Here is a 57671-nt window from a genome sequence, read left to right on the forward strand (position 1 = left end):
AAGGCGCAGCGGGTACGGGTAGAGGTTTTTTCGAAGATCAGCGCGATGTTGTTGCCCTTCAGGTGCTGCTGCTCGGTACCGGTGTACTTGGCGCGCTTGAGGTCGCGGGACAGGTCCAGCAGGTAGCGCAGCTCGCGGGTGCTGTGGTGTTCCAGGCTGAGCAGGTTGCGGTTGTGAATATTGAACGCCATGACTTTTCTCCTTGAGTTTGGTGAACACACCGGCCGCCGCTTTGTGAGGGCGGCCGGGGGTAATGGGCGTTAGTAGTCGATCGGGTCGCGCACGATCGGGCAGGTCATGCAGTGGCCGCCGCCCCGGCCCCGGCCCAGTTCGCCGGCGCTGATGGTGATGACCTCGATACCGGCCTTGCGCAGCAGGGTGTTGGTGTAGGTGTTGCGGTCGTAGCCAATGACCACGCCCGGCTCGATGGCCACCACGTTGTTGCCGTCATCCCACTGTTCGCGCTCGGCGGCGAAGCTGTTGCCACCGGTCTCGACCACGCGCAGCTTGACCCCCAGCTGCTCGCCTACCACTTCGATGAACGACTTGTTGATGCGGCGCACGTCCATGCCGTAAGGCTTGCTTTCGTCCGGACGGATGATGAACGGCACGATCTCTTTGACCACTTCCGGGAAGACCGTGACCAGGTCGCGGTCGCAGAAGCTGAACACGGTATCCAGATGCATGGCGGCGCGCGATTTCGGCAGGCCGGCGACGATCACTTCCTTGACGGCGCCCTTGGCGAACAGGTTCTGCGCAAGTTGGCCGATAGCCTGACGCGAGGTGCGTTCGCCCATGCCGATCAGCACGATGCCCTTGCCGATCGGCATGACATCGCCGCCCTCGAGGGTGGACTGGCCATGTTCCTTGTCCGGGTCGCCATACCACACCTGGAAGTCGGCGTTGGTGAACTGTGGGTGGAACTTGTAGATGGCGGTGGTCAGCAGGGTTTCCTGGCGTCGCGCCGGCCAGTACATCGGGTTGAGCGTGACGCCGCCGTAGATCCAGCAGGTGGTGTCGCGGGTGAACTGGGTATTGGGCAGCGGTGGCAGGATGAAGCTGGAGTGGCCCAGGTAGTCGTTGTACATCTTGACCACCTCGGCGCCTTCGCTCTGTGGCAGGTCCTGCCCGGCGACGCCGCCGATCAGGAACTCGGCCAGGTGGCGCGGCTCAAGGCCTTCGAGCCAGCTGCGTACTTCGTTGGTCAGGCCGACACCGACGGTGTCGGAGGTGATCTTGCGATCGAGGATCCACTTCAGTGCCTCGGGTTGCTGGACGATGTCGGTCAGCAGGTTGTGCATCTCCAGCACATCCACGCCGCGCTCGCGCATCTTGGTGACAAAGTCGAAATGGTCACGCTTGGCCTGGTCGACCCAGATCACATCGTCGAACAGCAGCTCGTCACAGTTGCTTGGCGTCAGGCGCTTGTGCGCCAGGCCCGGCGAGCAAACCATCACTTTGCGCAGTTTGCCGGCTTCGGAGTGGACACCGTACTTCTGTTTTTCAGCGGACATGGTTTCATTCCTCCAGTTGAACGAAGACGTGGGTCAAAGGGTCAGGAAGCCGTCGTACAGGCCAAAGGCTGCCACCAGGGCGCCGATGACCACGGCTGCGAAGATCAGTTTTTCCACGTTGGTGAAGACAGGTTGGCCAACCTCACGCTTGGCCTTGGCGAACAGGATCACGCCAGGTGCGTAGAGCAGGGCCGAGAGCAGCAGGTATTTCACGCCGCCGGCGTACAGCAGCCAGATGGCGTACAACAGGGCGATGCCACCGATCACCAGGTCCTTCTGGCGTTCGGCCAGGGCCTGTTCGTAGGTTTCGCTACGCACTGCCAGCAGCACGGCATAGGCTGCCGACCACAGGTAGGGCACCAGGATCATCGATGTGGCCAGGTAGATCAGCGACAGGTAGGTGCTGTTGGAGAACAGTGTGATCACCAGGAAGATCTGCACCATGGCGTTGGTCAGCCACAGGGCGTTGGCCGGTACCTGGTTGGCGTTCTCGCGGCGCAGGAACTCCGGCATGGTGTGGTCCTTGGCGGCGGCGAACATGATCTCGGCGCACAGCAGCACCCACGACAGCAGTGCCCCGAGCAGCGAGATGATCAGGCCTACGCTGATCAGCACCGCGCCCCAGTGGCCGACCACATGCTCCAGCACTGCTGCCATCGACGGGTTCTGCAGCTTGGCCAGTTCCGGTTGGGTCATGATGCCCAGCGACAGCACGTTGACCAGCACCAGGAACAGCAGCACGGTGACGAAGCCGATGACCGTGGCCTTGCCCACGTCAGAGCGTTTTTCCGCCCGCGACGAGAAGATGCTCGCACCCTCGATGCCGATGAACACCCACACGGTGACCAGCATCATGTTGCGCACCTGGTTCATCACGCTACCAAGCTCCGGCGTGCCTACCGCCCAGATGTCGGCGGTGAAGATATCGAGTTTGAAGGCGAACAGGCAGATCAGGGCGAACAGCAGCAGCGGCACCACTTTGGCCACGGTGGTGACCAGGTTGATGAACGCCGCTTCCTTGATGCCGCGCAGCACCAGGAAGTGCACGGCCCACAGCAGCACCGACGCGCCAATGATGGCGGCAGGGGTGTTGCCTTCGCCGAAGATCGGGAAGAAGTAGCCCAGGGTGCTGAACAGCAGCACGAAGTAGCCGACGTTGCCCAGCCAGGCACTGATCCAGTAGCCCCAGGCCGAGGAGAAGCCCATGTAGTCACCGAAACCGGCCTTGGCGTAGGCATACACCCCGCCATCCAGGTCAGGCTTGCGGTTGGCCAGGGTCTGGAACACGAACGCCAGGGTCAGCATGCCGACCGCGGTGATGGCCCAGCCGATCAGTACAGCGCCAACCCCTGCGCTGGCAGCCATGTTTTGCGGCAGCGAGAAGATCCCGCCACCAATCATCGAACCGACGACAAGTGCAACTAGCGCGCCGAGCTTTAGTTTTCCGGATGAATCAGACATTTAACAACTCCTGCCAGGAGAAAGTTGACGACAGAGTAAATCCGACGCCGCGGCCATTCGCTGACTTGGGTCAGTTCATGGCGACGTGAAGTAGGAAAATTCCTTCACGAAGCTCCTGGAGAGTGCCGACAACTTCTGCTGCAGGCCTTGCACGCTGGCACCTCCATGTCCTTCTAGAGCAAACGCTCTGTTCAGCCTGCGATGCTTGAAGCTAGCTGCTTTTGCCGCTTTCGCAAATTTTTCACAAGAATTTCGAGTTTTATCAGGTTCTTTTCTAGTTGCTCGGGAGCTGCTAGTTTTTTGTCAAAGGGTGACATAGACAAAGCAGTTATTAGTGCTATAGCTTCATCGATCAGGATCCTTATAAGTAACATCGTGTATATGGCCCGCGTGGCTGTTTCAAACCGATGACAGCGCGCAAAAAAGGAAGGCTCATGAGCGAACCGGGACAGAAGCTGCGCCTGGGTGCGCTGATCGCGTTGGTGGTCGGCTCGATGATTGGTGGCGGGATCTTCTCGCTGCCGCAGAACATGGCGGCGCGTGCCGATGTGGGGGCGGTGCTGATCGGCTGGAGTATCACCGCGGTCGGCATGCTGGCCCTGGCCTTCGTGTTCCAGACCCTGGCCAACCGCAAGCCGGAGCTGGATTCGGGGGTGTACGCCTACGCCAAGGCCGGCTTTGGCGAGTACATGGGTTTTTCTTCGGCCTGGGGCTACTGGATCAGTGCCTGGCTGGGCAACGTCGGCTACTTCGTGCTGTTGTTCAGTACCTTGGGCTTCTACTTCCCGGTGTTCGGCGAAGGCAACACGCCAATCGCCATCGGCTGCGCCTCGCTGCTGTTGTGGGCGGTACATTTCCTGGTCCTGCGCGGCATCAAGGAAGCGGCATTCATCAACCAGGTGACCACCGTGGCCAAGGTGGTGCCGTTACTGATTTTCGTGGTGATCGCGGCATTCGCCTTCCGCGCCGATATCTTCACCCGTGACATCTGGGGCCTGAGCAACCCGCAGTTCGGCAGCGTGCTGGAGCAGGTGCGCAACATGATGCTGGTGACCGTGTTCGTGTTCATCGGCATCGAGGGCGCCAGCGTGTATTCCGGGCGCGCCCAGCGCCGCTCGGATGTGGGCAAGGCCACAGTGATCGGTTTCCTGGGGGTGTTGGCGCTGCTGGTGCTGGTCAACGTGCTGTCGCTGGGGGTGATGACCCAGCCGGAGCTGGCTGGGCTGCAGAACCCGTCGCTGGCCTCGGTGCTGGAGCATATCGTCGGGCCCTGGGGCGCCTTGCTGATCAGCATTGGCCTGGCGGTTTCGCTGCTCGGCGCGCTGCTGTCGTGGGCGCTGCTGTGTGCCGAGATTCTCTTCGCCACGGCGCGGGACAAGACCATGCCGCGCTTCCTGGCCAAGGAAAACGCCAATCATGTGCCAGCCAACGCCCTGTGGCTGACCAACTGCATGATCCAGGGTTTCCTGCTGATCACGCTGTTTTCCGCCGGCACCTATACCAGCCTGATCTACCTGGCCTCGTCGATGATCCTGGTGCCCTACCTGTGGTCGGCGGCCTATGCCGTGCTGTTGGCGTTACGTGCAGAAACCTACACCGGGCAGCCGGCCCTGCGCCGCAAGGACCTGCTGGTGGCGCTGGTTGCCCTGGCGTATGCCGTGTGGCTGTTGTACGCCGGCGGGCTCAAGTACCTGCTGCTGTCGGCGCTGCTGTACGCGCCGGGCGTGATCCTGTTCGCCAGGGCCAAGCATGAGCAGGGAAAAACCTTGTTCACCACCTGGGAAAAGCTGATTTTCGCCGCCGTACTGGCAGGCGCTGCGCTGGCGGCCTATGCCCTGTATTCAGGGCTGCTGAGCTTGTGACGGGGCAGGGCAGGCGGCGTGCTCCGGGCGTGACCAGATCCACAGGTTGCCCAGAGTCATGCCGGCGATGGCCAGGAACACCGGCCAGCGGTGTTCCAGGAACGTCAGCATCAGGCCCGCGCACAGCAGCATGCTGAAGGTTGCGCTGACCTTGGCCCGGCGCTGGATCACCTTGCCATTGCGCCAGTTGTGCAAGATCGGCCCGAACAGCCGATGGTTCTCCAGCCAGGCAGACAGGCGTGGCGAACTGCGCGTGGCCGCCCAGGCGGCCAGCAGGATGAATTCGGTGGTCGGCAGGCCGGGAATGACGATCGCGACCAGGCCCACGCCCAGGCTCACGTAAGCCAGGATCGCATACAGCAGGCGGGCGAGTTTCGAGCGGGCGGGTCGGGTCATGGTCTCACTGCATAAAGCGGTTCGGCCACCGGTAGGGTGGCCGGGTACGGCGTGTCAAACCAGCGCGGCATCTGCAGCATAGGCGTGCTTGAGCAGCTCGGTGAAGCGCTCGAAGGCAGCGACTGCGCCGCGTTCGGCAGCGGCTTCCTCTTCGGCCGACAGCGCCAGTTCATCAAGAATGCGGGTGAACTGCTTCCAGCCTTCGGCACGGCCACCGGCCGGTTCGCCCAGGTGGCGGGCACCGAAGCTGTCCGACAGTTCCAGGGCCACGGCACGCTTGATCAGAAACGCAGCGCCCAGTTTGGAGCCTTCGGAGACGAAGATCCAGCCCATTGCCTCGCCCAGGCTCGGGTTGCGCAGGGCACCCGGCACGGCTGGCGGTACTTCGGTGCCGAGGTCGGCGAGGTCCAGGCGGGCCTGTTCGGCGCGGCAGCGCTCGGCCAGGTCGGGGACGATGGCGATCAGGTGCGGGTCGTTGTACAGGGCCTGCAACTCGGCCTGGAACAGGTACTGGGCAACCACGAAGCGGGCGAAGCTTTCACGGCTGTCGAAGGGCGCGTGGGATTTGACCAGGGCATCCAGTTCGGCGTGCGGGGCGTGGGTGATCTGGTTCAGGCGCTGAGAGCGCAGGGCTGGGCGGTCGGTCATGGGGCAGTCCTTGAAAAAAGGGGCGTCTGGAAACAAGACGAAACAGCGGGGGCGGGACAGTAAAAAATCGGGTTTTCGTGTTGCTTGTACTGGCCTCTTCGCGGGCATGCCCGCTCCCACAGGACCATCGCAGGCCCAAGGCTTGCGCAATATCTGTGGGAGCGGGCGAGCCCGCGAAGAGGCCGGTACAGGTGCAAGGGGTCAGATATCCCAAACCACATTGATGCCGAAGTTGCGCCCCGGCATGGTCAGGCGGTCGATGTTGGCGGGCTGGGTCACAGCCGCTTCACCCTGGCCGTCGTAGCTGCGTACCGAATCCCACTGCCAGTACTTCTTGTCGGTGAGGTTGTACAGGCCGGCGTTGATGGTCACGTCGTCGGTGACCTTGTAGTAACCCGTCAGGTCCAGCACCCCGTAGCCCGGGGTGCGGAACTTGGAACTCGAGCCGTCGGGCGAGTAGAAGGTGCTGTCGTCGACGCGGGTCTTGCGCTTGACCAGTGTCCAGCTCAGCAGGCCGCCGTAGTGCTGTTGCTCGTAACCCAGGCCGAACACGCCCTTCAGCGGGTTGACGCTGTTCAGTGGCTCGCCGGTGTCATCGTTGCGGCCATGGGTGTAGGCGATCGAGCCTTGGGTATACAGGCCCTGCGGCGCACCAAAGTGGTCGAGGTTCAGGCGGCCCTTGACCTCGGCACCCTTGATGGTGGCGTGCTTGATGTTGTTGGCCTTGAAGGTTTGCTCCAGGTTGGCGCTTTTTACGGCGTCCTCGTCAATGAAGTCGCGGTACTTGTTGTAGAACACCGCCACGTCGAAGTTGCCGGCGTCGAAGTTGCCACGCAGGCCGGTTTCATAGCTTTTGCTCTTTTCAGGCTCGAGGCCCGGGTTGCCTTCTACGCGGTAGCCTTGCTCGATGTTTTCGAACTTCCCGTACATGGCTTTGGCGCTCGGGGTGCGGAAACCTTCGGCGTACTGGCCATACCAGGTGTAGTTGTCGTTGAAGGCATAGGTCAGGCCGAACTTGGGCGAGATACGGTGCCACTTCTTGTCCGAGTCGTCCTGGGAGGTAGGCGCGGTACCGGAGGACTCCAGGCCTCGCAGGAATTCCTTGGTGAACCTGGGCTCCATGCGCGTGTAGTCGTAACGAGCGCCAGGCATGAAGGTCCAGTTGTTCCAGCGGATTTCATCCTGCACGAACAGGCTGTAGGTATTCACGGTCGGGTCCGGGAAGTCGCTGACCAGGGCCTGGCCATCTGCCGGGCGCTCGGCGCCAGCGGCGGAACAACCTGAGCCAACGGCCAGGCAGGTGCCGGTGCCGCTGCGCGAACCGGTGACCTTTTCGTGCTTGAAGGTGGTGCCGTAGGTCAGCAGGTGGTCGGTGGCGCCGAGGCTGAAGGCCTTGTCCAGCTGGGCGTCGAATACCCACTGGCGGTCCTTGTAGGTGGTGTCGCGGGTACGCAGCACCTGACGGCCAGGCGGTGCGTAGACTTCCTCGGTGTGCTGGTCGGTCTTGGCGATCTGGTAGTTCAGGCTCCACTTCACATGGTCGGCGACCAGCGAATCCAGGCCGAACTCATGGTTGATGCCAAAGCGTTCGCGGGTGATGGTGTCGTTGCCATTACGCGCCTTGTAGTAACCCGAGGCACCAAGGCCGGGAATGAACGGCCCGCCCACCGCACTGAGGATGTTCTGGTCGCGATCATCCTTGTAGCGTTCGTAGGTGAAGCCCAGGCGTGCGTCGTCGGCGTAGTTCCAGCCCAGCTTGGCCAGCACGTTGGTGGTGCGCACGTCCATCGGGTTGGCTTCGGTACGGGACAGCCCGTCACCGCTGTGGCCGCCATGGGTCTCGGTTTCGTGGCCGTTGCGCTGGCTCAGGTGCAACAGGCCGTCGAAGTCGCCCTGGCGACCGGCGACGGTGGCGGAGGTCAGCCAGCTTTCGTCGGCCGAGCTGTAGCCGGTCTTCAGGCGGGCACCTGTATCCTTGCCGGGCTTGATGATGTCATCCGGGTCGAGGGTGAAGTAGCTCACCGCCCCGCCGATGGCGTTGCTGCCATACAGCACCGAGGCCGGGCCGCGGAGGATTTCCACCCGCTTGACGATCTCCGGGTCCACGTAGTTGCGCTGGGTCTGGGCGTAGGGGCCGAAGAAGAAGCTGTCGGGGATCGACACGCCATCGACCTGGGTGAGAATGCGCTCGCCGTCGATGCCCCGGATGTTGTAGCCGTTCAGGCCGCTGCGCTGGCCGGTGCCGGCCACTGACACACCCGGCTCGTAGCGCACCAGGTCCTGGATGTTGTTGACGTTCTGCCGGTCCAGTTCCTCGCGGGTCTGCACGCTGACGGTGCTCGGCACCTGGCTGACGTCCTGGGCACTGCGCGTGGCGCTGACCGTGACCTGTTGCAGGGCGACCACATTGGCGCTGGCCTGGCGTTCGAGCACTACATTGCCGTTGCTGATCTTGCGAAAGCCCAGGCCGGTACCGTGCAGCAGGCGCTTGAGCGCGGCTTCCGGCGGTAGCGAGCCCTGCACGCCTGGTGAGGCCACGCCGTCGGCCAGCTCGGCGCTGAAACCGACTTGCCAGCCAGTGACCTGGCTGAAGGCATTGATGGCCGAAACCAGTGGCTGCTGGCCGATGCTGAAGCGGTAGTCGCCCATGCGCGGGCTGCTGGCCTGGGCCGGCTCGGCGGCCAGCGCCGGCAGGCTGCAGGCGCCGCTGGCGAGCAGGGCCAGGTTCAGTAGGGAAAGGCTCAGGAGGGACGGTTGCCCTCTACGGCTGGGAAGGGTGGAGGGGCGGGTAGGACCTGTGGACATCGGAAGCGCTCCCTGACGCGCGGACTGTTATAGGTGATGGCTGTCCCCGTTTTCAAACGAGAATCAGTTGCATTGGCTATAACGAGACGGGCGGGGTAGCGTGACTGCGTAAAAAAAGTTGGATTGCGGTCTGGCAATCTGTATCGCGATTTCCGTGGGAGCGGGCACGCCCGCTCCCACAGGGACCGTGTCGGGTTTCAGATTTTGCTGAAGATCGATTGGCGGATCAGTTCAGGATGACCAGCGCCGGGTACTCGTGCAGCCGTGCCGAGGTGATGTGGGCCAGCGCGCGCAGGGTTTCCAGTGGCTGGTCGAGGCGGTAGTTGCCGGTGACCGCCACGTCTTCCAGCTGTGCGTTGCGGTTGATGATCCAGCCCGGGTAGTAACGCTGCACCTCGGCCAGCACCTGGCTTAACGGGCAATTCTCGAACACCAGGCGGCCGTCTACCCAGGCCAGGTCCTTGTGCATGTCGGGGCGCTGGCGCTGGCCAAAGCCCTGTGGGCCAACACTGATGCTGTCGCCGGCACTCAGGCGAATGCGCTGGTCGCGGCTGCCCTGCAGGTCGACATCGCCGCGCTGTACCCGCACCTGTGCCTCGCCGTCGAGGTAGCGCACGGCAAAATCGGTGTCGCGCACCTGCGCGCGCAGCGGCCCGGCCTGCACTTCCAGTGGCAGCAGCGCGCCCTTGGGGACCTGGAAATAAGCCTCGCCCTGCAGCAGGCGGGCGATCTGGCGACCGTCACGGTGGTCGCTGGCAAACGCCGAATTGGTGTTGAGCAGCACTTGCGCCCCGTCTTCCAGCTGCAGGCGCTGGCGCTCGCCCACCACCGTCAGGTGGTCAGCCTGCAGGCGCATGGGCAGGTTGCCGAGGGTGAACAGCCCGACCAGCAGCGCCGCCGCCGTGGCCAGGGGTTTCCAGTGGCTGCGCAGGCGCCCGCGCCACGAGCGGCGCTGTTGCTGGTGCATCTGCACGGCCACCTGGTGCAGCGGCGCACCGTTCCACAGGGCTTCTGCCTCGACATAGGCCTCGGCATTTTCCGCTGCAGCGCTCAGCCAGGCTTCGAAGGCCTGGGTGTCCTCGGCGTCGACGCATTGCAGGCGCACCAGCCAGTCCAGCGCCTCGTCCATGGCACGAGCACGGGCGCTGGGCCCGGCGGGTGACGGGCGAGGGGCAGGGCTGTCGGTCACGGTGAGTCCTTGAATGGTTTTTTGCGAATGATCAAGGCTGAGGCGGGGTGTGGCAAGGGCTTTGCGTGGCCTCACTTGAGGCGGTTGGCGACACCCATGCAGATCGCCATGATCAGTTTCAGCTCCTTCTGTACCGTGCTGGGCGAAACATTAAGTTGTTCGGCGATTTCCAGGTAGGTGGCGCCATGCAGGCGGCTGAGGATGAAGATGCGCTGCTGGCGTTCGCTGAGCTGGTTGAGGCTGACGCTCAGTTGCTTGAGCAACCGTTCGGCATGGGCGGCATCCTCGCTGCTGGTGGCCGGCGCGGCCACGCTGTGCAGGACCTCATCGGGCACGTCGTCGACCAGCATGCGCGATTGCACCCGGCGCGCGCGCAGGTGGTCGAGGGCCAGGTTGCGCGCGGTCTGGAACACGAACGGTTCGATGTGTTCGATTGGCCGCTCACCGAGGGCGCGGGACACCCGCAGGTAGGTTTCCTGCAGCAGGTCCTCGGCCGTGGTGGGGTTGCCCACCATGCGCTGCAAAGTGCGCAGCAGGGTAAGGCGCTGGACGAGGAAGACAGAGTTGAACCGGGACTGACTCACGGGGGGACCTGGCCGACGAAATGTTAATGATAATGCTTATCATCTATCTCGAAGGTCAAGCCTGGAAATGTTAGGGAAAGGTAAAGATTGTGAGTATTGGGCGCAGAGGCGCTCGCCACGGCATTATCAGTGCCTGTGAGATCGAGCGCCGCCCGCGCGGCGCTTCGCAGCACAAGGCTGCTCCTACATCTGTTTCAGGCCAGTCACGCCTGTGCCAACGCACGCGACCGCCTTGTTTGTCCGTCACAATATCGAGGTGAACGCCAAGGGGCCGCGCGCCTTGGCCTCAGGAATAATTGGCCCGAAACAGATGTAGGAGCAGCCTTGTGCTGCGAAGCGCCGCGCGGGCGGCGCTCGATCTCACAGGCGGCAAAAATGCCATGTCATGCTCAACGGGCCCGGCACAACGCCAAACAGTTATCCAGCATCCGGTTGCTGAACCCCCACTCGTTGTCATACCAGGCCAGCACCTTGAGCATGCGCCCGTTGGCCCGGGTATGGTTGGCATCGAAGATCGACGACAGCGGGTTGTGGTTGAAATCGCAGGAAACCAGCGGCAAGGCGTTGTAGCCCAATACCCTGGAATGCTTGCTGGCCTCGAGGAACAGCTGGTTGACCTGCTCGGCCGTGGCCTCGCGCTTGAGGTTGACGGTGAGGTCCACCAACGACACGTTGATCACCGGCACCCGTACCGCCATGCCGGTCAGTTTGCCGGCCAGCTCCGGCAGCACCAGGCCCACGGCCTCGGCGGCGCCGGTCTTGCTCGGGATCATCGACTGGGTCGCGGAGCGCGCACGGTAGGGGTCGCTGTGGTACACATCGGTCAGCACCTGGTCGTTGGTGTAGGCGTGGATGGTGGTCATCAGGCCTTGCTCGATGCCGAACTCGCGGTGCAGCACCTGGGCAATCGGCGCCAGGCAGTTGGTGGTGCAGGAGGCGTTGGAAATGATCTGGTGCGAGGCCCGCAGGATGTCGTGGTTGACCCCGTACACCACGGTGGCATCGGCGCCTTTGGCCGGTGCCGAGACAATTACCTTGCCAGCGCCCGCGGCCAGGTGTGCGGCGGCCTTGGCGCGCTCGGTGAACAGCCCGGTGCATTCGAACACCACGTCGATCGCTTCGGCCTTCCAGGGCAGTTCGGCCGGGTTGCGGATGGCGCTGACCGCGATACGGTCACCATTGACCGTCAGGCTCTCGTGGTCGGCCTCGACGCTGGCATCGAAGGTGCCGTGCACGCTGTCGTACTTGAGCAGGTGGGCATTCATGGCGCTGTCGCCCAGGTCGTTGATGGCGACGACCTGCAGGTCCTGGCGGTAGCCTTGGGTATACAGTGCGCGCAGGACGTTGCGCCCGATGCGGCCGAATCCATTGATGGCGATGCGTAGGGTCATGGCAGTACCTCTGGCAGTCCGAGTGAAACCTGTGGCAAAAAGGAGCTTCACTGAAACGGTTTTGTTGTTGGAATTACAAGATTATTCACTCGACGATAGAAAACAAGCCTTTTTAGTGGCAGTATTTTGTTTAAACATACAACGAGTGGTTGGGCGACGTTCCTCCAGTGATGCAGCAGGCTCCTTTACCTTGAGCCTAGGCCGCAATCGTTTGGAGGGGAAATGCCCGGCAAACCGCCCTTACAATTAGCCTGGAGTCCAGTACATGCATCCGCGCATCCTTGAGGTCACCCAGCGGCTGGTCGAACGTAGCCGTGCCACCCGCGAACGCTACCTGCAGCTGATTCGCGGCGCGGCCAGTGATGGCCCCATGCGTGCCAGCCTGCAGTGCGCCAACTTCGCCCACGGCGTGGCCGGTTGCGGCAGCGACGACAAGCAGACCCTGCGCCTGATGAACGCGGCCAACGTGGCCATCGTCTCGGCCTACAACGACATGCTTTCGGCGCACCAGCCGTACCAGCACTTCCCCGAGCAGATCAAGCAGGCCCTGCGCGAGGTCGGCTCGGTCGGCCAGTTCGCCGGTGGCGTGCCGGCCATGTGCGACGGCGTGACTCAGGGTGAGCCGGGCATGGAACTGGCCATCGCCAGCCGCGAAGTGATCGCCATGTCTACCGCCGTGGCCCTGTCGCACAACATGTTCGATGCTGCGCTGATGCTGGGCATCTGCGACAAGATCGTCCCTGGTTTGATGATGGGCGCACTGCGCTTTGGTCACCTGCCGACCATCTTCGTCCCGGGCGGGCCTATGGTCTCCGGCATTTCCAACAAGCAGAAGGCCGACGTGCGCCAACGCTACGCCGAGGGCAAGGCCAGCCGCGAAGAGCTGCTGGAGTCGGAGATGAAGTCCTACCACAGCCCGGGCACCTGCACCTTCTACGGCACTGCCAACACCAACCAGCTGGTGATGGAAGTGATGGGCCTGCACCTGCCGGGCGCCTCGTTCGTCAACCCGTACACACCGCTGCGCGACGCACTCACCGCCGAGGCCGCGCAGCAGGTCACGCGCATGACCAAGGCCAGCGGCAGCTTCATGCCGCTGGGTGAAATCGTCGACGAAAAGGCGCTGGTCAACTCCATCGTCGCCCTGCACGCCACCGGCGGCTCGACCAACCACACCCTGCACATCCCGGCGATTGCCCAGGCTGCGGGTATCCAGTTGACCTGGCAGGACATGGCCGACCTGTCCGAGGTGGTGCCGACCCTGTCCCACGTCTACCCCAACGGCAAGGCTGACATCAACCACTTCCAGGCCGCGGGCGGCATGGCCTTCCTGATCCGCGAGCTGCTCGATGCCGGGCTGCTGCACGAAGACGTCAACACCGTGGCCGGCCATGGCCTGCGCCGCTACACCCAGGAGCCGTTCCTCGACAACGGCAAGCTGGTGTGGCGCGAAGGGCCGCAGCACAGCCTGGACGAAAGCATCCTGCGCCCGGTTGCTCGGCCGTTCTCGGCCGAAGGCGGCCTGCGGGTGATGGAGGGCAACCTTGGCCGCGGCGTGATGAAGGTGTCCGCTGTCGCCCCCGAGCACCAGGTGGTCGAGGCCCCGGCGCGGGTGTTTCACGACCAGCAGTCGCTGGCTGATGCGTTCAAGGCCGGTGAGCTGGAGCGTGATTTCGTTGCCGTGGTGCGCTTTCAGGGCCCGCGCTGCAACGGCATGCCCGAATTGCACAAGCTCACGCCGTTCCTCGGCGTGCTGCAGGACCGTGGCTACAAGGTGGCGTTGGTCACCGACGGGCGCATGTCCGGTGCCTCGGGCAAGATCCCGGCGGCCATTCATGTTTGCCCCGAGGCTTATGACGGCGGCCCGCTGGCACGGGTGCGCGACGGTGATAGGGTGCGGGTCGATGGTGTCGAAGGCACGCTGCGGGTAATGGTGTCGGCCGAAGAACTGGCCAGCCGCGACTTGCCGCCGGCGCCCCAGGGCAACGACCTGGGCTGTGGGCGCGAGCTGTTCGGCTTCATGCGCATGGCGTTCAGCCCGGCAGAGCAGGGCGCCAGTGCGTTCACCTCGGCCCTGGAGAACCTTAAATGAAGGACCTGCTGGTTGGCGACATCGGCGGCACCAATGCCCGTTTTGCGTTGTGGCGTGACAACCAGCTACATGCAGTGAAGGTCTTCGCTACCGCGGACTACACCTGCCCGGAGCAGGCCATCGAGGCTTATCTCGAGGGGCTGGGCATTGCTCGCGGTGGCCTGACTGCGGCCTGCCTTGCAGTAGCCGGGCCGGTCAATGGCGATGAGTTCCGCTTCACCAACAACCATTGGCGCCTGAGCCGTCTCGCGTTCTGCCAGCGGCTGCAGATCGAGCAACTGCTGCTGATCAATGATTTCACCGCCATGGCACTGGGCATGACCCGCCTTCGCCCCGGCGAGTTCCGCGAAGTGTGCCCGGGCCAGGCGGACCTGTCGCGGCCGGCCCTGGTCATCGGCCCGGGCACCGGGCTGGGCGTGGGCGCGCTGTTGCGCCTGGGCGAACAGCACTGGCAGGCCTTGCCGGGGGAGGGCGGGCACGTTGACCTGCCAGTGGGCAATGCCCGCGAAGCGGCGATTTACCAACAGATTCATGACCAGATCGGCCATGTCAGCGCCGAGACCGTGCTCAGTGGCGGTGGCCTGCTGCGTCTGTACCAGGCAATCTGTGCGCTGGACGGCGACACACCCCGACACAAGACCCCGGCGCAGATCACCGATGCCGCGCTGGGCGGCGAGCCAAGGGCGCTGGCGGTGATCGAGCAGTTCTGCCGGTTCCTCGGCCGAGTCGCGGGTAACAATGTTCTGACGCTGGGTGCACGGGGCGGGGTCTATATTGTCGGCGGCGTGATCCCGCGCTTTGCCGAACTGTTCGTGCGCAGCGGGTTTGCCGCCAGTTTTTCCGACAAGGGTTGCATGAGCGGCTATTTCGCTGGCGTGCCCGTTTGGCTGGTGACCGCGGAGTTTTCCGGGTTGCTGGGGGCCGGGGTGGCCTTGCAGCAGGCGCTGGATCACTGACTGGGGCTGCTTTGCAGCCCTTCGCGGGCAAGCCCGCGAAGGGCCGCAAAGCGGCCCCAATAAAAACAGGCAACAAAGACCTGTAACTAACAAAAGGAAGGACCACCTTGAGCACTGCCGGCAAATCGATCCTGATGGTCGACGACGACCAGGAAATCCGCGAACTGCTGCAAACCTACCTGAGCCGCTCCGGCTTCCAGGTGCATGCCGAAGCCGACGGCAAGGGCTTTCGCCGCGCCCTGGAAACCACCCCCTGCGACCTGGTCATCCTCGATGTCATGCTGCCCGACGAAGACGGCTTCAGCCTGTGCCGCTGGGTACGCCAGCACCCGCGCCAGGCACGGGTACCGATCATCATGCTCACCGCCAGCTCCGACGAAACCGACCGGGTCATCGGCCTGGAGCTGGGCGCCGACGACTACCTGGGCAAGCCGTTCAGCCCCCGCGAACTGCAGGCGCGGATCAAGGCCCTGCTGCGCCGCGCCGAGTTCGGCCAGGCGGCGCCGGGCAGTGCGGTGCTGGCCTTCGACGACTGGCGCCTGGACACGGTCAGCCACCGCCTGTTCCATCGCGACGGTGAGGAGGTGATTCTCTCCGGCGCCGACTTCGCCCTGCTCAAGCTGTTCCTCGACCACCCACAGCAGATCCTCGACCGCGACACCATCGGCAACGCCACCCGTGGCCGCGAGCCGATGCCGCTGGACCGCATTGTCGACATGGCGGTCAGCCGCCTGCGCCAGCGCCTGCGCGATACTGACAAACCACCCCGGCTGATCCGCACCGTACGCGGCAGCGGCTACCTGTTGGCTGCCCATGTCTGCAGTGCACCCTGAACGGCGCTGGCGCCTGCTGCCGCGCTCGCTACTGGGGCGCATGCTGCTGCTGACCCTGCTGGTAGTGCTGCTGGCCCAGGGTTTGTCGAGCATCATCTGGGTTGCCCAGTTACGCGCCAGCCAGTTGCAGGGCCTGCGTGCCAGCGCCAGCAGCCTGGCCCATTCGATGAGCGCCAGCGTCAGCTACTTCCGCTCGCTGCCGGTGGCCTACCGGCCGATGGTCCTCGACCAGCTGCGCAGCATGGGCGGCACGCGCTTCTTCGTGTCGCTCAATGCCAAGCCGCTGGACATGCCGGTACTGCCCGTTACCCCGCGCAAGCAGGCGGTGATCGATGTGTTCCGGCAAGTGCTGCATGAGCGCCTGGGTTCGCAGATGGAAATTTCCGTGGCGTTCGTCGCGCCAGACGACCTGCGCATCTTCAACAGTGGCCTCAAGCTCGACGAGCTGCCACGTTCCTGGGCCCATTACTCGCTGACCCTGGAGCCGCTCAACCCGCCGGTGCTGGTAACGCAGATCCGTCTGGGCGAGGGCGAGTGGCTGTACATTGCCTCGCTGCTGCCCGAGCCCTACACCAGCCTGGAAGCCGAGCGCCTGCCGCGCCAGCAGATAGGCTTCATCGTGCTGACCACGGCCTTGCTGCTGTTGTTCATCGGCTTGCTGGTGCACTGGCAGAGCTGGCCGCTCAAGCGCCTGGCGCGGGCTGCGCGGGAGATGTCGCTGGGCGCCGATGTGGCGCCAGTGGCCGAAGGCGGTGGCAGTGAAGTGGTCGAGGTGGGGCGCGCGTTCAACAGCATGCGCGAGCGCATCAGCCGCTACCTGACCGAGCGCAGCCAGCTGTTCAGTGCCATCTCCCACGACCTGCGCACGCCGATCACTCGCTTGCGCCTGCGTGTCGAACTGCTGGAGGACGAGCGGCTGCAGGCCAAGTTCAGCCAGGACCTGGACGAGCTGGAGCTGCTGGTCAAAGGTGCGTTGCAGTGCGTGAAGGACACCGACATCCACGAGAACATCGAGCCGGTCGACCTCAACCAGGTGCTGGAAATCCTGGCCGAGCCTTACCTGGGCGATGGCCGCATCACGCTCGAAGGCCGGGCGCTGGCGCCTTACCCGGGCAAGCCGCTGGCGTTGCGGCGCTGCATCGGCAACTTGATCGACAACGCCATCAAGTACGGCGAGCGGGCGCGGCTGCGCATCATCGACACTGCCGAGGGGTTCGTCCTGCAGGTGGATGACCAGGGGCCGGGGGTGCCGCAGCAGCAGCTGGAGCAGGTATTCGAGCCGCACTTCCGCCTGGCCGGGCAGCAGCAGGGTTATGGGCTGGGGTTGGGGATTGCGCGCAACATTGCCCATAGCCATGGGGGAGAGGTGAGCTTGCTGAACCTGCGTGAGGGCGGGTTGCGGGTGACCTTGTATCTGCCGCGGGGCATGGACTGAAGGGTTGTGTTGCCTGTGCCGGCCTCTTCGCAGCACAAGGCTGCTCCTACAAGGACCACACAAATCTCAATGCTTGCGCTGTACCTGTGGGAGCGGGCTTGCCCGCGAAGAGGCCGGTACAGGTAAGCGAAATGTCACTGCCCGGTGACAAACCCGCTGTCCTTCGTGACAGCCCGGCAAACCCCGCTGACTAGAATGCGCAGACGACTGGCAAGGATCAAGCTGGCCCATGAACACCTCCAACCTGCCTTCCACCCGCTGGTTCGACGCCCCGGCCCACACCGCCTGGCGCATGGCCGAAGGGCAGCGCCTGCTGACCTTCGCCAAGGCCGCGAAACTGCCCGTCGGTTTTGGCAATCTGGATGCCAAGGGGCAGGTTGCCCCTGGTGCCCGCGCCGAAACCCTGAACACCGCCCGCATGACCCACTGCTTCGCCCTGGCTCACCTGCAGGGCGTGCCCGGTTACCTGGCCTATGCCGAACACGGTGTGGCCGCCTTGCGCGGGGCGCTGCAGGATGCCACCTACGGCGGCTGGTTCGCTCACCCCGGTGGCCATGACGACAGTGGCAAGGCGGCTTACCTGCACGCCTTCGTCGCCCTGGCTGCCAGTTCGGCGGTAATGGCCGGTGCTGGGGATGCAACAGCCCTGCTGGCAGACGCGGTGCAGGTACTTGAAGCGCATTTCTGGAGTGAAGAGGAGGGTGCCCTGCGGGAAGCCTTCTCCCGCACCTGGCAGTTGCCCGAGCCGTACCGTGGCGCCAACAGCAACATGCATGCGGTCGAGGCTTTCCTGGCCCTGGCGGATGTCACTGGCGACAGCCTGTGGCTGCAACGCGGCTTGCGTATCGCCGAACGCATCATCCACACCCATGCCGCCGCCAACGGCTACCGGGTCATCGAGCATTTCGACGCCCTCTGGCAGCCACTGCCGCACTACAACCAGGCGCACCCGGCCGACCACTTCCGGCCTTATGGCACCACGCCCGGGCATGCCCTGGAGTGGGCGCGGTTGCTGCTGCACCTGGAGGCCAGCCTGGAACGGGCCGAGCTGCAAGCACCCGGCTGGCTGCCAGGTAGCGCCCGCGCGTTGTTCGACGCTGCCTGCCAGCTGGCCTGGAACGTCGATGGCGCGCCAGGTTTCGTCTACACCCTGGACTGGGCCGATCGCCCGGTGGTGCGCGCACGCCTGCACTGGGTGCATGCCGAAGCCTGCGCCGCCGCCGCAGCCCTGTTGCAGCGCACGGGCGAGGCGCACTACGAGCAGTGGTACCGTCGTTGCTGGGACTTCATCGCCAACCATTTCATTGACCACGGCGCTGGCAGCTGGCACCACGAACTCGATGCGCACAACCAGCCGGCCGCGACCATCTGGCCAGGCAAACCCGACCTCTATCATGCCTACCAGGCGCTGCTGCTGCCGGGCTTGCCACTGGCACCCAGCCTGGCCAGCGGCCTGGCCGGTAATGTAACCAAACGATGACATTCGCGCGTCGCTTCGTTACCTGGCGAGGCGGACACGCTGTTTAGACTTCATGCAATGCAAGCGAAGACTTGCCCGGCATAACAACAAGAAAGGTGCCCCAATGAATCCCACGCTCCGCCTCGCTGCCGCCATCTCCCTGGCTTCCTTACTTCCGTTCAGTGCTCTGGCTGCCGACTCCAAAGGCAGTGTCGAGGTGGTGCACTGGTGGACTTCCGGGGGTGAAAAAGCGGCGGTTGATGTACTCAAGACCCAGGTCGAAAACGATGGCTTCACCTGGAAGGACGGCGCCGTCGCCGGTGGTGGTGGTGCCACGGCCATGACCGTGCTCAAGAGCCGCGCCGTGGCCGGCAACCCGCCGGGTGTCGCGCAGATCAAGGGCCCGGACATCCAGGACTGGGCGGCCACCGGGCTGCTCGACGCCGATGTGCTCAAGGGTGTGGCCAAGGAAGAAAAGTGGGACTCACTGCTCGACAAGAAAGTCGCCGATACCGTCAAGTACGACGGTGACTATGTCGCCGTGCCGGTGAACATCCACCGCATCAACTGGCTATGGATCAACCCCGACGTCTTCAAGAAGGCCGGCATCGACAAGGCACCCGCCACCCTCGACGAATTCTACGCCACCGCCGACAAGCTCAAGGCCGCCGGCTTCATCCCGCTCGCCCATGGTGGCCAACCGTGGCAGGACAGCACCGTGTTCGAAAACGTGGTGCTGGCAGTGATGGGTGCCGACGGCTACAAGAAGGCCCTGGTCGACCTCGACAGCGCGGCCCTGACCGGCCCGCAGATGGTCAAGGCGCTGACCGAACTGAAAAAGGTCGCCACCTACATGGACCCGGATGGCAAAGGCCAGGACTGGAACCTGGAAGCGGCCAAGGTGATCAACGGCAAGGCCGGCATGCAGATCATGGGCGACTGGGCCAAGAGCGAATGGACCCTGGCGAAGAAAACCGCCGGCAAGGACTACCAGTGCGTGCCATTCCCCGGCACCGACAAGGCGTTCCTGTACAACATCGACTCACTGGTGGTGTTCAAGCAGAACGACGCCGGCACGTCCGCCGGCCAGCAGGACATTGCGCGCAAGGTGCTGGGCGAGGACTTCCAGAAGGTCTTCAGCAGCAACAAGGGCTCGATCCCGGTGCGCAACGACATGCTCGCCGACATGGGCAAGCATGGCTTCGATGCCTGCGCGCAGACCTCCGCCAAGGACTTCCTGGCCGATGCCAGGACCGGCGGCCTGCAGCCAAGCATGGCGCACAACATGGCCACCACGCTGGCCGTGCAGGGCGCATTCTTCGATGTGGTGACCAACTACATCAACGACCCCAAGGCCGACCCGGCCGATGCGGCGAAGAAGCTGGCGGCGGCGATCAAGGCTGCCCAGTAAAGCTGGCAACCATCCTGTAGGAGCAGCCTTGTGCTGCGAAAGGGCCGGCATGGCTTGAGGCGTTGCTGTGCCTGCAATGGCCTCTTCGCAGCACAAGGCTGCTCCTACAAGAGTGCATGCCATTCCTGAAACGGGGATCTGAACCATGACCACAGCTACCGCCCAACTGCGGGCCTCACCCCTGGACGCGCTACAGCGCTGGCTGCCCAAGCTGGTGCTGGCGCCGAGCATGTTCATCGTCCTGGTGGGTTTCTACGGCTACATCCTCTGGACCTTCGTCCTGTCCTTCACCACCTCGACCTTCCTGCCCACCTACAAGTGGGCCGGCCTGGCGCAGTACGTCCGGCTGTTCGACAACGACCGCTGGTGGGTGGCAAGCAAGAACCTGCTGCTGTTCGGCGGCCTGTTCATCGCCATCAGCCTGGCCATCGGCGTAGTGCTGGCGGTCTTGCTGGACCAGCGCATCCGGCGCGAAGGTTTCATCCGCACCATCTACCTGTACCCCATGGCGCTGTCGATGATCGTCACCGGCACCGCCTGGAAGTGGCTGCTCAACCCCGGCATGGGCCTGGACAAGCTGCTGCGCGACTGGGGCTGGGAGGGCTTTCGCCTGGACTGGCTGATCGATCCCGACCGGGTGGTGTATTGCCTGGTGATTGCCGCCGTGTGGCAAGCCTCCGGCTTCATCATGGCGATGTTCCTCGCCGGCCTGCGTGGTGTCGACCCGTCGATCATCCGCGCCGCGCAGATCGACGGCGCCAGCCTGCCGCGCATCTACTGGCGCGTGGTACTGCCCAGCCTGCGCCCGGTGTTCTTCAGCTCGCTGATGATCCTCGCGCACATTGCCATCAAGAGCTTCGATCTGGTGGCGGCAATGACTGCCGGCGGCCCAGGCTACTCGTCCGACCTGCCGGCGATGTTCATGTATTCGTTCACCTTCAGCCGCGGCCAGATGGGCATGGGCTCGGCCAGCGCCATCCTCATGCTCGGGGCGATCCTGGCGATCCTCGTGCCTTACCTGTACTCGGAGCTGCGGAGCAAACGCCATGCATAGCCCTGTCGACAAACCGGCGCTGAGCCCGAGCCGCATTGCCATCCACGCGGTGCTGTTGCTGGCAGTGCTGTTGTACCTGGTGCCGCTGGTGGTGATGCTGCTGACCAGCTTCAAGACCCCGGACGACATCAGCACCGGCAACCTGCTGAGCTGGCCGGTGGTCATTACCGGCATCGGCTGGGTCAAGGCCTGGGGCACGGTCAGCGGTTACTTCTGGAACTCGATCATGATCACCGTGCCGGCAGTGCTGATCTCCACCGCTATCGGCGCGCTGAACGGCTATGTGCTGTCGATGTGGCGCTTCCGTGGCTCGCAGCTGTTCTTCGGCCTGCTGCTGTTCGGCTGCTTCCTGCCGTTCCAGACCGTGCTGCTGCCGGCCTCGTTCACCCTCGGCAAGCTCGGCCTGGCCAGCACCACGACCGGCCTGGTGCTGGTGCACGTGGTCTACGGCCTGGCCTTCACCACGCTGTTCTTCCGCAACTTCTACGTGAGCATCCCCGATGCCCTGGTCAAGGCTGCGCGCCTGGACGGTGCCGGGTTCTTCACCATCTTCCGCCGCATCATCCTGCCGATGTCCACGCCGATCATCATGGTCTGCCTGATCTGGCAGTTCACCCAGATCTGGAACGACTTCCTGTTCGGCGTGGTGTTCTCCAGCGGCGATTCGCAACCGATTACCGTGGCCCTGAACAACCTGGTCAACACCAGCACCGGGGCCAAGGAATACAACGTCGACATGGCGGCGGCGATGATCGCTGGCCTGCCAACCCTGCTGGTCTACGTGGTGGCAGGCAAATATTTTGTCCGCGGGCTGACTGCTGGCGCGGTAAAGGGGTAAGTCATGGCAACGCTCGAACTTCGTAACGTGAACAAGACCTACGGCAGCGGCTTGCCGGACACCCTCAAGGACATCCAGTTGTCGATCAGGGATGGCGAGTTCCTGATCCTGGTCGGCCCGTCGGGCTGCGGCAAGTCGACCTTGATGAACTGCATCGCCGGGCTGGAGCAGATCAGCGGCGGCGCGATTCTCATCGACCAGCAGGACGTCAGCGGCATGAGCCCCAAGGACCGCGACATCGCCATGGTGTTCCAGTCCTACGCGCTGTACCCGACCATGAGCGTGCGCGAGAACATCGAGTTCGGCCTGAAGATCCGCAAGCTGCCCCAGGCCGCCATCGACGAGGAGGTGGCGCGGGTGGCCAAGCTGTTGCAGATCGAGCACCTGCTGGCGCGCAAGCCGGCGCAGCTGTCCGGTGGCCAGCAGCAGCGCGTGGCCATGGGCCGGGCGCTGGCGCGGCGGCCGAAGATCTACCTGTTCGATGAACCGCTGTCCAACCTCGATGCCAAGCTGCGCGTCGAGATGCGTACCGAAATGAAACTGATGCACCAGCGCCTGAAGACCACCACCGTGTACGTCACCCATGACCAGATCGAGGCCATGACCCTGGGCGACAAGGTGGCGGTGATGAAGGACGGCATCATCCAGCAGTTCGGCACCCCGCAGCAGATCTACAACGATCCGGCCAACCAGTTCGTCGCCAGCTTCATCGGCTCGCCGCCGATGAACTTCATCCCGGTGCGCCTCACGCAACAGGACGGGCGCCTGCTGGCCGTGCTCGACAGCGGTCAGGCGCGTTGCGAGCTGCCCTTGGGGGTGGCCGCTGACGAACTGGATGGCCGCGAGATCATCCTTGGCATCCGCCCCGAGCAGATTGCCCTTGGGGCCGCGGAGGGCAATGGCCTGCCGGGCATTCGCGCCGAGGTGCAGGTGACCGAGCCCACCGGGCCAGACCTGCTGGTGTTCGTCACCCTCAACCAGACCAAGGTCTGCTGCCGCCTGGCGCCAGATGTGGCGTGTCGGGTCGGCGACAGCCTGAACCTGCAATTCGACCCGGCCCGGGTGCTGCTGTTCGATGCCGCCAGCGGCGAGCGCTTGCACCTGGCCACCACTGCCGCAGCCATGAAGGACAACGTGGCGCATTTCAAAGGCCGATAACTCGTCTACACCATCAATAAGAAAAAGAGGACGCAAAGGGATGGAACAGCGCAAACGCATCAGGACATTGGGCTCGCTGGCCTTGCTCGCACCACTGGCAATGGCCGGTAGCAGCGGCGCGCAGGCTGCTGAGGCCTTTTCCAGCGAATCGAAGTGGATGACCGGCGACTGGGGTGGCACCCGTACCGAACTGCTGGAAAAGGGCTACGACTTCACCCTCGATTATGTCGGTGAGGTCGCTGGCAACCTGCACGGCGGCTACAACGACGACAAGACCGCGCGCTATAGCGACCAGTTCGCCCTTGGCGCGCATCTGGACCTGCAGAAAATCTTCGGCTGGCACGATGCCGAGTTCAAGCTGGCGATCACCGAGCGTAGCGGCCGCAACCTGTCCAACGACCGTATCAGCGATCCGCGCGCCGGGCAGTTCAGCTCGGTGCAGGAAGTGTGGGGCCGTGGCCAGACCTGGCGCCTGACCCAGATGTGGGTCAAGCAGAAGTACTTCGACGGTGCGCTGGACGTGAAATTTGGCCGCTTCGGCGAGGGCGAGGACTTCAACAGCTTCCCCTGCGACTTCCAGAACCTAGCCTTCTGCGGCTCGCAGGTCGGCAACTGGGTTGGCGGCATCTGGTACAACTGGCCGGTCAGCCAGTGGGCGCTGCGGGTGAAATACAACATCACCCCGGAATTCTTCGTCCAGGTCGGTGCCTTCGAGCAGAACCCTTCCAACCTGGAAACCGGCAACGGCTTCAAGCTCAGTGGCAGCGGCACCAAGGGCGCGATCCTGCCGGTGGAAGCGGTGTGGTCACCCAAGGTCAACGGCCTGCCGGGCGAGTACCGCCTGGGTTACTACTACAGCACGGCCAAGGCCGATGATGTGTTCGATGACGTCAACGGCAACCCGCAGGCGCTGACGGGCGAAGCCTTCAAGTCGCACTCCAGCAAGCATGGCTGGTGGGTAGTGGCACAGCAGCAGGTCACTGCCCATGGCGGCGACGTCAACCGCGGCCTTAGCCTGTTCGCCAACTTCACCGTGCACGACCAGGCCACCAACGTCGTCGACAACTACCAGCAGGTGGGGCTGGTCTATAAAGGCGCCTTCGATGCCCGGCCCAAGGATGACATCGGCTTCGGCGTGGCGCGCATTCATGTGAATGACGACGTGAAGAAACGCGCCGAACTGCTCAACGCCCAGAACGGCATCAACGATTACGACAACCCAGGCTTCGTGCCGCTGCAGCGTACCGAGTACAACGCCGAGCTCTACTACGGCTTCCATGTCACCAACTGGCTGACCGTGCGGCCCAACCTGCAGTACATCAAGAGCCCCGGCGGGGTGGATGAGGTGGACAACGCGCTGGTCGCAGGGTTGAAGATTCAGTCGTCATTCTGAGGGCTATTGTTGTAAATTTACGCCAATCCATTCTCGGTACTATTTCGATAGTCGGCACCCACTGCCCTGCAGTGGGTGCCGGGGATAGGCCGAGACAGCGCTATCTCAAACAACAAGAGCTCTGAACCATGCCCGAACATCCGCTCCATCGCTTCTTTGCCTCGCAGCGGCCCCGGCCGACATTCGAGTGGGAGCGTTACCAGCAGCGCGATGTGCTGATCATCGATCACCCCCGTTGCCAGGCGGTGTTCAGCCGCCAGGGTGCGCAACTGCTGCATTTTCAACCGGCGGGTGAACGGCCCTGGTTGTGGTGCGCCGAGCAGTGGCCGCAGGTGGGGGCGATACGCGGTGGCGTACCGGTGTGCTGGCCGTGGTATGGCCGCCACCCCAGCGAGGACTTGTGGCCGGCCCATGGCTGGGCGCGCTTGCTGGACTGGAAGCTGGTGGACAGCCGCGAGGACGAGGAGGGCGTAACCCTGAAGTGGCGGCTGGACCTGTGCGACTGGCAGGTCGACCTGCATGCCCGGTTGGGCAGCCGCATGGAGCTGAGCCTGAGCACCGAGCACCAGGACAGCGAACCCTGCCAATTGAGCCATGCCCTGCTGGCCTACTGGCGTATCAGTGACGTGGCTGAGATAGCGCTGTCCGGGCTCGAGGATATCGAAGGCTACGACCGCCTCAACCGCCAGGCCTGCCGTGAGGATGGCGCGCTGAAGCTCAAGGGCGGCTGCCAGAAGGTCTACCCCGGCACGCCGCGGGTGCAACTGCAGGACCCGGCCTGGCAGCGCGAGCTGTGCATCGATACCGGTGACAGCGACGACACGGTGGTCTGGCACCCGGGCAACCGCCCGCTGATGGGCGTGACCGGGCGTGAATGCCAGCACTTCGTCTGTGTCGAGGCCGCCAGCGGCAGTGGCGAGGGCCTGAGCCTGGCGCCGGGGCAGCGTGCCCACCTGCGCCTGCAGGCGCACCGGCTCAGTTGAGCTCGTCGTCCTCGATCGGGTAGCGGCTGGCGTTGAGGCTTTCCTTGATCTTGCGCAGGTGCGGCTGGAAGTCCACGCCACGGCGCAGGGTCATGCCGGTGGCCAGTACATCGAGCACGGTCAGCTGGATGATTCGCGAGGTCATCGGCATGTAGATGTCGGTGTCTTCCGGCAGCGGAATGTGCAGGCTCAGGCTGCAGGCATTGGCCAGCGGCGAACCGGCGGCGGTCAGGCCCAGCACCGAGGCGCCGTTTTCCCGGGCCAGGCGGGCCACTTCGACCAGTTCGCGGGTACGCCCGGTGTAGGAAATGATCACGAACAGGTCGCCGGTGTGCGCCACCGAGGCCAGCATGCGCTGCATCAGCACGTCGGCGTGGGCCGATACTGCCAGGTTGAAGCGGAAGAACTTGTGCTGGGCGTCCAGCGCCACCGGGGCCGAGGCGCCCAGGCCGAAGAAGTGGATCTGCCGGGCCTGGATCATCATGTCCACGGCACGGCTGACCTGCTGCGGGTCGAGCTGCTGGCAGGCGCTGTCGAGCGAGGCGATGGCACTGGCGAAGATTTTCTGGGTGTAGGCTGCCGGGTCATCGTCAGCCTCTACCGCGCGGCTGACATAGGCGGCGCCGCTGGCCAGGCTCTGCGCCAACTGCAGCTTGAGCTCGGGGTAGCCGCTGACGCCGAACGAGCGGCAGAAGCGGTTGACGGTCGGTTCGCTGACCTTGGCCGCCTGGGCCAGCGCAGCGATGCTGAAACGGGTGGCTTGTTGCGGGTTGAGCAGGATGACTTCGGCGACTTTGCGTTCGGCCTTGTTCAGCTCGTCGAGGCGGCCCTGGATCTGTTCCAGGAGGTTTCGCACGCGGTCCATGGGTGTGTCCTTGGGTCGGGAAGACAGCCGGCTGTGGGAGCAGCAGGCTTTTTGCACGGTCGTCTATCGTACTGTCGGCGCGGTTGACGTACCACTTGTCTGTAACACTTGTGTGTAATGTTGTGGTTTTTACTACATTATCCCTTGAAAACCGTATGTGAAAGCGGTATTCCTAGACCAACTTTAGGAAAGAACCAACATCATGGCTGCGATCAGTGTCGAACCTTGCACCTTTGCCCTGTTTGGCGCCCTCGGCGACCTGGCATTGCGCAAGCTGTTTCCTGCGCTTTATCAGCTCGACCGGGCCAACCTGTTGCACCCGGATACCCGCCTGCTGGCGCTGGCTCGCGAGGCCGGTAGCGCGCAGGACCACCTGGACAGCATCGAAGCGCACCTGCGCCGGCATGTGCCCGAGGCCGATATCGAGCCCGCTGCGCTGGGCCGCTTCCTCGCCCGGCTGAGCTACCAGCACCTGGACTTCCTCCAGCCCGAGGGCTACCAGGCCCTGGCCGAGCAGTTGCCGGGCGAGCTGCCGCTGATCGCCTACTTCGCCACCGCAGCGGCGGTGTACGGGGCCATCTGCGAAAACCTCGACAAGGCCGGGCTGGCCGCGCGCACCCGGGTGGTGCTGGAGAAGCCCATTGGCCACGACCTGGAGTCGTCGCGCCGGGTCAACGATGCCGTGGCGCGGTTCTTCCCCGAGAGCCGGGTCTACCGTATCGACCACTACCTGGGCAAGGAAACGGTGCAGAACCTGATCGCCCTGCGCTTCGCCAACAGCCTGTTCGAAACCCAGTGGAACCAGAATTCCATCTCCCATGTGGAGATCACCGTCGCCGAAAAGGTCGGTATCGAAGGCCGCTGGGGCTACTTCGACAAGGCCGGCCAGCTGCGCGACATGATCCAGAACCACCTGCTGCAGCTGCTGTGCCTGATCGCCATGGACCCCCCCAGCGAACTGTCCGCCGATGCCATCCGTGACGAAAAGGTCAAGGTACTCAAGGCCCTGGCACCGATCACCGGCGAAGGGCTGAGCACCCGTGTGGTGCGCGGCCAGTACATCGCCGGCTACAGCGAAGGCAAGCCGGTGCCCGGTTACCTGGAAGAAGACAACGCCAACGCCCAGAGCGACACCGAAACCTTCGTCGCCCTGCGTGCCGACATCCGCAACTGGCGCTGGTCGGGCGTGCCGTTCTACCTGCGTACCGGCAAGCGCATGCCGCAGAAGCTGTCGCAGATCGTCATCCACTTCAAGGAAACACCGCACTACATCTTCGCCCCGGAACAGCGTTTGCAGATCGGTAACAAGCTGATCATCCGCCTGCAACCGGACGAAGGCATTTCTTTACGGGTGATGACCAAGGAGCAGGGCCTGGACAAAGGCATGCAACTGCGCAGCGGCCCGTTGCAGCTGAATTTCTCCGACACCTGGCGCAGTGCAAGGATTCCGGATGCCTACGAGCGGCTGTTGCTCGAAGTGATGCGCGGCAACCAGAACCTGTTCGTGCGCAAGGACGAAATCGAATATGCCTGGAAGTGGTGCGACCAGCTGATCGCCGGCTGGCGTAACGCGGGTGATGCACCCAAGCCATACGCGGCAGGCTCCTGGGGGCCGATGAGCTCGATTGCACTGATCACACGCGATGGGAGGGCGTGGTATGGGGATATCTGAACTGAAACTGCCAACGGTTGTGAAGGTGCATGAGCTGGCGGATGCCAAGGCTCTGGCCGCAACCCAGGCCCATGACGTGGCTGAGCGCCTGCGCACGGCCATTGCCGCCAAGGGCCAGGCCTGCCTGGTGCTGTCCGGTGGCCGCAGCCCGGTGCCGTTCCTCGAAAAGCTGGCCAGCGAAAACCTCGACTGGGCCAAGGTTACCGTCAGCCTGGCCGATGAGCGCTGGGTGCCGGTGGAGCACGCCGACAGCAACGCCGGCCTGCTGGCCCGCCACCTGTTCAAGGGCGCGGCGGCCAAGGCCTGCTTCATTGGCCTGTACCAGCAGGCGGAGAACCTCGATGCTGCTGCGGGCAAGGCCGATCAGGCCCTGGCCGAGCTGCCACCGATCGACGTACTTGTGCTGGGCATGGGTGATGATGGCCATACCGCTTCGCTGTTCCCTGCCAGCCCCAACCTGGAAGCAGGCCTCGACCTGGCCAACCCGCGCCGCTGCCTGCCCTTGCTGGCACCGAGCGTGCCGCACCAGCGCCTGTCGATGACCCGCTCGCTGCTGGCCAGTGCCGCCTTTACCGCGCTGTCCGTACAAGGGCAGGGCAAACTCGCTACCCTGCGCGCCGCGCTGGCTGGCAACGACCTTACCGAAATGCCGATTCGCGCTTTTCTTCACGCCCCCCTGGACATCTACTGGTGCCCATGAGCCAAGGATCCACAGTCATGACCACCCTTGAACGCCCACAGCCCAAGCTCTCGATGGCCGACAAAGCCGCACGGATCGACGCCATTTGCAAAAAGGCGCGCATCCTGCCGGTGATCACCATCGCCCGTGAGGAAGACATCCTGCCGCTGGCTGATGCCCTGGCGGCCGGCGGTATCCGTACCCTGGAAGTGACCTTGCGCTCGCAGTATGGCCTGAAGGCCATTCAGGTGCTGCGCGAGCAGCGCCCGGAACTTTGTGTCGGTGCCGGCACCGTGCTCGATCGCGGCATGTTTGCGGCCGTTGAAGCTGCGGGTGCGCAGTTCGTCGTTACTCCGGGCATTACTCAGGACATTCTCGAGGCCGGTGTGGACAGCGAGATCCCGCTGCTGCCAGGCATCAGCACGCCGTCCGAAATCATGATGGGCTATGCCCTGGGCTACCGCCGCTTCAAGCTGTTCCCTGCGGAAATCAGCGGCGGCGTCGCGGCGATCAAGGCCTTTGGCGGCCCGTTCGGCGATATTCGCTTCTGCCCGACCGGCGGGGTGAACCCGGCCAACGTGCGCAACTACATGGCCTTGCCCAATGTGATGTGCGTGGGTGGCACCTGGATGCTCGACAGCAGCTGGATCAAGAACGGCGACTGGGCGCGGATCGAAGCGTGCAGTGCGGAGGCGATGGCGCTGCTGGACGCCAACTGAATTTGTTGTGTGCTTTACGGCTTATGGGGCGCTTGGTCGGCGCCCCTTTTTTTGCCTGCAGTTTTTGCATTGCCTGTGCGGGCCTCTTCGCGGGCTCGCCCGCTCCCACAGGATTGCGCCGCTCTCGGGAGCTGTGCAGTACCTGTGGGAGCGGGCAAGCCCGCGAAGAGGCCGGCACAGGCTCACAAAAAAGCCCGCATCAAACGATGCGGGCTTTCTCATTCATTGCGCTAACGCTCAGGCCGCCTTGGCTTCCTGCTGGCTCAGCGAGCGGTTCAGCGCGCTGAACAGTGCCTTGAAGCTGGCCGTGGTGATGTTTTCATCGATGCCCACACCATGTACCGGGCGGCCACCGGCCACGCGCAGTTCGATATAGGCCGCAGCCTTGGCATTGGTACCGGCGCCAATGGCGTGCTCGTTGTAGTCCATGATCTCCACGGCAATCGGCAGGCCGGCCACCAGCGCCTCCAGCGCGCCGTTGCCCTTGCCGCGCCAGTGCAGGGTGGTTTCGCCCTCACCGGCGACTTCCACTTCCACGGCGCTGTGGCCGTTCTCTTCCTGCAGGCGGTGACTGACCAGCGCGTACGGGGCGTTGGCCTGGAGGTATTCCTTGTGCAGCAGGCTGTAGATCTGCTGGGCGGTCATTTCCAGGCCCAGGCGGTCGGTTTCACCCTGTACTACCTGGCTGAACTCGATCTGCATGCGGCGCGGCAGGCTGATGCCGTATTCCTGCTCGAGCAGGTAGGTGATGCCGCCTTTGCCCGACTGGCTGTTGACGCGGATCACCGCCTCGTAGCTGCGGCCGATGTCGGCCGGGTCGATCGGCAGGTAAGGCACTTCCCACAGCTCGCCTTCCTGCTGCTTGGCGAAGCCCTTGCGGATGGCGTCCTGGTGCGAGCCGGAGAACGCGGTGTGGACCAGGTCGCCCACGTACGGATGGCGTGGGTGCACCGGCAGCTGGTTGCACTCTTCGACCACCTTGCGCACGCCGTCGATGTCGGAGAAGTCCAGCAGCGGGTCGATGCCTTGGGTGTAGAGGTTCAACGCCAGGGTCACCAGGTCGACGTTACCGGTACGCTCGCCGTTGCCGAACAGGCAGCCTTCGGCGCGGTCGGCACCGGCCATCAGGCCCAGTTCGGTGGCGGCGATGCCGGTGCCACGGTCGTTGTGGCAGTGCAGGCTGATGATGACGCTGTCGCGACGGCTGACGTTGCGGCAGAACCACTCGATCTGGTCGGCGTAGATGTTCGGCGTGGACACTTCCACGGTGGCCGGCAGGTTGAGGATGATCTTGTGCTCAGGGGTCGGGTTCCACACCTCGATCACCGCGTCGCAGACTTCCTTGGCGAACTCCATCTCGGTGGCGCTGAAGGTTTCCGGCGAGTACTGGAAGGTCCACTGGGTTTCCGGCTGCTGGGCGGCGTACTTGACGAACAGCTTGGCCGCGTTCACCGCGATGTCCTTAACGCCTTGCTTGTCCTGGTTGAAGACGATGCGGCGGAACGACGGGCTGGTGGCGTTGTACAGGTGGACGATGGCCTTCTTCGCCCCGCGCAGCGACTCGAAGGTGCGGGCGATGAGGTCTTCACGGGCCTGGGTGAGCACCTGGATAGTGGTGTCGTCCGGGATGTGGCCTTCTTCGATCAGCATGCGCACGAAGTCGAAATCGGTCTGCGATGCGGACGGGAACGAGGCTTCGATTTCCTTCACGCCAACCTGCACCAGGGTCTTCCAGAAGCGCAGTTTCTTCTCCGAATCCATCGGCTCGATCAGCGACTGGTTGCCATCACGCAGGTCGGAGCTGCACCAGATCGGCGCGGCGGTGATGGTCTTCGACGGCCAGGTACGGTCAGGCAGGTCGATGGTCGGGAAAGCGCGATATTTCTTCGAAGGGTCTTTGAGCATGGTCATGGAAGCAATCCTTTTGTGTGCGGCCGAGATCGGGCCTGCCGAGCGATAACGAGATGAAGAGGCGAGGCGACGCGATTCAGCCTGGTAGTCGGGCGCTGACCAGGCAGAGGCTGCGATGTTGTCGGAGCAGGATGAGGGTGCTGAAGGTTTTCATGCCTTCAAACTTAAACAGTGGGGTGGGGGATGGCAAGCGTTCAGCAAAAATTGATAGGAATGCTTAAAAAAAGCTTATAGGCGATATTTTATTGCTATATTTTTCTGAGTGCTTCTCGACTTTTGCGCAGTCTTTTTCGATGGCGCAACGCGGTTGAACATGATGTCTCATGTGCTGGCCTCTTCGCGGGCGCGCCCGCTCCCACAGGTACAGCACAGCCTTCAGGCGCGGCGCAATACCTGTGGGAGCGGGCATGCCCGCGAAGCAGGCGCTGCGGTCTCAGGGCTGGAACGCGCCAATGAAAATCGCCGGATCCACCCGCGCATCGTTCAGGCTGACGTTCCAGTGCATGTGCGGCCCGGTAGCCCGCCCGGTCGAGCCCACGCGCCCGACCACCTCGCCCCGGCGCAACTGCTGCCCCACCTGCACATCGATCTTCGACATATGGCAGAACATGCTGATAAAGCCCTGCCCGTGGTCGACGAACACCGTGCGGCCATTGAAGAAGTAATCCCCCACCAGGATCACCTTGCCATTGGCCGGGGTCTTGATCGGCGTGCCAGCCGGTACCGCGAAGTCCAGCCCGGCGTGTGGGTTGCGTTCTTCACCATTGAAGAAGCGGCGCACGCCGAACTTGCTCGACAGCGGGCCACTGACCGGCTTGTCGAGGATCAGGTTGCTCGGCAGGGGCGGGCTGAAGCTGCGGTAAGCCTTGATCTGCTCGGCCAGCTCGCGGTCGATGCGCTTGAGGTCGGCCGGGTTCGGGTTGACCTGGCGGGTGTTCTTCAGGGTGATGCGCTGCTCGGGGTACTTCTTGCTGCCGACCGTGAAGGGCAGGGTACGGCCGCCTTGGTTCAGCACAGCGGTGCCGGGCTTCTGGGTCAGCGGGATGCCGACGATGGCCAGCCAGTTGTCCTGCTCCTTCACCACCAGCACCGGTTTGCCGTCGAAGCTGGCGGTGGGTGCACTGGCGGCGGGGCCGAGGTCGACCACCGCCACGCCGCCGGGTACCGGCTTGTTCAGTGTGCGGGTGATGTAGCTGGCCTGGGCGCCGCCGGCCAGCAGCAGGAGGGAAAGGGCAAGCAGGGGCGCGAGCAGGCGGGGCATGTGTCAGTCCAGAAGTGAGAGGGTGACCGGGGTCAGGTGGTTGTCTTCGACTCGCACCAACAGCTCGCCTTCGTTCAGGCGGGCGGTCAGGCGTTGGCCATTGCGGGTCTGTTCGGCGCTGCGGATGGCCTGGCCCTGTTCGTCCAGCAGGATGCTGTAGCCGCGGGCGAGGGTGGCCAGCGGGCTGACCACCTGCAGCGTCTGCAACTGGGTCTGGAAGCGCTGGCGGCGGTCCTTGAGCACTTCGCGCATCGCCCGTGGCAGGCGTTCGGCCAGGCTGTCCAGGCGTTGGCCCAGCAGTTTCAGGGTGCGCCCCGGGTGCTGCGCGGCGAGGCGGGTATCCAGGCGTGCCAGGCGCTCGCGGCGTTGGTTGAGGTTGAGCATGAACGCACGGCGCAGGCGCATGTCCAGGTCGTCCAGGCGCTGGGCCTGCTGGCGCAAGCGCTCGCCCGGGTGGCGCAGGCGCCGGGTCAGCGACTCCAGGCGCAGGCGGTCGTGGGTCAGGCGGTTTTGCATGCGCAGCAGCAGGCGCCGCTGCAGGCCATCCAGGCGTTGCTGCAGGCCACTGTTGTCGGGGGCCAGCAGCTCGGCGGCGGCAGACGGTGTGGGCGCGCGCACGTCGGCTACGAAGTCGCTGATCGAAACATCGGTCTCATGGCCCACGGCGCTGACAATCGGCGTGACACAGGCGGCCACGGCCCGCGCCACGGCTTCTTCGTTGAAGCACCACAGGTCTTCCAGCGAGCCGCCGCCGCGGGCCAGGATCAGTGCATCGAAACCGAGGCTGTCGGCCAGGCGGATGGCGCGCACGATCTGTGCAATGGCTTCGCGGCCCTGTACTGCGGTGGGGATGAGGTTCAGTTCCACCTGCGGGGCGCGGCGGCCGAACACGCTGATGATGTCGCGGATCACCGCGCCGGTGGGCGAGGTGATGATGCCGATGCGCTGCGGGTGGGCCGGCAGCGGCTTCTTGCGTTCGGTGCTGAACAGCCCCTCGGCGCCGAGCTTTTCCTTCAGGGCCTCGAAGGCCAGGCGCAAGGCGCCGTCGCCGGCCGGCTCGACGGTGTCGAGAATCAACTGGTAGTCGCCACGCCCCTCGAACAGCGAAACCTTGCCGCGCACCCGCACCGCCAGGCCGTCGCGCAGGGCCTGGCGCACCCGCGTGGCGTTCTGCCGGAACAGCGCGCAGCGCACCTGCGCGCCGCTGTCCTTGAGGGTGAAGTACATGTGGCCGGAGGCTGGGCGGGCGAGGTTGGAAATCTCGCCTTCCACCCACACGCTGCGGAACACGTCCTCCAGCAGCACGCGGGCGCGACCGTTGAGTTGGCTGACGGTAAGGACCTCGCGGTCCAGGCCGAGTCGTTCGAAAGGGTCTCTGATCATGGCGGGCATCATAAAGGACATCGGCCCCGGTTGTCTGTCCCGGCCCTGTCGCATCTCTGTGGGAGCGGGCGAGCCCGCGAACACCGGCGAAGCCGGTGCCATCAACGGCGCTGCCTGTTTCGCGGGCACGCCCGCTCCCACAGAGGCTGCGCTGGCTTCGAGTTGACGCTGTACCTGTGGGAGCGGGTTTACCCGCGAACACCGGCATCGCCGGTGCCATCAACCCTGCATCGCAGCCACGAATTGCCTGATCATCTGCCCCGCATCCCGCCTGCAAGCCATCGCCACAGTACTCTCACACCCTCCCTCCAGCGCCACGAAGCTGACTGAGGCTGGCGCAATCTCGCGCATGCACGCCGGCAGCAACGCCACCCCAAACCCCGCCTGAATCAGCTGCAACTGGGTGGTCTTGCGCGACAGCACCTGCGCCGCGCGCGGGAAAAAACCCGCATCCATGCACAGTGAGGCCGACAAGTAACTCAGCCCGCCACGGTCCCGGTGCGGAATGGAAATGAAGCGCTCTTCCCGCAACTGTTCAAGCTTCACCTGTGGTGCGTCAGCCAGCGGATGCCCAGCGGCAACCGCCAGCAGCAATGGCTCACTGAACAGCGCATGCAGCACCACGCCTTCATGCTGGCGCAACACAGGTAAACGCAGCAGGCCGATATCCAGGCGTCCATTAGCAATATCCTCCAGTTGCGCCTCCGACGACTGCTGGGCAATTTCCAGCGAAACCCCTGGGTTGTCGTGCAAGTAGCCGCCCAGGCGAGCCAGCAGCGGGCCGGTCAGTGGCACTGTACTGGAGTGGTTCAGGCGCAGGCTGCCCTGCAGCCCTTCACCAATGTCGCGGGTCACCCGCTCGGCCTGCGCCAGGTCGGCCAGCAAGCGCCGCGCCCGTTCCAGAAAGGCCTGGCCAGCCAGTGTCAGGCGCGGCAGGCGCGCGGTGCGTTCGAACAGCGGCGTGCCCAGTTGCTGTTCCAGCTCCTTGATCTGCCGGCTCAGCGCCGACTGGGCAATGTACAGCCGCTCGGCGGCACCGCTGAAGCTGCCGCACTCGGCGATTTCCACGAAGTAACGCAACTGGCGGATCGACGTCATGTCATGCCTTTTCGAGATGGTTGTGGCGAAAAATGCATATTAGTCGGCATGGCTCATGGCTGGCTAACCTTTGCCTGTCTTCCCAGGAACTGCTGCCATGCTCGCTCAACTGTCGTTTTCCGGCCTCGACTGGCTGCCCATCCTGCTGGGTGTTGGCGTTGCCTACATCGTCTTCGGTATCGCCGGTTTCGGCACTGCGCTGGTGGCCGGCCCAGTGCTGATCCACTTCATGCCGCTGTCGCGGATCATTCCGCTGCTGGTGCTGCTGGACTTCGTCGCTGCCTTCGGCAACCTGCTGCCATCGCGCCGCGATGTCGTGCGGGGCGAGTTGCTGCGGCTGCTGCCGTTCATGGCCGTTGGCTGCACGCTGGGCGTGGTGTTCCTGCTACAGCTGAAGTCCGACCTGTTGCTGCTGCTGATGGGCTTGTTCGTCACGGCATATGCCGTGTACGGGCTGGCGGTGAAGGTGCGGCCGGCCAGTCTGTCCGGTTTCTGGGCGGTGCCGATGGGCACGGCAGGCGGGCTGTTCGGTGCCTTGTTCGGCAGTGGCGGCTTCCTTTATGCCCTGTACCTGAGTGCGCGGCTGGAGGTAAAGGAGCAAGTGCGCGCTACCCAGAGCGCGCTGATCAGCTGCAGTACGGTAGTGCGCCTGACACTGTTCCTGATCGCTGGCGTTTATGCCGACCAAAGCCTGCTGCTGCTCGCCGCCTGCCTGTTGCCGGTCATGCTTGCTGGTCTCTGGGCAGGGCGCAGGCTGACCCACCGGCTGTCCCGCGAAGCGTTCGTGCGCCTGGTCACCTGGCTGGTGCTGGCCAGCGGGCTGGCGCTGATCGGTCGCTATCTGAGCGCCTGAGCAGGCGGTAGAATTGCGTCATTACCGCAGTTTTTCAGGCTTGCCCCGTTCATGAACACCCAGAGCATCATCGTTCCCAAGCTGTCTACCGTCCCGGTGCATGAAGCCCGTGCCCGCGCCATCCTGCGCTGGCTGGTGCGCGAGAAAGTCGTCGAGGAACAGCTGACCACCTGTGGCCGCACCGGCAACCGCATGGCCCATGCCTTGGCCGAAGGTGCCCGCAAAGTGGCCCTGCACCCGGAGAAACTGCCCTTCGGCGAGCAGGTCAACGGCCTGGAGGTGATGCTCAAGCGCTGCATCTATACCCCTACCGAAGGTTTCCTCGAAGAGGCCGGTTGCCCCGAGTGCCGGCGTGAGGTGGGCGAGCCGCTGTTCGAAAGCCTCGAAGAATGGATGCCGGCGGTGAGCGACAACTTTACCTGCCCGCTGTGCGGCTTCGAAGATGACATCAATGGCTTCATTTACCTGCAACCATGTGCCTTTTCCAACCTGGGGTTCATCTTCAACAACTGGGGCGAGGCCGGGTTCACCCAGGCCTTTCTCGACAGCTTCGCCGACTGGCTCGACCAGCCGGTGGCCGTGGTACAGGTAAAACTGCCACAAGGCTGACCGAAGGCCCTTTTTTTGCATTGAGCGGCGCGCCGTGCATGAGTATAATGGCGCGCTTCCATTTTTCCCGCCCGGGAGCCCCCGCGATGCTGCGTATCAGCCAAGAAGCCCTGACCTTCGACGATATCCTCCTTGTACCTGGCTATTCCGAGGTACTGCCTAATGAAGTCAGTCTCAAGACCCGTTTGACCCGTGGCATCGAGCTGAACATTCCGCTGGTTTCCGCCGCCATGGATACCGTGACCGAAGCGCGCCTGGCCATTGCCATGGCCCAGGAAGGCGGCATCGGCATCATCCACAAGAACATGACCATCGAGCAGCAGGCCAGCGAAGTCCGCAAGGTCAAGAAGTTCGAGGCTGGCGTGGTCAAGGACCCGATCACCATCGACGCCGACGCCACCGTGCGCGACCTGTTCGACCTGACCCGCCTGAACAACATCTCCGGCGTTCCGGTGCTGGCGAACGGCGACCTGGTCGGCATCGTCACCTCCCGTGACGTGCGCTTCGAAAGCCGCCTGGACGCCAAGGTCCGCGATGTGATGACCCCCAAAGAGCGTCTGGTCACCGTCCGCGAAGGCGCCAACAAGAACGAAGTCCGCGAGCTGCTGCACAAGCACCGCCTGGAAAAAGTCCTGATCGTTGACGACAAGTTCAACCTCAAGGGCATGATGACCGTCAAGGACATCGAAAAGGCCAAGGCCTACCCGCTGGCCAGCAAGGACGACCAGGGTCGCCTGCGCGTCGGCGCCGCAGTCGGCACCGGCAAGGACACCAGCGAGCGCGTTGCCGCCCTGGTGGCTGCTGGCGTTGACGTAGTGGTGGTCGACACCGCTCACGGTCACTCCAAAGGCGTGATCGACCGTGTTCGCTGGGTCAAGGAAACCTACCCGCAAGTACAGGTGATCGGCGGCAACATCGCCACCGGCGCTGCCGCCAAGGCTCTGGCCGAAGCTGGCGCTGACGCGGTCAAGGTCGGTATCGGCCCAGGCTCGATCTGCACCACCCGTATCGTTGCCGGTGTCGGCGTGCCGCAAATCAGCGCCATCGCCAACGTTGCCGCTGCACTGGAAGGCACTGGCGTGCCGCTGATCGCCGACGGCGGCATCCGCTTCTCGGGTGACCTGTCCAAGGCCATCGTTGCCGGTGCTTCCTGCGTGATGATGGGTTCGATGTTCGCCGGTACCGAAGAGGCTCCGGGTGAAGTCGAACTGTTCCAGGGCCGTTCCTACAAGGCTTACCGCGGCATGGGCTCGCTGGGTGCCATGGCACAGGCGCAAGGCTCGTCCGATCGCTACTTCCAGGACTCCTCGGCCGGCGCCGAGAAGCTGGTACCGGAAGGCATCGAAGGCCGTGTTCCCTACAAGGGCGCCCTGGCCGCGATCATCCACCAGCTGATGGGCGGCCTGCGTTCGTCCATGGGCTATACCGGCAGCGCAACCATCGAAGAGATGCGCACCAAGCCGGAGTTCGTACGCATCACCGGTGCCGGCATGGCCGAGTCCCACGTGCATGACGTGCAGATCACCAAAGAAGCCCCTAACTACCGCGTAGGCTGAGGCTTCCAGCTACAACAGAAAGCGGGGCTGTCACGACAGCCCCGCGTCGTTTCCGATTTCCACTGACGAGATTGAGTCATGGCCCTCGACATTCACGCTCACCGCATCCTGATCCTCGATTTCGGTTCCCAGTACACCCAGCTGATCGCCCGCCGCGTGCGCGAAATCGGCGTGTACTGCGAGCTGCATCCGTTCGACATGGACGATGAAGCGATCCGCGAATTCAACCCGCGCGGCATCATCCTCGCCGGCGGCCCCGAGTCGGTCCACGAAGCCAACAGCCCACGCGCCCCGCAGGCGGTATTCGACCTGAACGTACCGGTGCTGGGCATCTGCTACGGCATGCAGACCATGGCCGAACAGATGGGCGGCAAGGTCGAAGGTTCCGACCTGCGTGAGTTCGGTTATGCCCGCGTAGACGTGGTCGGCAAGAGCCGCCTGCTCGATGGCATCGAAGACCACGTTGACGACGACGGCGTGCTGGGCCTGGACGTGTGGATGAGCCACGGCGACAAGGTCACCCAGATGCCGGGCAACTTCCACGTGCTGGCCAGCACCCCGAGCTGCCCGATCGCCGGCATGTTCGACGACGCGCGCGGCTACTACGGCGTGCAGTTCCACCCGGAAGTGACCCACACCAAGCAGGGCGGTCGCATCCTGTCCCGCTTCGTGCAGGACATCTGCGGCTGTGAAGCCCTGTGGACCCCGTCCAACATCGTCGAAGACGCCATTGCCCAGGTGCGTGAGCAGGTCGGTTCGGCCAACGTTCTGCTGGGCCTGTCCGGCGGCGTCGACAGCTCGGTGGTTGCTGCGCTGCTGCACCGCGCCATCGGCGACCAGCTGACCTGCGTATTCGTCGACAACGGCCTGCTGCGCCTGCACGAAGGCGACCAGGTGATGGCCATGTTCAAGGAGAACATGGGCGTCAAGGTCATCCGTGCCGACGCTGAAAAGCAGTTCCTCGACAACCTGGCCGGCGAAGCCGACCCGGAGAAGAAGCGCAAGATCATCGGCCGCACCTTCATCGACGTGTTTGATGCCGAAGCCAGCAAGCTGGAAAACATCCAGTTCCTCGCCCAGGGCACCATCTACCCGGACGTGATCGAGTCGGCTGGCGCCAAGAGCGGCAAGGCCCACGTGATCAAGTCGCACCACAACGTCGGTGGCCTGCCGGAGGAAATGAACCTCAAGCTGGTCGAGCCGCTGCGTGAACTGTTCAAGGACGAAGTGCGCAAGATCGGCCTGGAGCTGGGCCTGCCGTACGACATGGTCTACCGCCACCCGTTCCCGGGCCCGGGCCTGGGCGTGCGCATCCTCGGTGAAGTGAAGAAGGAATACGCCGACATCCTGCGTCGCGCCGACCACATCTTCATCGAAGAGCTGCGCAAGGCCGACTGGTACCACAAGACCAGCCAGGCATTCGTGGTGTTCCAGCCGGTCAAGTCGGTGGGCGTCGTTGGCGACGGCCGTCGCTACGCCTGGGTCGTGGCCCTGCGTGCCGTCGAGACCGTGGACTTCATGACTGCGCGCTGGGCGCACCTGCCGTACGAGCTGCTGGAAACCGTCAGCGGCCGTATCATCAACGAAATCGACGGTATCTCGCGCGTGACCTACGACGTGTCGAGCAAGCCGCCGGCGACCATCGAGTGGGAATGATCCTGCGCCGATAGAGAGCACCCAAAAGCCCGCTTGAATGCGGGCTTTTGCATATTTCATGAGCGCTATATCGAACCGAACTGCAGGATCTCGTCGCCCGCTTCATCCTGCTCACCTGTGGGTTTCCAGCCCAGATGACGATAGAAGCCATATGAGCGTACGCTCGGGTCGCTGGAACAAGCCAGGAAGGGGCGTTCGAACCCAAGCTCCCGCAGATGGTCGACAACCATCTGAAGCAAACGCTTGCCGGTTCCTTGGCCCTCGTATGCGGGTAACAGGGCAAGCACGGTGACCTCGCCGCTGTCCTTGTCGGCGAAGCAGTAGCCGACTATCTGATCGTCATTGCAAGCCACGAACCCGGGGGAATGCCCGTCGCGGATGCCGCTGCTCCAGGTATCGACGGTGATACCCAAGGCGCGCAGGTCCTCTTCCGTGAAAGCGTTCTCCCGGGTCAAGGCCCGGATGGTTATGCAGGTTGCAGCATCTTCAGGTACTGCAGGGCGAAAGGTAATGGCTGCCATGATTTCGGCCTTGCTGAATAAAACCCTATTGTGTGTGTACAACGGATTGCGAATCTGTAAACAAGCGTAAATACCTGGGGCGGGGTTCAGGGGGAGACCATTGAAACAACAGTTCACTTAATCTTTCCCATTTGCAGGTGTATCGTATTCGCCCTTCATCGCCAGCCATGCTGGCAGCTTGATTGCGCAGAATACGAGGTACCCGCACCGATGTCCTTCACCCGTCGACAAATGCTCAAGGGCCTGACCGGCCTGGTTGTGGTTGGCCTGGGCGCTGGTGGCGCGGCGCGTTACTGGCTGGGCAAGGTCGAAGACAATAACGCCGGCCACGACTACGAGCTGATCGCAGCGCCCCTGGACGTCGAGTTGGTGCCTGGGCACAAGACCGAGGCCTGGGCCTTCGGCCCGTCGGCACCGGGTACCGAACTGCGCGTACGCCAGGGCACCTGGCTGCGGGTGCGCTTCATCAACCACCTGCCGGTCGAAACCACCATCCACTGGCACGGCATCCGCCTGCCGCTGGAAATGGACGGCGTGCCCTATGTGTCGCAGCTGCCGGTCAAGCCGGGCGAGTACTTCGACTACAAGTTCCGCGTGCCGGACGCCGGCAGCTACTGGTACCACCCGCACGTCAGCAGCTCCGAGGAACTGGGGCGGGGCCTGGTCGGCCCGCTGATCGTCGAGGAGCGCGAGCCGACCGGCTTTCAGCATGAGCGCACGCTCAGCCTGAAGAACTGGCACGTGGACGAGCAGGGCGCCTGGCTGCCTTTCAGCATTCCGCGTGAGGCCGCGCGCAACGGCACCGCCGGGCGCCTGATCACCATCAATGGCCAGGCCGATTCGGTCACCGAGCTGCCAGCCGGCCAGGTGGTGCGGGTGCGTCTGCTGAACCTCGATAACACCTGGACCTACCGCATCAACCTCAAGGGCAACTGCGAGGCAAGAATCTATGCCCTGGACGGCAACCCGGTAACCCCGCGCCCATTGGACGATGACTACTGGCTCGGCCCAGGCATGCGTATCTGCCTGGCTATCCGTATTCCCGAGGCGGGCGAGGAAATTTCCCTGCGCGACGGTTTCGTGCGCCTGGGCACCTTGCGTTCGGTGGCCAGCAACGACGCGCCGAGCGACTGGCCGCCGGCGCTGCCGCCCAACCCGATCGCCGAGCCGGACCTGGAGAATGCCGAAAAGCTCAACTTCAATTTCGAGTGGGCGGCGAAAGTCTCGGTCACTACGGACCAGGACAGGCCGTCGAGCATGTGGCAGATCAACGGCCAGGCCTGGGATATCACCGACAAGACCTGCGCCGAGCGGCCGATCGCCACGCTGAAGCAGGGCAAGAGCTACATCTTCGAGCTGAAGAACATGACCCAGTACCAGCACCCGATCCACCTGCACGGCATGAGCTTCAAGGTGATCGGCTCCAACCGCCATGACATCAAGGAACCGTGGTTCACCGACACCTACCTGCTGGGCAAGAACGAGCGCGCCCAGGTGGCGCTGGTGGCGGATAACCCGGGCACCTGGATGTTCCACTGCCACGTCATCGACCACATGGAAACCGGCCTGATGGCCGCGATCGCGGTGGTCTGATGCGCCCGCAGATCATCGATCGCAGCCGCGATCAGGAATTCATGCGCCTGGCCCTGGCCCTGGCCGCCGAAGGCGCGGCAATGGGGGAGGTGCCGGTGGGCGCGGTGCTGGTGCAGCATGGGCAGGTGATCGGGCAGGGCTTCAACCGGCCGATCATCGACAGTGACCCCAGTGCGCATGCCGAGATGGTGGCCATTCGCGCGGCAGCGAAATCCGCCAGTAACTACCGGCTGCCCGGCAGCACCCTGTACGTGACCCTGGAGCCGTGCAGCATGTGTGCGGGGTTGATCGTGCATTCGCGGGTGATGCGGGTGGTGTACGGCGCGCTGGAGCCCAAGGCGGGGATCGTGCAGAGCCAGGGGCAGTTCTTCGGGCAGGGCTTCCTCAACCACCGGGTGATGGTGGAGGGCGGGGTACTGGCGGAGGAGTGCGGGCAGATCCTCAGTGACTTCTTCAAGGCTCGCCGGGCCAAGTCTTGACCTGTTCCGGCCCCTTCGCGGGCACGCCCGCTCCCACAGGTACACCACAGGCCTGAGGAGATTGATATTCCTGTGGGAGCGGGCGTGCCCGCGAAGAGGCTGGTGCAGGCCTACATCGGCGGCGACTGCTCCGCCGGCTTGTCCTTGTTCACCCCGGGCACATGCAGGCTGCCCTCGGCCACCTGGCCTTCGAGCTGCGGTTGGGTCACCCAGGTGAGGATGTCGTAGTAGCGGCGGATGTTGGCCACGAAATGCACCGGTTCGCCGCCCCGGGCATACCCGTACTTGGTCTGCCGATACCACTGCTTCTGCGATAGCCGCGGCAGCATCTTCTTCACGTCCAGCCACTTGTTCGGGTTGAGCTTCTCGCGCCTGGCCAGGGTGCGGGCGTCTTCCAGGTGGCCGGTGCCGACGTTGTAGGCGGCCAGGGCGAACCAGGTGCGGTCCGGTTCCTGGATGCTGTCGTCGAGCTCTTCCTTGATCTTCATGAAGTATTTGGCGCCGCCCTGGATGCTCTGCTTCGGGTCCAGGCGGTTGGACACGCCCATGGCCTGGGCGGTGCGCTGGGTCAGCATCATCAGGCCGCGCACACCGGTCTTGGAGGTGACCTCGGGCTGCCACATCGATTCCTGGTAGCCGATGGCGGCCAGCAGGCGCCAGTCCACCTGCTCGACCTTGGCGTAGCTCTTGAAGTGCTTCTCGTACTTGGGCAGGCGCTGCTGCAGGTGCTGGGCAAAGGTATAGGCACCCACATAGCCCAGTACGTCGACATGGCCGTAGTAGCGGTCCTTCAGGCGTTGCAGGGTGCCGTTCTTCTGCGCCTTGTCGAGGAACTCATTGACCTCGTTGAGCAGGCTGTTGTCATCACCGGCCGCCACCGCCCAGCGCTGGTCGCGGGTGTCGCCCAGGTCGAAGGCAACCCGTACGTTGGGGAAGTACACCTGGTTCATCGCCAGCTCGTTGGAGTCGACCAGGGTCAGGTCGATCTGCCCTTCGTCGACCATGCGCAGCAGGTCGACCACCTCGACGGCGTCGGATTCTTCGTATTCCAGGCCCGGGTACTGCTTTTTCAGCTCGGCCAGCTGGTCGGCGTGGCTGCTGCCCTTGAGCACCATGATCTTCTTGCCGACCAGGCCCTTGGCATCGGTGGGCCGCGTGCGGCCGTTGCGGTAGATGACCTGTGGGGTCACTTCCAGGTAAGGGTGGGAGTACTTCACCTGGGCCTTGCGCCGTTCGCTGGTGACCAGGCCGGCCGCCGCCAGCACCGGGCCGGAGGGTTTGCCGAGGCTATCGTACAACTCGTCGAGGTTATCGGCGGTCTCGATCTGCAGCTTCACGCCGAGATCCTCGGCGAAATGCTGGACCAGCTCGTACTCGAAGCCGGTTTCGCCGTTGCGGTCCTGGAAATAGGTGGCCGGGCTGTTGCGGGTGATCACGCGCAGCACGCCATCCTCCTTCACGCGCTCGAGAGTGCTGGGTTTTTCAACGCAGGCACCGAGCAACAGAAAGAGTCCGGTTGCGAAAAGCCATCTGGCGCAACGCTGGCGCAAAGCAGTGTGGGCGAACATAGGTTGCAGTATACGCAAAGGACTGGCCCAACCATATCTCGACAACTGTTAGCTTGTCTGGTAGCGGGTTCTGTGCTTTACCGGCCCTGTCGCCGGCAAGCTGGCTCCCACAGCTGCAACGCAGGCCTTGAGGGTGGTGGTATACCTGTGAGAGCCGGCCTGCCGGCGACAGGGCCGGAACAGGCAACACAAGGCAATTTTTTTTGACCCGAAAGTCCGGTTCCGCCGCCCGGCAGCCGTGGCTTAGAGCGGGTGCCGAAACCCTTTGAATTAGGCTAGAATGCACGGCCTCTAAGCACACCCCTTCCTGAGGCTGTCCCGACGATGTTGATCCTGCGCGGCGCTCCTGCCCTTTCTGCCTTTCGCCACGGTAAATTACTCGAGCAACTGAGCCAGAAAGTTCCCGCTGTTACTGGTTTGTATGCCGAATTCGCCCACTTCGCCGATGTCGACGGCGAGCTGACCGCCGACCAGCAGCAGGTGCTGGGCCGTCTGCTCAAGTACGGCCCGAGCGTGCCGGTACAGGAGCCGAGCGGCCGCCTGTTCCTGGTCGTGCCGCGCCTGGGCACCATTTCGCCCTGGGCCAGCAAGGCCAGCGACATTGCCCACAACTGCGGCCTGCAGTCGATCCAGCGCCTGGAGCGCGGTATCGCCTACTACGTTGCCGGCAGCCTGAGCGAAGCCGACGCCGAACTGATCGCCGCCGAGCTGCACGACCGCATGACCCAGCGCGTGCTCGGCCAGCTGGAGCAGGCCGCTGACCTGTTCAGCCATGCCCAGCCAAAGCCGATGACCTCGGTGGACATCCTCGCCGGTGGCCGTGACGCCCTGGCCAAGGCCAACATCGACCTGGGCCTGGCCCTGGCCGAAGACGAGATCGACTACCTGGTCAACGCCTTCCAGGGCCTCAAGCGCAACCCGAACGACATCGAACTGATGATGTTCGCCCAGGCCAACTCCGAGCACTGCCGCCACAAGATCTTCAACGCCAGTTGGGACATCGACGGCCAGGCTCAAGAAAAGAGCCTGTTCGGCATGATCAAGAACACCTACCAGATGCACAACGAAGGTGTGCTGTCTGCGTACAAGGACAACGCCTCGGTGATCGTCGGCAACGTTGCCGGCCGTTTCTTCCCGAACCCTGAAACCCGCCAGTACGGTGCGGTGCAGGAGCCGGTGCACATCCTGATGAAGGTGGAAACCCACAACCACCCGACCGCCATCGCCCCGTTCTCCGGCGCCTCCACCGGCTCCGGCGGCGAAATCCGCGACGAAGGCGCGACCGGCCGTGGTGCCAAGCCCAAGGCCGGCCTGACCGGCTTCACCGTGTCCAACCTGCGTATCCCGGGCTTCGAACAGCCGTGGGAGCAGGCCTACGGCAAGCCTGAGCGCATCGTCGACGCCCTCGACATCATGATCGAAGGCCCGCTGGGTGGCGCTGCGTTCAACAACGAATTCGGTCGCCCGGCCCTGACCGGTTACTTCCGTACCTTCGAGCAGGCCATCAACACTCCGCACGGTGAAGAAGTGCGCGGCTACCACAAGCCGATCATGCTGGCCGGTGGCATGGGCAACATCCGTGAAGACCACGTGCAGAAGGGTGAGATCACTGTCGGCGCCAAGCTGATCGTGCTCGGTGGCCCGGCCATGCTGATCGGCCTGGGCGGCGGCGCCGCTTCGTCGGTGGCGACCGGTGCCAGCTCGGCTGATCTGGACTTCGCTTCGGTTCAGCGCGAAAACCCGGAAATGGAGCGCCGTTGCCAGGAGGTCATCGACCGCTGCTGGCAGCTGGGCGACAAGAACCCGATCGCCTTCATCCACGACGTCGGCGCCGGCGGTATCTCCAACGCCTTCCCTGAGCTGGTCAACGACGGTGGCCGTGGTGGCCGCTTCGAGCTGCGCAACGTGCCCAACGACGAGCCGGGCATGGCCCCGCACGAAATCTGGAGCAACGAATCGCAAGAGCGTTACGTGCTGGCCGTCAGCGCCGTCGACTTCGAGCGCTTCAAGGCCATCTGCGAACGTGAGCGTTGCCCGTTTGCCGTAGTGGGTGAAGCGACTGAAGAGCAACACCTGACCGTAAGCGACAGCCACTTCGGCAACACGCCGGTAGACATGCCGCTCGATGTGCTGCTGGGCAAGCCACCACGCATGCACCGTTCGGTTACCCGCGAAGCCGAGCTGGGCGATGACTTCGACCCGAGCAAGCTGGACCTGGACAACGCCGTTCAGCGCGTCCTCAGCCACCCGGCCGTGGCCAGCAAGAGCTTCCTGATCACCATCGGCGACCGCACCATCACCGGCCTGGTCGCTCGTGACCAGATGGTCGGCCCGTGGCAGGTACCGGTGGCCGACTGCGCCGTCACCGCCACCAGCTTCGACGTCTACACCGGTGAAGCCATGGCCATGGGCGAGCGTACCCCGCTGGCGCTGCTGGATGCCCCGGCGTCCGGCCGCATGGCCATTGGCGAGACACTGACCAACCTGGCCGCTGCACGCATCGAGAAGCTGTCCGACATCAAACTGTCGGCCAACTGGATGTCCGCCGCCGGCCACCCGGGTGAAGACGCCCGCCTGTACGACACCGTCAAGGCTGTCGGCATGGAGCTGTGCCCGGAGCTGGGCATCACCATTCCGGTCGGCAAAGACTCGATGTCGATGAAGACCAAGTGGAGCGACGAGGGCGTCGAGAAGAGCGTCACCTCGCCAATGTCGCTGATCATCACCGGCTTCGCCCCGGTCACCGACATCCGCAAGACCCTGACCCCGCAACTGCGCATGGACAAGGGTGAAACCGACCTGATCCTGATCGACCTGGGCCGTGGCAAGAACCGCATGGGCGCCTCGATCCTGGCCCAGACCTACGGCAAGATCGCTGCCCAGGCACCGGACGTCGACGATGCCGAAGACCTCAAGGCGTTCTTCGCCGTGATCCAGGGCCTGAACGCCGACGGTCACCTGCTGGCCTACCACGACCGTTCCGACGGCGGCCTGGTTACCACCGTGCTGGAAATGGCCTTCGCCGGCCACTGCGGCCTCGACCTGCACCTCGACCCGCTGACCGACAGCCGTGGCGACGTACCGGCCATCCTCTTCAACGAAGAGCTGGGCGCGGTCATCCAGGTTCGCCAGGATGCCACTCCGGACGTGCTGGCACAGTTCAGCGCCGCTGGCCTGGGTGAGTGCGTCGCGGTGATCGGCAAGCCGATCAACAACGGTGAAGTGTCCATCAGCCTGAACGGCGAAGTGCTGTTCGACGACGACCGCCGCATGCTGCAGCGCCAGTGGGCCGAGACCAGCTACCAGATCCAGCGCCTGCGTGACAACGCCGACTGCGCCGACCAGGAATTCGACCTGCTGCTCGAAGAGGACAACCCGGGCCTGTCGGTCAAGCTGGGCTTCGACGTCAACGACGACATCGCTGCGCCGTACATCAAGAAGGGCGTACGCCCGCAAGTGGCCATCCTGCGCGAGCAGGGCGTCAACGGCCAGGTCGAGATGGCTGCCGCCTTCGACCGCGCCGGCTTCGCTGCCATTGACGTGCACATGAGCGATATCCTCGCCGGCCGTGTCGACTTCGAAGCCTTCAAGGGCCTGGTCGCCTGCGGTGGCTTCTCCTACGGTGACGTGCTGGGTGCCGGTGAAGGCTGGGCCAAGTCGGCACTGTTCAACAGCCGCGCCCGTGATGCCTTCCAGGCCTTCTTCGAGCGCACCGACAGCTTCGCCCTGGGCGTGTGCAACGGTTGCCAGATGATGTCCAACCTGCACGAGCTGATCCCGGGCACCGAGCACTGGCCGCACTTCGTGCGCAACCGCTCGGAGCAGTTCGAGGCGCGTGTGGCCATGGTCGAAGTGCAGAAGTCCAACTCGATCTTCCTGCAGGGCATGGCCGGTTCGCGCATGCCGATCGCCATCGCCCACGGTGAAGGCCATGCCGAGTTCGCCAGCGAAGAAGCACTGCTGGCAGCCGACCTGTCCGGTTGCGTGGCCCTGCGCTATGTCGACAACCACGGCAAGGTCACCGAAGCCTACCCGGCCAACCCGAACGGCTCGCCGCGTGGTATCACCGGCCTGACCAGCCGCGACGGCCGCGTGACCATCATGATGCCGCACCCGGAGCGTATGTTCCGTGCCGTGCAGAACTCCTGGCGCCCGGATGAGTGGCAGGAAGATGCCGCGCTGATGCGTATGTTCCGTAACGCACGGGTGTGGGTGAACTAAGGCGTGTACAAGCTCGCCTTCTTCGTCCCCGCCAGCCACGTCGAAGTGGTCAAGGCCGCTGTGTTCGCCGCTGGTGGCGGGCGCATCGGCGACTATGACCACTGCGCCTGGCAAACCCTGGGCCAGGGCCAGTTTCGCCCGTTGGACGGCAGCCAGCCGTTCCTCGGGCAGGCCGGTCAGGTCGAGGTGGTGGAGGAGTGGAAGGTGGAGCTGGTGGTAGCTGACGACCTGATTGTCCAGGTCGTCGCTGCACTCAAGCAGAGCCACCCCTACGAGACGCCAGCCTACGAAGTCTGGCGGCTCGCCGAGTTCTAGACCGCATCAAGGCAATTCGCGGGCACGCCCGCTCCCACAGGGATATCACAATCTTCAGAACCTGTGATATCCCTGTGGGAGCGGGCGTGCCCGCGAAAGGGCCCTACAATCCAGCCACAATCTCCTTGCCAGGCTCTGGCCGCTTCAACATCCCACAAGCCAGCAACCCCACCTCGAACAGCACCCACATCGGCACCGCCAGCATCGTCTGCGAAAACACATCCGGCGGCGTCAGGATCATCCCCACCACAAAGCAGCCGACGATCACGTAGGGCCTGCTGCGCCGCAACGTGGCCACATCGGCCAACCCCACCCAGACCACGATAAACGTCGCCACCGGGATCTCGAACGCCAGCCCGAACGCCAGAAACAGTGCCAGGATAAAGTCCAGGTACTGGCTGATATCGGTCATCATCGCCACGCCCTCCGGTGTCACGCTGGCAAAGAAACCGAACATCATCGGGAACACCAGGAAGAACGCGAAGGCCATGCCGGCATAGAACAGCACGATGCTCGACACCAGCAGCGGCAGAGCAATGCGCCGTTCACGACGGTAAAGCCCCGGCGCCAGAAAGCCCCAGGCCTGGTGCAGCAGCAGCGGCATGGCCACGAACAGCGCGCACATCGCGGTCAGCTTGAACGGCGTCAGGAACGGCGAAGTGACGCTGGTGGCGATCATGCTCGCGCCTTCCGGCAAGAAGCGCCGCAGCGGTTCGGAAATCAGCGTGTACAGCGTCTGGGCGAAGGGGAACAGGCCGGCGAACACCAGCGCTACCAGCGCCAGGCAGCGCACCAGACGCTTGCGCAGGTCGCGCAGGTGTTCGGTCAGCGGCATGCTCGCCGCTGGGTCCATGGCAATACTCATGAAGCGTTTTCCTTGGGGGAAGCGACCGTGGCCGCATCATTGGCCGGCTCCGCGTTCAGGCTGATGCCCTGGCGGATCTCCTTTTCCAAGCGCTGCAAAGGCGTACTGTCGAGATTGGGGAGCTCGACAGCGCGCAGTTCGAGCTCCCGCTCCACCTGCGAGCGCAAGGCCTGCATGGCCCTGCGCGCCTGGCCCAGGCCGCGGCCGAGGGTGCGTGCCGCCAGCGGCAGGCGCTCCGGGCCCAGCACCAACAGCGCGACGATGCCGACCAGCAGCAACTCGCTGAAGCCTACCTCGAACATCAGGCCTGACGGTCCGCTTGAGGCTGTTGCGTGGCCTGGCCAGCCAGCGGGGCCTGCTGCTGTACGTGCGCCTGGCCAGGGGCGTTGGCGTCATTGTCGCCGCCCATGGACTTGCGAAAGCCCTGGATCGCCTCGCCCACATCGCTGCCCAGGCCCTTGAGGCGCTTGGTACCAAACAGCAGGAATACGATCAGCAGTACGATCACCAGTTGCCAGATTCCAATGCCACCCATTGCGACCACTCCTGTAAGGTCATGAAAAGGAAGGGCAATCCTGCCTCGCGTAGATGACGTGCACATGACGAACGGTCACTGCCATTTACCTGCAACACCGGGCGTGTTGACTGGCGTCTTTATTCGGCGACAGAGGCAGGCAAGGATGGGTGGTAGGCAACAGCGGGGCGCGGCCCTGCTGATGGTGATGGTGGTGCTGGCGATGCTGGCGGCGGGCATGGCCTGGCTGGTGGAAGATGGCCGGCGCCAGGTCGAAGACATGCGCCTGTTGCACCAGCGGGTGCAAGCGCGGGCGATGGAACAGGCCGGCCTGGCCTATGCCGAGCAGGCCCTGCGTGACCCCAGCTGGCGGCTTAGCCCGCTGTTCTGGCAGGCCTTGCGCGGGCAGCCGCTGAACTATGATTTTGGCGCTGGCCAGGCGCAGTTGCGGGTGCGCGACCAGCACACCTGCTTCAACGTCAATGCGCTGCTCGGCGCTGATGGCGAGCGTGCCGCGCGCCAGTTGCGTTATCTGCTGGGTGACGACATGGCTGCCGAGCGCCTGGTCGATGCCTTGGCTGACTGGCTCGATGCCGACAGCGATGCCCGCCTGCAGGGCGCCGAAAGCGCCCAGTATTTGCGCCAGCAACCACCGCGCCTGGCGGCCAACCAGCCGATGCTCGATACCAGCGAGCTGAACCTGCTACTCGAGCCGGACGCCAGCCGCCAGAGCCGTTACCCGATGCTGTGTGCCTTGCCGCAGACCACTGGTTGGCGGCTGAATGCCAATGCCCTGGGGCTGGAGCATTTGCCGTTGCTGGAGGCGCTGTATGAAGGGCGTTATCCGCGCTCGTTGCTCAGCCGCATTATCGGCGGCCGGCCGGCGTCGGGGTATGTGGATGCAGCTGCGTTACGCCAGGCGCTGGGGGCAGTGAATGACGAAACCTTCGAACGGTTGAGCGAAGGGCTGCTGTTGAACAGTGGGTATTTCCTGTTGCAGCTGTCGTTCGCGGAGGAAGGGCGGGTGATACGCAGCGAGTTCCAGGTGGAGGCGCTGGGGGTGGTGCAATGGCATGCCCGGGTGCCGGCGCAGCAGGTGCGGATCAGGAGCCGGGAGCCGATAGTTCAGTAATATTCACCGGCCCATTCGCGGGTAAACCCGCTCCCACAGGTACTGCACAGGGTTCAAAAACTGTGCGGAACCTGTGGGAGCGGGTTTACCCGCGAAGAGGCCGGTACAGCCAGCACAAGGCTGACTGACCGGCGCCATGTCAGATAGTCCCGATCTCCCCACCATCGATACGCTGAATCACCACCGTCGCAGCCCGCGGCCTTACCGTGGTGCCTGCCGGCGTGGCATCGGTGGCCTTGTCGGTATACGGCCAGTTACCCGGGTGCTGGATGTTGACGAACAGTGTCTTGTTGTCCGGGGTAAAGGTAATCCCGGTCACTTCGCACTCGTTCGGCCCGACGAAGAAGCGGCGCAGGTCCACCTGGTTCTGCGCGTTTACCGGCACCTGCTTGCCGCTGGCATCCACCAGGTTGGTGGGGATCACCGCCAGCAACTGGTCGTTGGTGTAGTCGGTCACGGTGCTCTCGCCGTTGTCGGTCTCGAACCACAGCACGCCACGGCTATCGAAGCTCATGCCGTCCGGGCTGGCGAACTGGTTCAGTTCGGTCAGGCCAGAGCGGTTGATGTCGGCGGTGCCGGCAGCGTTGGCGCCGAACACGAAGATGTCCCAGGTGAAGCTCAGCTGGTCGTCGCTGTCGTGCCAGCGGATGATGTGGCCATGACGGTTCGGGCCGCGCGGGTTGGCTGCATCGACTTTTTCCGGCGTGCGCGCGCTGTTGTTGGTCAGGGTCAGGTACACGTCGCCGTTGAGCGGGTTGACCGTGGTCCACTCCGGGCGGTCCATCGGCGTCGCGCCCACGGCATCGGCGGCACCACGGGTGTTGAGGATGATGCCCGGCAGGTCGCCAAACAGCGCGCCCAGGGTGCTGCCACCAGTGGTGGCGGTGGCCACGTCCAGCAACAGCCATACACCCGTGCCGTCGGCATTGAAGCGGGCCACGTACAGCTTGCCCTGGTCGAGGTACTTGGCGCCGGTGGCCAGGCGGTCGGCCGGGGTGGCGTCGGCGGCGTCCCACACGGCGGTGGACACCCACTTGTACAGGTACTCGTTGTTCGAGTCGTCACCCATGTACCACACCAGCGGCTTGCCGGCGACGGGCAGGCCTGGAGCGCAGCCTTCGTGGCGGAAGCGGCCTAGCGCGGTGCGCTTGGTGGCCAGGGTGCTGCTGTTGTACGGGTCGATTTCAACGATGTAGCCGTAGGTGCTGGCTTCGTTGCGGTAGTCGTCGGTGGCGCTGGCGCCTTTGACGGTGACATCGAAACGGGCGAACTCGTCGGCCACTTCGCTGCTGTCACCGGCTGCGGTTTCCCACTTGTACTGGCCGCTGGAAGTGCCCACGCCAATGCGGCGCTGGTCTTCGGGGCGGGTGCCCTTGTTGACGAAGATGCCTGGCCAGTTCTCTTCACAGGTCAGGTAGGTGCCCCACGGGGTGTAGCCGTTGCCGCAGTTGTTGTTGGTGCCGCGGCAGTGGGTACCGGCGGTGGAATACTTGGTCTTGACATGGTCGGTACCCCGCAGCGGGCCGGTGATTTCCATGCGCGAAGCGGTAGTGAAGCGGCGGTTGAGCGGGTCGTTGTCGACCACCTGCCAGCGGCCACCGATTTTCTGCAGGCGCACCACGCCGGCGCCGTGGGCGTTGATTTCCTTGCGCACCTCCTCGGCCGGGCGCTTGCCGTTGACATCGGTGGTCGGGCCGGCCGGGTGCAGGGCGGCGGTGTCGATGTACTCGAAGTTGATCGCCAGCAGGCCGTCTTCGGAGCTGCCGTTGATGGGGAAGAAGTGCATGCCGTCATGGTGCATGCCCATGGCGTTGGCCTGGTCGGTCGAGGTGTTGCTGCCGTCGGGCTTCCACGGGTTGCCGTTGCTGTTGATCGGCGTGCCCCAGGGCGCCAGCACGTAGGCGCTGTAGCCGGCGGCAACCACGCAGGCGTCGGTGCGCGAGCCCGGGATGGACTGGAAGCCCAGTGCCAGTTTCGGCACTTCCGGCTCAGTCACGGGTGGCTCGGTGACCGGATCATCGTGATCGGAGCCACCACCGTCGAAGCAGCCTGTCAGGCCGGTACCGGCAATCATGGCGATGGCGGCGCCCAGGCTGCCGCGCATCACACTGCGGCGGCTCAGGTAAGCATCCATGACGTTGGCCATCGGCAGGTTGCCGCTTTGGTTCCGGTCCAGGTTGTCGCCGGTATCTCGACTCATCAGGGTGTCCTTATGTTGGCTGAGTTAGAGGAAACCGCGACTTTAGTGCGCAAATATGATGATTCATTGGCAGAAATGTTAAGGGGGTTTTAAAACAACTCGCTCTTAGAAGCATGGCCTACAGATCAATTTGGAATGACTGTCGGATTTCTGCCATCAAACTGTAATGCCAACGCCGCAACATCCGGGTCCCTGAATGAACATGGATAAGGATGGCAGGTTCGATGGCAAGCAGTGTGCACAGGCGCGAAGTGATTGGCTGGATGGGTGTCGGTGCCTTGGCTCCGTTGCTCGGCGCCTGCTCCGCCTTCCCTGGGCAGCAGGGCGGCAACGCCCGCCTCGACTTGCTGTACGTGGCCGATACCCTCGATGCCCGCCAGCCTGGCCAGGCCGTGGTGCCGGCCACCCGACTGGGGCCGGTCAGCCACCTGGGCCGCGCCCCCTGGATGACCGGCAGCAGCGCCAGTATCGCCTACCCGCAACTGGCGCCACTGCTCGATGCCAGCCAGGCTGCATCTGCCCGACTGGGCGGCTACGCGGTGCTGGCGGCGTTGCTGGAGCAATTGCGCGGCGAGGCTGGGGCGGGCAACAGCCTGACCCTGGAAAACGGCCAAGGCTGGAATGGCAGTGGCCTGGCTTACCTGACCCAGGGCGAAAGCGGCCTGCAGGGCAGCCAGCTGCTGGGCATCGAAGCACGGGTCAGCAGCGACGAGCGCGTGCTGTGGCCACAGCGCAGCCCGGCGCTGTATCGCCAGGCTACCGCCGTTACCCTGGGTGCCGGGCTGGCGGACACGCAACGTCAGGCGTTGGGCCTGGAAGCCTTGCACATCTTCGAACGCGGCGGCGCACGTATTGCCGTGGTCGGCGTGACCGACCCCTACGCCCAGGACCAGAAAGCCTCTCTTAAACAGTGGTACCAGTCATTGCAGCCAGTGTTCGAACAGGCCCGGCGCGAGGCCGACCTGGTGGTGGCCATGGCCGATGTCGGTACCGGGCCGGGCCTGTGGCTGGCCGAGCGGGTGCCGCAGATCGACGTGCTGCTGTGCGCTCGTGGCCAGGACCTGTGGCCGGCGCCGGTCGAGGTGAGCCAGGCCAGCGGCCGCCGCGTGCCGGTGCTGTTCGCCGGGTGCCGGGGCAGCGGCGCCTTTCGCCTGCGCTGCCAGCGCGTGGCCGGGCTGTGGCAGTTCGACGGGCGTTTCTTCCCGGCCTTTGAACAACAGCTGGCACCCGCCGCACAGCAGCGTGTCGGGGCATTGCAGGCAGAACTGCGCCAGCAGCGCGCCGGCCACGCGGCCTGGCTTGACCAACCGCTGGCCCGCGCGCCCCAGGCGCTTTGGCGCCGCGACACCCGCGGCGGCAGTTGGGACCGCCTGCTGCATCAGGCCCTGGCCGACGACAGCAGCATGCCGGTGCTGCTGCCGGGCCTGCGTTATGACTACCCGCTGCCCGCCGGGGCGGCCATCACCCGTGAACACCTGATCAGTCTCACCGGTGGCTACCCGGCACCGGTGGTCGAAGCGCCGGCCCGGCAGGTCGAGCAAGTGCTGGAAAACGCCGCGGAGCAACTGTTCGGCGACCCGCTGCTGCTGGACAACAGCCAGGACCTGCCGCGCTGGCAGGGCCAGGCCTGGCGTGTCAGCTACAGCCCGCAAGGCAAGCGCATCAGTGGCCTGGAGCCGGTGCAGGGCCTGTGCCGCACCTTTGGCCTGCAATTCGAAACCCAGGCTGGCGAGCCGCTGTGGCAACGGGTCGAAGCCTGGCTCGCCCGGCAGCCGGCCGACTGGCAACTGGCGCCGCTGCAACTGCCCGAAGTGCGCTACGTGCAGGGGCACCCGGGCTGGCACCCAAGGCAGCTGGCCTCGTGATGCTCGCCTCGCGCCTGCTGACTGGCGCCGGCCTGACCCTGGCCGGCTGGCTGGCCGCCCAGTGCGTGCTGCAACTGGGCCGCCAGCCGCAACCGGCCACTGCGCCCGCAGCGGCCGACAAGCCGCTACCTGGCTTGATGGTCGGCCATTGGCAGGTACCCGTTGACGATGGTGCCATCGCCATCACCCGCCTGCCGCTGCAATACCTCGGCGGCCTCAAGGCCCAGCCGCTGGCCTCCAGCGTGGTAGTGCTGCGCTATGGCGAGCAGGTGCGCACTTTGGCCCGCGGCCAGCGCCTGGCGCCAGGGATCGTGCTGCAGGACATCGACAGCGATGGCCTGATTTTCAATAACCAGGGGCGGCGTGAGCGCCTGCCCTGGCCGCCACGCCCCGCCGTGACCGGCTTCAAGCGGCAAGGATGAACGATGCTTGTTAGATATTGCGTGGCGGCCGTGCTGAGCTTGGCCCTGTCCATGGCCTGTGCCGAAGAGCCGGTGTTCGATGACAACGGCACGCCCCTGTACGAGGTCAACTTCGTCGACACCGAACTGGGCGAGTTCATCGATAGCGTGTCGCGCATCACCGGGACCACCTTCATTGTCGACCCCCGAGTCAAGGGCAAGGTCACCGTGCGCACCGTCGATCTGCACGACGCCGATGCCATCTACGACATCTTCCTGGCCCAGTTGCGCGCCCAGGGCTACGCCACTGTCGACCTGCCCAACGGCAGCGTGAAGATCGTTCCCGACCAGGCCGCTCGCCTGGAACCCGTGCCGGTGGAGACCGGAGGGCAGCAGGGGGAAGGTAGCGACAGCGTGGCTACTCGGGTATTCAATGTGCGCAACGCCGCCAGCGAGCAGGTGCTGGGCATTCTCAAGCCTCTGATCGACCCACGGGTCGGTGTGATCACACCTTACCCGGCGGCGCACCAGTTGGTCGTTACCGACTGGCGCAGCAACCTGGAACGTATCGCCAGCTTGCTGCGCCAGCTCGACCGCCCCCAGGAAACACCCGGCAACGGCAGTACTCAAGTCATCTACCTGCGTCATGCCAATGCCGGCGAAGTGGTCAAGGTGTTGCGCGGGCTCAGCCAGGAAGGCATGGCGCCCGCTGAAGGTGCGGGCGAAGGCGAGGGCAAGGAACGGCCCGTGGTGGCTGCTGCCGGCGGCTCGGGCATCCGCCTGGAATACGAAGAAGGCACCAACGCCGTGGTCATGGTCGGCCCCGACAGCGAGCTGGCCGCCTACCGCGCCATCGTCGAGCAGCTGGACATTCGCCGTGCCCAGGTCGTGGTGGAAGCGATCATCGCCGAGGTGTCCGACAGCAGCGCCCAGGAACTGGGTGTGCAGTGGCTGTTCGCCGACGAGAAGTTCGGTGCCGGCATTGTCAATTTCGGCAGCAACGGGGTGAACATCGCCAACATCGCCGGGGCGGCCGCCAGTGGCGACAACGAGGCCCTGAGCGACCTGTTGTCCAGCACCACCGGCGCCATGGCGGGTATCGGCCATTTCGGTGGCGGTTTCAACTTCGCCATGCTGGTCAACGCGCTGAAGGGCAAGAGCGGCTTCAACCTGCTGTCCACGCCCACCCTGCTGACCCTGGACAACGCCGAGGCGTCGATCCTGGTCGGCCAGGAAGTGCCCTTCGTCACCGGTTCGGTGACGCAGAGCAACGCCAACCCGTACCAGACCATCGAGCGCAAGGAAGTCGGGGTGAAGCTGCGCATCAAGCCGCAGATCAACATCGACAACAGCGTGCGCCTGGACATCGTCCAGGAGGTGTCGTCGATTGCCGAGTCTACGGCTGCCAGCGACGTGATCACCAACAAGCGCGAGATCAAGACCAAGGTCATGGTCGAGGACAACGGCCTGGTGATTCTCGGCGGCCTGATCAGCGACGAACTGAGCACCAGCGACCAGCGTGTGCCGCTGCTTGGCGATATCCCTTACCTGGGCCGGCTGTTCCGCTCCGACGCCACCAAGAACACCAAGCAGAACCTGATGGTGTTCATTCGCCCGCGCATCCTGCGTGACGGGCCGAGCCTGGCCGGGCTCAGCGAAGCCAAGTACCGCACCTTGCAGCAGACCACGCCACTGCAGTTGCCTGACCTGGCTGAGGCGCAAGGCGCTACGCCACTGCTGCAGGTATTCCCCTCCAGCCGTGCACGGCTGGAAGGTGGTAACTGGTGATGCTGCCTTATCGCCAGGCACGGCAGAGCGGGGTGGCCATGGCCCCGGCGGAGCAGGGCTGGCAGCTATGGTTGCGGCGCGACGCCGACAGCGCCCAGTTGCAGGAGCTGCTGCGGGTGCACGGCCAGCCTAGTCTGCTCGAATACCTGGAGCCTGCGCTGTTCGACGAACGCCTCGGCCAGCTGTACCAGGCCGGCGATGCTGCCACCGAAGCGCTGATCGAAGGCATCGGCGACCAGGTCGACCTGGACAGCCTGATGAGCGAAATGCCGCGCATCGAGGACCTGCTGGAAAGCGACGACGAAGCCCCGGTAATCCGCCTGATCAACGGCCTGTTCGGCCAGGCCCTGCGCCTGCGCGCCTCGGACATTCATATAGAAACCTTCGAGCAGAGCCTGGTGGTGCGCCTGCGGGTCGATGGTCACCTGCGCGAAGTGTTGCGCCCACCGCGTGCGCTGTCGGCCATGCTGGTGTCGCGGATCAAG

Annotated in this window: 48 protein-coding genes (2 of these 48 running past the window's edge); 28 read left to right on the forward strand and 20 right to left on the reverse strand. The window is 64.3% G+C overall.

Annotated elements, in window-relative coordinates; all coding sequences use genetic code 11:
- The 3 genes from A4C63_RS02730 to arcD (A4C63_RS02740) form a co-directional block, all read right to left on the reverse strand.
- Positions 1–191: the start of an ornithine carbamoyltransferase gene (locus A4C63_RS02730; protein ID WP_063911396.1), read on the reverse strand. It extends 820 nt beyond the left edge of the window; the window shows 191 of its 1011 coding nt (coding positions 1–191); its start codon is at positions 189–191; the stop codon falls past the left edge of the window.
- A 69-nt stretch (positions 192–260) separates the two neighbouring features.
- A complete protein-coding gene (gene arcA / locus A4C63_RS02735) occupies positions 261–1514 on the reverse strand; it encodes an arginine deiminase (RefSeq protein WP_063911397.1) in 1254 nt (417 codons plus the stop codon).
- A gap of 33 nt (positions 1515–1547) precedes the next feature.
- Positions 1548–2975 (reverse strand): arginine-ornithine antiporter, encoded by a 1428-nt coding sequence (gene arcD, locus A4C63_RS02740; RefSeq protein ID WP_063911398.1) that lies wholly within the window; start codon positions 2973–2975, stop codon positions 1548–1550.
- Between the two features lie 434 nt (positions 2976–3409).
- Between arcD (A4C63_RS02740) and arcD (A4C63_RS02745) the strand changes: the two genes are divergently transcribed.
- The gene (arcD, locus tag A4C63_RS02745; RefSeq protein ID WP_063911399.1) at positions 3410–4837 is read left to right on the forward strand and encodes an arginine-ornithine antiporter; all 1428 of its coding nucleotides are present in this window, start codon (positions 3410–3412) and stop codon (positions 4835–4837) included.
- Here arcD (A4C63_RS02745) and A4C63_RS02750 read toward each other — a convergent pair.
- From A4C63_RS02750 to gap, 6 genes are all read right to left on the reverse strand, one after another.
- On the reverse strand, positions 4817–5233 hold the full coding sequence (locus A4C63_RS02750; protein WP_063911400.1) for a YbaN family protein: 417 nt from the start codon (positions 5231–5233) through the stop codon (positions 4817–4819). The two genes, arcD (A4C63_RS02745) and A4C63_RS02750, sit on opposite strands and share 21 nt — an antisense overlap.
- Before the next feature lie 54 nt (positions 5234–5287).
- Complete coding sequence (locus tag A4C63_RS02755; protein WP_063911401.1) at positions 5288–5881, reverse strand: biliverdin-producing heme oxygenase; 594 nt, start codon at positions 5879–5881, stop codon at positions 5288–5290.
- 201 nt (positions 5882–6082) lie between these two features.
- Positions 6083–8686, reverse strand: a complete 2604-nt coding sequence (locus tag A4C63_RS02760; RefSeq protein ID WP_063911402.1) for a TonB-dependent receptor — start codon at positions 8684–8686, stop codon at positions 6083–6085.
- A 226-nt stretch (positions 8687–8912) separates the two neighbouring features.
- Complete coding sequence (locus A4C63_RS02765; RefSeq protein WP_063911403.1) at positions 8913–9875, reverse strand: FecR domain-containing protein; 963 nt, start codon at positions 9873–9875, stop codon at positions 8913–8915.
- A 71-nt stretch (positions 9876–9946) separates the two neighbouring features.
- Positions 9947–10459 (reverse strand): RNA polymerase sigma factor, encoded by a 513-nt coding sequence (locus tag A4C63_RS02770; RefSeq protein WP_063911404.1) that lies wholly within the window; start codon positions 10457–10459, stop codon positions 9947–9949.
- Between the two features lie 389 nt (positions 10460–10848).
- Positions 10849–11850 carry a type I glyceraldehyde-3-phosphate dehydrogenase gene (gene gap / locus A4C63_RS02775; RefSeq protein WP_063911405.1) on the reverse strand — a complete coding sequence of 334 codons (1002 nt, stop codon included), beginning with the start codon at positions 11848–11850 and terminating at the stop codon, positions 10849–10851.
- Between the two features lie 265 nt (positions 11851–12115).
- On the opposite strand from gap, the gene edd reads away from it, so the two are divergent.
- The 11 genes from edd (at position 12116) to A4C63_RS02830 (ending at position 25462) form a co-directional block, all read left to right on the forward strand.
- On the forward strand, positions 12116–13942 hold the full coding sequence (gene edd, locus A4C63_RS02780) for a phosphogluconate dehydratase (protein WP_063911406.1): 1827 nt from the start codon (positions 12116–12118) through the stop codon (positions 13940–13942).
- The gene (locus A4C63_RS02785; protein ID WP_063911407.1) at positions 13939–14898 is read left to right on the forward strand and encodes a glucokinase; all 960 of its coding nucleotides are present in this window, start codon (positions 13939–13941) and stop codon (positions 14896–14898) included. The genes edd and A4C63_RS02785 overlap by 4 nt, the downstream gene beginning before the upstream one ends.
- A 107-nt stretch (positions 14899–15005) precedes the next feature.
- Positions 15006–15731 carry a two-component system response regulator GltR gene (gene gltR / locus A4C63_RS02790; protein WP_054573359.1) on the forward strand — a complete coding sequence of 242 codons (726 nt, stop codon included), beginning with the start codon at positions 15006–15008 and terminating at the stop codon, positions 15729–15731.
- Positions 15712–17166, forward strand: a complete 1455-nt coding sequence (locus A4C63_RS02795; protein ID WP_063911408.1) for an ATP-binding protein — start codon at positions 15712–15714, stop codon at positions 17164–17166. Before gltR ends, A4C63_RS02795 begins: the two co-directional genes overlap by 20 nt.
- A 229-nt stretch (positions 17167–17395) precedes the next feature.
- Positions 17396–18646: an AGE family epimerase/isomerase gene (locus A4C63_RS02800; RefSeq protein WP_063911409.1), complete on the forward strand. Its 1251-nt coding sequence runs from the start codon at positions 17396–17398 to the stop codon at positions 18644–18646.
- 103 nt (positions 18647–18749) lie between these two features.
- Entirely contained in the window at positions 18750–20036 is a 1287-nt protein-coding gene (locus tag A4C63_RS02805; RefSeq protein WP_063911410.1) for an ABC transporter substrate-binding protein, read from the forward strand.
- Between the two features lie 145 nt (positions 20037–20181).
- Complete coding sequence (locus A4C63_RS02810; protein WP_063911411.1) at positions 20182–21090, forward strand: carbohydrate ABC transporter permease; 909 nt, start codon at positions 20182–20184, stop codon at positions 21088–21090.
- Positions 21083–21928, forward strand: coding sequence for a carbohydrate ABC transporter permease (locus tag A4C63_RS02815; protein WP_063911412.1), 846 nt, complete (start codon positions 21083–21085; stop codon positions 21926–21928). Before A4C63_RS02810 ends, A4C63_RS02815 begins: the two co-directional genes overlap by 8 nt.
- Positions 21929–21931: 3 nt before the next feature.
- The gene (locus A4C63_RS02820) at positions 21932–23086 is read left to right on the forward strand and encodes an ABC transporter ATP-binding protein (RefSeq protein ID WP_063911413.1); all 1155 of its coding nucleotides are present in this window, start codon (positions 21932–21934) and stop codon (positions 23084–23086) included.
- Positions 23087–23186: 100 nt separating this feature from the next.
- Positions 23187–24479: a carbohydrate porin gene (locus A4C63_RS02825; protein WP_256202895.1), complete on the forward strand. Its 1293-nt coding sequence runs from the start codon at positions 23187–23189 to the stop codon at positions 24477–24479.
- A gap of 128 nt (positions 24480–24607) precedes the next feature.
- Positions 24608–25462 (forward strand): D-hexose-6-phosphate mutarotase, encoded by an 855-nt coding sequence (locus A4C63_RS02830; protein WP_063911415.1) that lies wholly within the window; start codon positions 24608–24610, stop codon positions 25460–25462.
- On the opposite strand, the gene hexR is transcribed toward A4C63_RS02830, so the two are convergent.
- Positions 25455–26318: a DNA-binding transcriptional regulator HexR gene (hexR, locus tag A4C63_RS02835; RefSeq protein ID WP_169774905.1), complete on the reverse strand. Its 864-nt coding sequence runs from the start codon at positions 26316–26318 to the stop codon at positions 25455–25457. The genes A4C63_RS02830 and hexR overlap by 8 nt on opposite strands.
- 211 nt (positions 26319–26529) lie before the next feature.
- Here hexR and zwf point away from each other — a divergent pair, with 211 nt between their 5' ends.
- From zwf to A4C63_RS02850, 3 genes are read left to right on the forward strand one after another with little or no spacing between them, the layout of a single operon-like run.
- Positions 26530–27999 carry a glucose-6-phosphate dehydrogenase gene (gene zwf, locus A4C63_RS02840; RefSeq protein ID WP_063911416.1) on the forward strand — a complete coding sequence of 490 codons (1470 nt, stop codon included), beginning with the start codon at positions 26530–26532 and terminating at the stop codon, positions 27997–27999.
- Positions 27986–28699: a 6-phosphogluconolactonase gene (gene pgl, locus A4C63_RS02845; RefSeq protein ID WP_063911417.1), complete on the forward strand. Its 714-nt coding sequence runs from the start codon at positions 27986–27988 to the stop codon at positions 28697–28699. The genes zwf and pgl overlap by 14 nt, the downstream gene beginning before the upstream one ends.
- A 17-nt stretch (positions 28700–28716) precedes the next feature.
- Entirely contained in the window at positions 28717–29397 is a 681-nt protein-coding gene (locus tag A4C63_RS02850; RefSeq protein ID WP_063911418.1) for a bifunctional 4-hydroxy-2-oxoglutarate aldolase/2-dehydro-3-deoxy-phosphogluconate aldolase, read from the forward strand.
- Between the two features lie 237 nt (positions 29398–29634).
- On the opposite strand, the gene leuA is transcribed toward A4C63_RS02850, so the two are convergent.
- The 4 genes from leuA to A4C63_RS02870 form a co-directional block, all read right to left on the reverse strand.
- Positions 29635–31308, reverse strand: coding sequence for a 2-isopropylmalate synthase (gene leuA, locus A4C63_RS02855; RefSeq protein ID WP_060709697.1), 1674 nt, complete (start codon positions 31306–31308; stop codon positions 29635–29637).
- 433 nt (positions 31309–31741) lie between these two features.
- Positions 31742–32569 (reverse strand): M23 family metallopeptidase, encoded by an 828-nt coding sequence (locus tag A4C63_RS02860; protein ID WP_063911419.1) that lies wholly within the window; start codon positions 32567–32569, stop codon positions 31742–31744.
- Positions 32570–32572: 3 nt separating this feature from the next.
- Complete coding sequence (gene xseA / locus A4C63_RS02865) at positions 32573–33952, reverse strand: exodeoxyribonuclease VII large subunit (RefSeq protein WP_063911420.1); 1380 nt, start codon at positions 33950–33952, stop codon at positions 32573–32575.
- A 219-nt stretch (positions 33953–34171) separates the two neighbouring features.
- Positions 34172–35050, reverse strand: a complete 879-nt coding sequence (locus A4C63_RS02870; RefSeq protein ID WP_063911421.1) for a LysR family transcriptional regulator — start codon at positions 35048–35050, stop codon at positions 34172–34174.
- Between the two features lie 97 nt (positions 35051–35147).
- Between A4C63_RS02870 and A4C63_RS02875 the strand changes: the two genes are divergently transcribed.
- The 4 genes from A4C63_RS02875 (at position 35148) to guaA (ending at position 39724) form a co-directional block, all read left to right on the forward strand.
- On the forward strand, positions 35148–35903 hold the full coding sequence (locus A4C63_RS02875; RefSeq protein WP_063911422.1) for a sulfite exporter TauE/SafE family protein: 756 nt from the start codon (positions 35148–35150) through the stop codon (positions 35901–35903).
- A gap of 51 nt (positions 35904–35954) precedes the next feature.
- Positions 35955–36512 (forward strand): hypothetical protein, encoded by a 558-nt coding sequence (locus A4C63_RS02880; protein ID WP_063911423.1) that lies wholly within the window; start codon positions 35955–35957, stop codon positions 36510–36512.
- An 86-nt stretch (positions 36513–36598) separates the two neighbouring features.
- Entirely contained in the window at positions 36599–38068 is a 1470-nt protein-coding gene (gene guaB, locus A4C63_RS02885) for an IMP dehydrogenase (protein WP_063911424.1), read from the forward strand.
- Between the two features lie 78 nt (positions 38069–38146).
- Positions 38147–39724 carry a glutamine-hydrolyzing GMP synthase gene (gene guaA, locus A4C63_RS02890; protein ID WP_063911425.1) on the forward strand — a complete coding sequence of 526 codons (1578 nt, stop codon included), beginning with the start codon at positions 38147–38149 and terminating at the stop codon, positions 39722–39724.
- Positions 39725–39789: 65 nt separating this feature from the next.
- On the opposite strand, the gene A4C63_RS02895 is transcribed toward guaA, so the two are convergent.
- The gene (locus A4C63_RS02895) at positions 39790–40245 is read right to left on the reverse strand and encodes a GNAT family N-acetyltransferase (RefSeq protein WP_063911426.1); all 456 of its coding nucleotides are present in this window, start codon (positions 40243–40245) and stop codon (positions 39790–39792) included.
- Positions 40246–40455: 210 nt separating this feature from the next.
- On the opposite strand from A4C63_RS02895, the gene A4C63_RS02900 reads away from it, so the two are divergent.
- On the forward strand, positions 40456–41838 hold the full coding sequence (locus tag A4C63_RS02900; RefSeq protein ID WP_063911427.1) for a multicopper oxidase family protein: 1383 nt from the start codon (positions 40456–40458) through the stop codon (positions 41836–41838).
- Complete coding sequence (gene tadA / locus A4C63_RS02905; RefSeq protein ID WP_063911428.1) at positions 41838–42317, forward strand: tRNA adenosine(34) deaminase TadA; 480 nt, start codon at positions 41838–41840, stop codon at positions 42315–42317. The genes A4C63_RS02900 and tadA overlap by 1 nt, the downstream gene beginning before the upstream one ends.
- Before the next feature lie 110 nt (positions 42318–42427).
- Here tadA and mltF read toward each other — a convergent pair whose 3' ends face one another.
- Positions 42428–43885 carry a membrane-bound lytic murein transglycosylase MltF gene (gene mltF / locus A4C63_RS02910; protein WP_063911429.1) on the reverse strand — a complete coding sequence of 486 codons (1458 nt, stop codon included), beginning with the start codon at positions 43883–43885 and terminating at the stop codon, positions 42428–42430.
- A gap of 324 nt (positions 43886–44209) precedes the next feature.
- On the opposite strand from mltF, the gene purL reads away from it, so the two are divergent.
- The gene (gene purL, locus A4C63_RS02915) at positions 44210–48106 is read left to right on the forward strand and encodes a phosphoribosylformylglycinamidine synthase (RefSeq protein ID WP_063911430.1); all 3897 of its coding nucleotides are present in this window, start codon (positions 44210–44212) and stop codon (positions 48104–48106) included.
- A gap of 3 nt (positions 48107–48109) precedes the next feature.
- Entirely contained in the window at positions 48110–48421 is a 312-nt protein-coding gene (locus tag A4C63_RS02920) for a hypothetical protein (protein WP_063911431.1), read from the forward strand.
- 103 nt (positions 48422–48524) lie between these two features.
- Here A4C63_RS02920 and tatC read toward each other — a convergent pair whose 3' ends face one another.
- Genes tatC through tatA form a run of 3 tightly spaced genes read right to left on the reverse strand, consistent with a single transcriptional unit; the run spans position 48525 to position 49821 of the window.
- On the reverse strand, positions 48525–49286 hold the full coding sequence (tatC, locus tag A4C63_RS02925; protein WP_063911432.1) for a twin-arginine translocase subunit TatC: 762 nt from the start codon (positions 49284–49286) through the stop codon (positions 48525–48527).
- Positions 49283–49588, reverse strand: a complete 306-nt coding sequence (gene tatB / locus A4C63_RS02930) for a Sec-independent protein translocase protein TatB (protein WP_063911433.1) — start codon at positions 49586–49588, stop codon at positions 49283–49285. Before tatB ends, tatC begins: the two co-directional genes overlap by 4 nt.
- A complete protein-coding gene (gene tatA, locus A4C63_RS02935; protein WP_063911434.1) occupies positions 49588–49821 on the reverse strand; it encodes a twin-arginine translocase TatA/TatE family subunit in 234 nt (77 codons plus the stop codon). Before tatA ends, tatB begins: the two co-directional genes overlap by 1 nt.
- Before the next feature lie 145 nt (positions 49822–49966).
- Here tatA and gspK point away from each other — a divergent pair, with 145 nt between their 5' ends.
- Complete coding sequence (gene gspK, locus A4C63_RS02940) at positions 49967–50932, forward strand: type II secretion system minor pseudopilin GspK (protein WP_063911435.1); 966 nt, start codon at positions 49967–49969, stop codon at positions 50930–50932.
- Positions 50933–51071: 139 nt separating this feature from the next.
- Here the strand turns inward: gspK and A4C63_RS02945 are convergent, their stop codons facing one another.
- Complete coding sequence (locus A4C63_RS02945) at positions 51072–53132, reverse strand: PhoX family phosphatase (protein WP_063911436.1); 2061 nt, start codon at positions 53130–53132, stop codon at positions 51072–51074.
- 224 nt (positions 53133–53356) lie between these two features.
- Between A4C63_RS02945 and A4C63_RS02950 the strand changes: the two genes are divergently transcribed.
- The 4 genes in view from A4C63_RS02950 to A4C63_RS02965 are tightly spaced (at most 3 nt apart) and all read left to right on the forward strand, a layout consistent with a single transcriptional unit that may run on beyond the window.
- Positions 53357–54997, forward strand: coding sequence for a hypothetical protein (locus tag A4C63_RS02950; RefSeq protein ID WP_063911437.1), 1641 nt, complete (start codon positions 53357–53359; stop codon positions 54995–54997).
- A complete protein-coding gene (locus A4C63_RS02955; RefSeq protein ID WP_172827468.1) occupies positions 54994–55419 on the forward strand; it encodes a pilus assembly protein PilZ in 426 nt (141 codons plus the stop codon). Before A4C63_RS02950 ends, A4C63_RS02955 begins: the two co-directional genes overlap by 4 nt.
- 3 nt (positions 55420–55422) lie before the next feature.
- Complete coding sequence (gspD, locus tag A4C63_RS02960; RefSeq protein WP_172827469.1) at positions 55423–57186, forward strand: type II secretion system secretin GspD; 1764 nt, start codon at positions 55423–55425, stop codon at positions 57184–57186.
- Positions 57186–57671, forward strand: the 5' portion of a protein-coding gene (locus A4C63_RS02965) for a GspE/PulE family protein (protein WP_063911440.1). 963 nt of this gene lie beyond the right edge of the window; 486 of the gene's 1449 nt are visible here — the first part of the coding sequence; the start codon lies at positions 57186–57188; the stop codon falls past the right edge of the window. Before gspD ends, A4C63_RS02965 begins: the two co-directional genes overlap by 1 nt.

The sequence above is a fragment of the Pseudomonas sp. p21 genome (genome assembly GCF_001642705.1).
Lineage (GTDB): Bacteria > Pseudomonadota > Gammaproteobacteria > Pseudomonadales > Pseudomonadaceae > Aquipseudomonas.

What these genes read in the sequence shown, in the direction of transcription:
- A4C63_RS02805 (WP_063911410.1), top strand. Translation starts at nt 18,750, where the DNA reads ATGAATCCCACGCTCCGCCTCGCTGCCGCCATCTCCCTGGCTTCCTTA.
- A4C63_RS02850 (WP_063911418.1), top strand. Translation starts at nt 28,717, where the DNA reads ATGACCACCCTTGAACGCCCACAGCCCAAGCTCTCGATGGCCGACAAA.
- A4C63_RS02785 (WP_063911407.1), top strand. Translation starts at nt 13,939, where the DNA reads ATGAAGGACCTGCTGGTTGGCGACATCGGCGGCACCAATGCCCGTTTT.
- arcD (WP_063911399.1), top strand. Translation starts at nt 3,410, where the DNA reads ATGAGCGAACCGGGACAGAAGCTGCGCCTGGGTGCGCTGATCGCGTTG.
- A4C63_RS02895 (WP_063911426.1), bottom strand. Translation starts at nt 40,245, where the DNA reads ATGGCAGCCATTACCTTTCGCCCTGCAGTACCTGAAGATGCTGCAACC.
- A4C63_RS02875 (WP_063911422.1), top strand. Translation starts at nt 35,148, where the DNA reads ATGCTCGCTCAACTGTCGTTTTCCGGCCTCGACTGGCTGCCCATCCTG.
- A4C63_RS02750 (WP_063911400.1), bottom strand. Translation starts at nt 5,233, where the DNA reads ATGACCCGACCCGCCCGCTCGAAACTCGCCCGCCTGCTGTATGCGATC.
- A4C63_RS02825 (WP_256202895.1), top strand. Translation starts at nt 23,187, where the DNA reads ATGGCCGGTAGCAGCGGCGCGCAGGCTGCTGAGGCCTTTTCCAGCGAA.
- tatB (WP_063911433.1), bottom strand. Translation starts at nt 49,588, where the DNA reads ATGTTCGAGGTAGGCTTCAGCGAGTTGCTGCTGGTCGGCATCGTCGCG.
- A4C63_RS02860 (WP_063911419.1), bottom strand. Translation starts at nt 32,569, where the DNA reads ATGCCCCGCCTGCTCGCGCCCCTGCTTGCCCTTTCCCTCCTGCTGCTG.
- A4C63_RS02880 (WP_063911423.1), top strand. Translation starts at nt 35,955, where the DNA reads ATGAACACCCAGAGCATCATCGTTCCCAAGCTGTCTACCGTCCCGGTG.
- xseA (WP_063911420.1), bottom strand. Translation starts at nt 33,952, where the DNA reads ATGATCAGAGACCCTTTCGAACGACTCGGCCTGGACCGCGAGGTCCTT.
- edd (WP_063911406.1), top strand. Translation starts at nt 12,116, where the DNA reads ATGCATCCGCGCATCCTTGAGGTCACCCAGCGGCTGGTCGAACGTAGC.
- purL (WP_063911430.1), top strand. Translation starts at nt 44,210, where the DNA reads ATGTTGATCCTGCGCGGCGCTCCTGCCCTTTCTGCCTTTCGCCACGGT.
- A4C63_RS02870 (WP_063911421.1), bottom strand. Translation starts at nt 35,050, where the DNA reads ATGACGTCGATCCGCCAGTTGCGTTACTTCGTGGAAATCGCCGAGTGC.
- zwf (WP_063911416.1), top strand. Translation starts at nt 26,530, where the DNA reads ATGGCTGCGATCAGTGTCGAACCTTGCACCTTTGCCCTGTTTGGCGCC.
- gspK (WP_063911435.1), top strand. Translation starts at nt 49,967, where the DNA reads ATGGGTGGTAGGCAACAGCGGGGCGCGGCCCTGCTGATGGTGATGGTG.
- A4C63_RS02760 (WP_063911402.1), bottom strand. Translation starts at nt 8,686, where the DNA reads ATGTCCACAGGTCCTACCCGCCCCTCCACCCTTCCCAGCCGTAGAGGG.
- gspD (WP_172827469.1), top strand. Translation starts at nt 55,423, where the DNA reads ATGCTTGTTAGATATTGCGTGGCGGCCGTGCTGAGCTTGGCCCTGTCC.
- A4C63_RS02945 (WP_063911436.1), bottom strand. Translation starts at nt 53,132, where the DNA reads ATGAGTCGAGATACCGGCGACAACCTGGACCGGAACCAAAGCGGCAAC.
- arcD (WP_063911398.1), bottom strand. Translation starts at nt 2,975, where the DNA reads ATGTCTGATTCATCCGGAAAACTAAAGCTCGGCGCGCTAGTTGCACTT.
- guaB (WP_063911424.1), top strand. Translation starts at nt 36,599, where the DNA reads ATGCTGCGTATCAGCCAAGAAGCCCTGACCTTCGACGATATCCTCCTT.
- arcA (WP_063911397.1), bottom strand. Translation starts at nt 1,514, where the DNA reads ATGTCCGCTGAAAAACAGAAGTACGGTGTCCACTCCGAAGCCGGCAAA.
- A4C63_RS02810 (WP_063911411.1), top strand. Translation starts at nt 20,182, where the DNA reads ATGACCACAGCTACCGCCCAACTGCGGGCCTCACCCCTGGACGCGCTA.
- tatC (WP_063911432.1), bottom strand. Translation starts at nt 49,286, where the DNA reads ATGAGTATTGCCATGGACCCAGCGGCGAGCATGCCGCTGACCGAACAC.
- A4C63_RS02900 (WP_063911427.1), top strand. Translation starts at nt 40,456, where the DNA reads ATGTCCTTCACCCGTCGACAAATGCTCAAGGGCCTGACCGGCCTGGTT.
- A4C63_RS02800 (WP_063911409.1), top strand. Translation starts at nt 17,396, where the DNA reads ATGAACACCTCCAACCTGCCTTCCACCCGCTGGTTCGACGCCCCGGCC.
- leuA (WP_060709697.1), bottom strand. Translation starts at nt 31,308, where the DNA reads ATGACCATGCTCAAAGACCCTTCGAAGAAATATCGCGCTTTCCCGACC.
- A4C63_RS02795 (WP_063911408.1), top strand. Translation starts at nt 15,712, where the DNA reads ATGTCTGCAGTGCACCCTGAACGGCGCTGGCGCCTGCTGCCGCGCTCG.
- A4C63_RS02830 (WP_063911415.1), top strand. Translation starts at nt 24,608, where the DNA reads ATGCCCGAACATCCGCTCCATCGCTTCTTTGCCTCGCAGCGGCCCCGG.
- A4C63_RS02755 (WP_063911401.1), bottom strand. Translation starts at nt 5,881, where the DNA reads ATGACCGACCGCCCAGCCCTGCGCTCTCAGCGCCTGAACCAGATCACC.
- A4C63_RS02815 (WP_063911412.1), top strand. Translation starts at nt 21,083, where the DNA reads ATGCATAGCCCTGTCGACAAACCGGCGCTGAGCCCGAGCCGCATTGCC.
- tatA (WP_063911434.1), bottom strand. Translation starts at nt 49,821, where the DNA reads ATGGGTGGCATTGGAATCTGGCAACTGGTGATCGTACTGCTGATCGTA.
- tadA (WP_063911428.1), top strand. Translation starts at nt 41,838, where the DNA reads ATGCGCCCGCAGATCATCGATCGCAGCCGCGATCAGGAATTCATGCGC.
- gap (WP_063911405.1), bottom strand. Translation starts at nt 11,850, where the DNA reads ATGACCCTACGCATCGCCATCAATGGATTCGGCCGCATCGGGCGCAAC.
- guaA (WP_063911425.1), top strand. Translation starts at nt 38,147, where the DNA reads ATGGCCCTCGACATTCACGCTCACCGCATCCTGATCCTCGATTTCGGT.
- mltF (WP_063911429.1), bottom strand. Translation starts at nt 43,885, where the DNA reads ATGTTCGCCCACACTGCTTTGCGCCAGCGTTGCGCCAGATGGCTTTTC.
- A4C63_RS02820 (WP_063911413.1), top strand. Translation starts at nt 21,932, where the DNA reads ATGGCAACGCTCGAACTTCGTAACGTGAACAAGACCTACGGCAGCGGC.
- pgl (WP_063911417.1), top strand. Translation starts at nt 27,986, where the DNA reads ATGGGGATATCTGAACTGAAACTGCCAACGGTTGTGAAGGTGCATGAG.
- A4C63_RS02950 (WP_063911437.1), top strand. Translation starts at nt 53,357, where the DNA reads ATGGCAAGCAGTGTGCACAGGCGCGAAGTGATTGGCTGGATGGGTGTC.